Origin of the sequence: Streptomyces massasporeus (genome assembly GCF_014648995.1) — a bacterium.
GTDB lineage: Bacteria > Actinomycetota > Actinomycetes > Streptomycetales > Streptomycetaceae > Streptomyces > Streptomyces massasporeus.
The window spans coordinates 170,371-226,467 of the sequence record NZ_BMSE01000012.1; the positions used below are offsets into that span (position 1 = coordinate 170,371).

At 70.1% G+C, this 56,097-nt stretch carries 56 protein-coding genes (2 of these 56 cut by a window edge); 18 read left to right on the top strand and 38 right to left on the bottom strand.

What is annotated here, in order from left to right; all coding sequences use genetic code 11:
• Positions 1–1,469: the 3' portion of a SpoIIE family protein phosphatase gene (locus IE153_RS25400; protein WP_189592134.1), read on the top strand. It extends 676 nt beyond the left edge of the window; only the last 1,469 of its 2,145 coding nucleotides appear in the window; the start codon falls outside the window, past its left edge; the stop codon is at positions 1,467–1,469.
• Between the two features lie 68 nt (positions 1,470–1,537).
• Here IE153_RS25400 and IE153_RS25405 read toward each other — a convergent pair whose 3' ends face one another.
• The gene (locus IE153_RS25405; protein ID WP_189592135.1) at positions 1,538–3,826 is read right to left on the bottom strand and encodes a transglycosylase domain-containing protein; all 2,289 of its coding nucleotides are present in this window, start codon (positions 3,824–3,826) and stop codon (positions 1,538–1,540) included.
• Between the two features lie 261 nt (positions 3,827–4,087).
• Here IE153_RS25405 and IE153_RS25410 point away from each other — a divergent pair, with 261 nt between their 5' ends.
• The 5 genes from IE153_RS25410 to IE153_RS25430 all read left to right on the top strand — a co-directional run bounded on the left by IE153_RS25410 (position 4,088) and on the right by IE153_RS25430 (position 8,967).
• Entirely contained in the window at positions 4,088–5,023 is a 936-nt protein-coding gene (locus IE153_RS25410; RefSeq protein ID WP_189592136.1) for an SPFH domain-containing protein, read from the top strand.
• On the top strand, positions 5,020–5,289 hold the full coding sequence (locus tag IE153_RS25415) for a type II toxin-antitoxin system antitoxin (RefSeq protein ID WP_189592137.1): 270 nt from the start codon (positions 5,020–5,022) through the stop codon (positions 5,287–5,289). Before IE153_RS25410 ends, IE153_RS25415 begins: the two co-directional genes overlap by 4 nt.
• A 128-nt stretch (positions 5,290–5,417) precedes the next feature.
• Complete coding sequence (locus IE153_RS25420; protein WP_189592138.1) at positions 5,418–5,942, top strand: PadR family transcriptional regulator; 525 nt, start codon at positions 5,418–5,420, stop codon at positions 5,940–5,942.
• The gene (locus IE153_RS25425; RefSeq protein ID WP_189592139.1) at positions 5,939–6,628 is read left to right on the top strand and encodes an ABC transporter ATP-binding protein; all 690 of its coding nucleotides are present in this window, start codon (positions 5,939–5,941) and stop codon (positions 6,626–6,628) included. The genes IE153_RS25420 and IE153_RS25425 overlap by 4 nt, the downstream gene beginning before the upstream one ends.
• On the top strand, positions 6,625–8,967 hold the full coding sequence (locus IE153_RS25430; RefSeq protein ID WP_189592140.1) for an ABC transporter permease: 2,343 nt from the start codon (positions 6,625–6,627) through the stop codon (positions 8,965–8,967). The genes IE153_RS25425 and IE153_RS25430 overlap by 4 nt, the downstream gene beginning before the upstream one ends.
• 28 nt (positions 8,968–8,995) lie before the next feature.
• On the opposite strand, the gene IE153_RS25435 is transcribed toward IE153_RS25430, so the two are convergent.
• Complete coding sequence (locus tag IE153_RS25435) at positions 8,996–9,946, bottom strand: LysR substrate-binding domain-containing protein (protein ID WP_097219884.1); 951 nt, start codon at positions 9,944–9,946, stop codon at positions 8,996–8,998.
• Between the two features lie 133 nt (positions 9,947–10,079).
• Between IE153_RS25435 and IE153_RS25440 the strand changes: the two genes are divergently transcribed.
• Both IE153_RS25440 and IE153_RS25445 read left to right on the top strand, forming a co-directional pair.
• The gene (locus tag IE153_RS25440) at positions 10,080–10,634 is read left to right on the top strand and encodes a peroxiredoxin (protein WP_030842656.1); all 555 of its coding nucleotides are present in this window, start codon (positions 10,080–10,082) and stop codon (positions 10,632–10,634) included.
• 6 nt (positions 10,635–10,640) lie between these two features.
• Positions 10,641–11,174, top strand: coding sequence for an alkyl hydroperoxide reductase (locus IE153_RS25445; RefSeq protein ID WP_031103031.1), 534 nt, complete (start codon positions 10,641–10,643; stop codon positions 11,172–11,174).
• Between the two features lie 80 nt (positions 11,175–11,254).
• Here IE153_RS25445 and IE153_RS25450 read toward each other — a convergent pair whose 3' ends face one another.
• From IE153_RS25450 to IE153_RS25465, 4 genes are all read right to left on the bottom strand, one after another.
• The gene (locus IE153_RS25450) at positions 11,255–12,562 is read right to left on the bottom strand and encodes an AI-2E family transporter (RefSeq protein WP_189592141.1); all 1,308 of its coding nucleotides are present in this window, start codon (positions 12,560–12,562) and stop codon (positions 11,255–11,257) included.
• A 138-nt stretch (positions 12,563–12,700) separates the two neighbouring features.
• A complete protein-coding gene (locus IE153_RS25455; RefSeq protein WP_189592142.1) occupies positions 12,701–13,396 on the bottom strand; it encodes an aggregation-promoting factor C-terminal-like domain-containing protein in 696 nt (231 codons plus the stop codon).
• Positions 13,397–13,816: 420 nt separating this feature from the next.
• Complete coding sequence (gene phoH2, locus IE153_RS25460) at positions 13,817–15,142, bottom strand: RNA 5'-3' helicase PhoH2 (protein ID WP_184908897.1); 1,326 nt, start codon at positions 15,140–15,142, stop codon at positions 13,817–13,819.
• A gap of 342 nt (positions 15,143–15,484) precedes the next feature.
• Positions 15,485–16,258 (bottom strand): isoprenyl transferase, encoded by a 774-nt coding sequence (locus IE153_RS25465; protein WP_031103025.1) that lies wholly within the window; start codon positions 16,256–16,258, stop codon positions 15,485–15,487.
• An 833-nt stretch (positions 16,259–17,091) separates the two neighbouring features.
• Here IE153_RS25465 and IE153_RS25470 point away from each other — a divergent pair.
• The gene (locus IE153_RS25470; RefSeq protein ID WP_189592143.1) at positions 17,092–18,252 is read left to right on the top strand and encodes a winged helix DNA-binding domain-containing protein; all 1,161 of its coding nucleotides are present in this window, start codon (positions 17,092–17,094) and stop codon (positions 18,250–18,252) included.
• A gap of 16 nt (positions 18,253–18,268) precedes the next feature.
• On the opposite strand, the gene IE153_RS25475 is transcribed toward IE153_RS25470, so the two are convergent.
• The 5 genes from IE153_RS25475 to IE153_RS25495 all read right to left on the bottom strand — a co-directional run bounded on the left by IE153_RS25475 (position 18,269) and on the right by IE153_RS25495 (position 22,337).
• On the bottom strand, positions 18,269–19,102 hold the full coding sequence (locus IE153_RS25475) for a class I SAM-dependent methyltransferase (RefSeq protein ID WP_189592144.1): 834 nt from the start codon (positions 19,100–19,102) through the stop codon (positions 18,269–18,271).
• 47 nt (positions 19,103–19,149) lie between these two features.
• Positions 19,150–19,611 (bottom strand): GNAT family N-acetyltransferase, encoded by a 462-nt coding sequence (locus tag IE153_RS25480; protein ID WP_189592145.1) that lies wholly within the window; start codon positions 19,609–19,611, stop codon positions 19,150–19,152.
• A gap of 46 nt (positions 19,612–19,657) precedes the next feature.
• Entirely contained in the window at positions 19,658–20,536 is an 879-nt protein-coding gene (locus IE153_RS25485; RefSeq protein ID WP_189592146.1) for an LLM class flavin-dependent oxidoreductase, read from the bottom strand.
• A gap of 107 nt (positions 20,537–20,643) precedes the next feature.
• Positions 20,644–21,690: a hypothetical protein gene (locus IE153_RS25490; protein ID WP_189592147.1), complete on the bottom strand. Its 1,047-nt coding sequence runs from the start codon at positions 21,688–21,690 to the stop codon at positions 20,644–20,646.
• Positions 21,678–22,337 (bottom strand): hypothetical protein, encoded by a 660-nt coding sequence (locus IE153_RS25495; protein ID WP_189592148.1) that lies wholly within the window; start codon positions 22,335–22,337, stop codon positions 21,678–21,680. The genes IE153_RS25490 and IE153_RS25495 overlap by 13 nt, the downstream gene beginning before the upstream one ends.
• 311 nt (positions 22,338–22,648) lie before the next feature.
• Here IE153_RS25495 and IE153_RS25500 point away from each other — a divergent pair, with 311 nt between their 5' ends.
• Positions 22,649–23,050, top strand: a complete 402-nt coding sequence (locus tag IE153_RS25500) for a DUF192 domain-containing protein (protein ID WP_189592149.1) — start codon at positions 22,649–22,651, stop codon at positions 23,048–23,050.
• 196 nt (positions 23,051–23,246) lie between these two features.
• On the opposite strand, the gene IE153_RS25505 is transcribed toward IE153_RS25500, so the two are convergent.
• The 5 genes from IE153_RS25505 to IE153_RS25520 form a co-directional block, all read right to left on the bottom strand.
• Positions 23,247–23,684, bottom strand: coding sequence for a hypothetical protein (locus tag IE153_RS25505; protein ID WP_189592150.1), 438 nt, complete (start codon positions 23,682–23,684; stop codon positions 23,247–23,249).
• A gap of 25 nt (positions 23,685–23,709) precedes the next feature.
• On the bottom strand, positions 23,710–23,838 hold the full coding sequence (locus IE153_RS42405) for a hypothetical protein (protein ID WP_268251821.1): 129 nt from the start codon (positions 23,836–23,838) through the stop codon (positions 23,710–23,712).
• Positions 23,835–24,491 (bottom strand): hypothetical protein, encoded by a 657-nt coding sequence (locus IE153_RS25510; RefSeq protein ID WP_308432206.1) that lies wholly within the window; start codon positions 24,489–24,491, stop codon positions 23,835–23,837. Before IE153_RS25510 ends, IE153_RS42405 begins: the two co-directional genes overlap by 4 nt.
• Entirely contained in the window at positions 24,418–27,048 is a 2,631-nt protein-coding gene (locus IE153_RS25515) for a Tox-REase-5 domain-containing protein (RefSeq protein WP_308432205.1), read from the bottom strand. Before IE153_RS25515 ends, IE153_RS25510 begins: the two co-directional genes overlap by 74 nt.
• A gap of 355 nt (positions 27,049–27,403) precedes the next feature.
• Positions 27,404–27,904: an ATP-binding protein gene (locus IE153_RS25520; RefSeq protein ID WP_189592152.1), complete on the bottom strand. Its 501-nt coding sequence runs from the start codon at positions 27,902–27,904 to the stop codon at positions 27,404–27,406.
• Between the two features lie 287 nt (positions 27,905–28,191).
• On the opposite strand from IE153_RS25520, the gene IE153_RS25525 reads away from it, so the two are divergent.
• The gene (locus tag IE153_RS25525; RefSeq protein ID WP_189592153.1) at positions 28,192–29,043 is read left to right on the top strand and encodes a helix-turn-helix domain-containing protein; all 852 of its coding nucleotides are present in this window, start codon (positions 28,192–28,194) and stop codon (positions 29,041–29,043) included.
• Positions 29,044–29,053: 10 nt separating this feature from the next.
• Positions 29,054–29,248 (top strand): hypothetical protein, encoded by a 195-nt coding sequence (locus tag IE153_RS25530; RefSeq protein WP_030842601.1) that lies wholly within the window; start codon positions 29,054–29,056, stop codon positions 29,246–29,248.
• 762 nt (positions 29,249–30,010) lie between these two features.
• Here the strand turns inward: IE153_RS25530 and IE153_RS25535 are convergent.
• Positions 30,011–30,748 (bottom strand): hypothetical protein, encoded by a 738-nt coding sequence (locus IE153_RS25535; protein ID WP_189592154.1) that lies wholly within the window; start codon positions 30,746–30,748, stop codon positions 30,011–30,013.
• Positions 30,749–30,794: 46 nt separating this feature from the next.
• Positions 30,795–31,166, bottom strand: a complete 372-nt coding sequence (locus IE153_RS25540; protein WP_189592155.1) for a hypothetical protein — start codon at positions 31,164–31,166, stop codon at positions 30,795–30,797.
• 334 nt (positions 31,167–31,500) lie between these two features.
• Between IE153_RS25540 and IE153_RS25545 the strand changes: the two genes are divergently transcribed.
• Positions 31,501–31,752: a hypothetical protein gene (locus IE153_RS25545; protein ID WP_189592156.1), complete on the top strand. Its 252-nt coding sequence runs from the start codon at positions 31,501–31,503 to the stop codon at positions 31,750–31,752.
• A gap of 93 nt (positions 31,753–31,845) precedes the next feature.
• Here IE153_RS25545 and IE153_RS25550 read toward each other — a convergent pair whose 3' ends face one another.
• The 15 genes from IE153_RS25550 to IE153_RS25625 form a co-directional block, all read right to left on the bottom strand.
• Positions 31,846–34,398 carry a hypothetical protein gene (locus tag IE153_RS25550; RefSeq protein WP_189592157.1) on the bottom strand — a complete coding sequence of 851 codons (2,553 nt, stop codon included), beginning with the start codon at positions 34,396–34,398 and terminating at the stop codon, positions 31,846–31,848.
• 156 nt (positions 34,399–34,554) lie between these two features.
• Positions 34,555–35,205: an OmpA family protein gene (locus IE153_RS25555; RefSeq protein ID WP_229829159.1), complete on the bottom strand. Its 651-nt coding sequence runs from the start codon at positions 35,203–35,205 to the stop codon at positions 34,555–34,557.
• Between the two features lie 8 nt (positions 35,206–35,213).
• On the bottom strand, positions 35,214–35,795 hold the full coding sequence (locus IE153_RS25560; RefSeq protein ID WP_189592158.1) for a hypothetical protein: 582 nt from the start codon (positions 35,793–35,795) through the stop codon (positions 35,214–35,216).
• A 16-nt stretch (positions 35,796–35,811) separates the two neighbouring features.
• Positions 35,812–36,435: a pilus assembly protein TadG-related protein gene (locus tag IE153_RS25565; RefSeq protein ID WP_189592159.1), complete on the bottom strand. Its 624-nt coding sequence runs from the start codon at positions 36,433–36,435 to the stop codon at positions 35,812–35,814.
• Entirely contained in the window at positions 36,432–36,665 is a 234-nt protein-coding gene (locus tag IE153_RS25570) for a hypothetical protein (RefSeq protein WP_189592160.1), read from the bottom strand. The genes IE153_RS25565 and IE153_RS25570 overlap by 4 nt, the downstream gene beginning before the upstream one ends.
• A gap of 148 nt (positions 36,666–36,813) precedes the next feature.
• Positions 36,814–37,782: a response regulator transcription factor gene (locus tag IE153_RS25575; RefSeq protein WP_189592161.1), complete on the bottom strand. Its 969-nt coding sequence runs from the start codon at positions 37,780–37,782 to the stop codon at positions 36,814–36,816.
• Between the two features lie 26 nt (positions 37,783–37,808).
• Positions 37,809–39,506 (bottom strand): sensor histidine kinase, encoded by a 1,698-nt coding sequence (locus tag IE153_RS25580; protein WP_229829160.1) that lies wholly within the window; start codon positions 39,504–39,506, stop codon positions 37,809–37,811.
• A 15-nt stretch (positions 39,507–39,521) separates the two neighbouring features.
• The gene (locus IE153_RS25590) at positions 39,522–40,409 is read right to left on the bottom strand and encodes a DUF5936 domain-containing protein (protein WP_189592162.1); all 888 of its coding nucleotides are present in this window, start codon (positions 40,407–40,409) and stop codon (positions 39,522–39,524) included.
• 16 nt (positions 40,410–40,425) lie between these two features.
• Positions 40,426–41,370 carry a type II secretion system F family protein gene (locus IE153_RS25595; protein WP_189592163.1) on the bottom strand — a complete coding sequence of 315 codons (945 nt, stop codon included), beginning with the start codon at positions 41,368–41,370 and terminating at the stop codon, positions 40,426–40,428.
• Positions 41,371–41,379: 9 nt separating this feature from the next.
• On the bottom strand, positions 41,380–42,717 hold the full coding sequence (locus IE153_RS25600) for a TadA family conjugal transfer-associated ATPase (RefSeq protein WP_189592164.1): 1,338 nt from the start codon (positions 42,715–42,717) through the stop codon (positions 41,380–41,382).
• Positions 42,718–42,742: 25 nt separating this feature from the next.
• The gene (locus IE153_RS25605; RefSeq protein ID WP_189592194.1) at positions 42,743–43,102 is read right to left on the bottom strand and encodes a TadE family protein; all 360 of its coding nucleotides are present in this window, start codon (positions 43,100–43,102) and stop codon (positions 42,743–42,745) included.
• Positions 43,102–43,428: a pilus assembly protein gene (locus tag IE153_RS25610; protein ID WP_229829167.1), complete on the bottom strand. Its 327-nt coding sequence runs from the start codon at positions 43,426–43,428 to the stop codon at positions 43,102–43,104. The genes IE153_RS25605 and IE153_RS25610 overlap by 1 nt, the downstream gene beginning before the upstream one ends.
• 71 nt (positions 43,429–43,499) lie before the next feature.
• Positions 43,500–44,732, bottom strand: coding sequence for a CpaE/TadZ family protein (locus tag IE153_RS25615; RefSeq protein WP_189592166.1), 1,233 nt, complete (start codon positions 44,730–44,732; stop codon positions 43,500–43,502).
• Between the two features lie 9 nt (positions 44,733–44,741).
• Positions 44,742–45,449, bottom strand: a complete 708-nt coding sequence (gene cpaB, locus IE153_RS25620) for a Flp pilus assembly protein CpaB (protein ID WP_189592167.1) — start codon at positions 45,447–45,449, stop codon at positions 44,742–44,744.
• Between the two features lie 70 nt (positions 45,450–45,519).
• Entirely contained in the window at positions 45,520–46,353 is an 834-nt protein-coding gene (locus IE153_RS25625) for a hypothetical protein (protein ID WP_189592195.1), read from the bottom strand.
• Between the two features lie 385 nt (positions 46,354–46,738).
• On the opposite strand from IE153_RS25625, the gene IE153_RS25630 reads away from it, so the two are divergent.
• From IE153_RS25630 to IE153_RS25650, 5 genes are read left to right on the top strand one after another with little or no spacing between them, the layout of a single operon-like run.
• A complete protein-coding gene (locus tag IE153_RS25630; protein WP_189592168.1) occupies positions 46,739–48,298 on the top strand; it encodes a hypothetical protein in 1,560 nt (519 codons plus the stop codon).
• A gap of 20 nt (positions 48,299–48,318) precedes the next feature.
• Positions 48,319–48,879, top strand: a complete 561-nt coding sequence (locus IE153_RS25635) for a hypothetical protein (protein ID WP_189592169.1) — start codon at positions 48,319–48,321, stop codon at positions 48,877–48,879.
• 2 nt (positions 48,880–48,881) lie between these two features.
• On the top strand, positions 48,882–49,316 hold the full coding sequence (locus tag IE153_RS25640) for a DUF3592 domain-containing protein (protein WP_189592170.1): 435 nt from the start codon (positions 48,882–48,884) through the stop codon (positions 49,314–49,316).
• Positions 49,313–49,702 (top strand): hypothetical protein, encoded by a 390-nt coding sequence (locus tag IE153_RS25645; RefSeq protein WP_189592171.1) that lies wholly within the window; start codon positions 49,313–49,315, stop codon positions 49,700–49,702. Before IE153_RS25640 ends, IE153_RS25645 begins: the two co-directional genes overlap by 4 nt.
• Before the next feature lie 31 nt (positions 49,703–49,733).
• Positions 49,734–51,422: a chitinase gene (locus IE153_RS25650; protein WP_189592172.1), complete on the top strand. Its 1,689-nt coding sequence runs from the start codon at positions 49,734–49,736 to the stop codon at positions 51,420–51,422.
• 6 nt (positions 51,423–51,428) lie between these two features.
• On the opposite strand, the gene IE153_RS25655 is transcribed toward IE153_RS25650, so the two are convergent.
• The 5 genes from IE153_RS25655 to IE153_RS41785 form a co-directional block, all read right to left on the bottom strand.
• A complete protein-coding gene (locus tag IE153_RS25655) occupies positions 51,429–51,875 on the bottom strand; it encodes a hypothetical protein (RefSeq protein ID WP_189592173.1) in 447 nt (148 codons plus the stop codon).
• 17 nt (positions 51,876–51,892) lie between these two features.
• On the bottom strand, positions 51,893–53,209 hold the full coding sequence (locus IE153_RS25660) for an Nramp family divalent metal transporter (protein ID WP_189592174.1): 1,317 nt from the start codon (positions 53,207–53,209) through the stop codon (positions 51,893–51,895).
• Between the two features lie 102 nt (positions 53,210–53,311).
• Positions 53,312–53,794 (bottom strand): ATP-binding protein, encoded by a 483-nt coding sequence (locus IE153_RS25665; RefSeq protein WP_229829161.1) that lies wholly within the window; start codon positions 53,792–53,794, stop codon positions 53,312–53,314.
• Between the two features lie 80 nt (positions 53,795–53,874).
• Positions 53,875–54,774: an MEDS domain-containing protein gene (locus IE153_RS25670; protein ID WP_189592175.1), complete on the bottom strand. Its 900-nt coding sequence runs from the start codon at positions 54,772–54,774 to the stop codon at positions 53,875–53,877.
• Between the two features lie 64 nt (positions 54,775–54,838).
• A protein-coding gene (locus IE153_RS41785) for an ATP-binding protein (protein WP_229829162.1) crosses the window boundary here: on the bottom strand, positions 54,839–56,097 show its final stretch. Its footprint extends 1,510 nt past the window's final position; 1,259 of the gene's 2,769 nt are visible here — the last part of the coding sequence; its start codon lies beyond the right edge, outside the window; it ends in the stop codon at positions 54,839–54,841.

Below are 56,097 nucleotides of genomic sequence, written 5' to 3' on the forward strand. Positions count from 1 at the left end.
ACGGCTTCCAGCCGGCCGCTCAGCCCGAACCGAACGAGCTGGACACGGTCGGGGCGGAGCTGTGCGAAGTGCGGCCCGGCAGCGCGCTCGCCGAGGTGCTGCGCGGGGTGCGCCCGGTCTTCACCGACGCCCCCGCGGCCCGTGCGGCACTGCCGGAACTGCTGGGTGACGGCGGCGAGTTCGCCGTGCCGGACGGGCAGCGCGCGATCCTCGCCCCGCTGCGCGGCCGGCGCCGGGTCATCGGTGCCGCCCTGTTCCTGCGCCGCCCCGAACGCATCGCGTTCGAGGCCGACGACCTCCTGGTGGCCGCCCAGCTCGCCACGCACAGCGCCCTCGGCATCGACAAGGCCGTGCTCTACGGCCGCGAGGCCTACATCGCGGACGAGCTCCAGCGCACCATGCTGCCCGAGACCCTGCCCCGCCCCACGGGCGTGCGGCTGGCCTCCCGCTACCTGCCGGCCGCGGAGACGGCCCGGGTCGGCGGCGACTGGTACGACGCGATCCCGCTGCCCGGCAGCCGGGTCGCCCTGGTCGTCGGTGACGTCATGGGCCACTCCATGACGTCGGCCGCCATCATGGGCCAGCTGCGCACCACGGCCCAGACCCTCGCCGGCCTCGACCTGCCGCCGCAGGAGGTCCTGCACCACCTCGACGAACAGGCCCAGCGCCTCGGCGTGGACCGTATGGCGACCTGCCTCTACGCCGTGTACGACCCGGTATCGCACCGCATCACCATCGCCAACGCCGGTCATCCGCCGCCCGTCCTGCTCCACCTGGGCGGCCGCGCCGAGGTGCTGCGCGTCCCCGCCGGTGCCCCGATCGGGGTCGGCGGCGTGGACTTCGAGGCCGTGGAGCTGGACGCGCCCGCCGGTGCGACCCTGCTGCTCTACACCGACGGCCTGGTCGAGTCGCGGCTGCGCGATGTGTGGACCGGCATCGAGCAGCTGCGGGAGAAGCTCGCCGCGGTCGCGCAGCTCACCGGGCCGGACCATCCGCCGCCCCTGGAAGCGCTGTGCGACGAGGTGCTCGACATGCTCGGCCCGGGCGACCGGGACGACGACATCGCGCTGCTCGCCGCCCGCTTCGACGGGATCGCCCCCAGCGACGTGGCGTACTGGTTCCTGGAGCCGGAGGACGCCGCCCCTGGCCGTGCCCGCCGGCTGGCCCGGCGTGCGTTGCAGCGCTGGGGCCTGGAGGAGCTCAGCGACTCCGTCGAGCTGCTCGTCAGCGAGGTCGTCACCAACGCCGTGCGGTACGCCTCGCGGCCGGTGACGCTGCGTCTGCTGCGCACGGACGTGCTGCGCTGCGAGGTCGGCGACGACGTGCCGCAGCTGCCGCGGCTGCGCCAGGCACGCGCCACCGACGAGGGCGGGCGCGGGCTGTACCTGGTGAACCGGATGGCCCGGCGCTGGGGCGCGACCCGGCTCAGCACGGGCAAGGTGGTGTGGTTCGAGCTGAACCGCGGCTGACGAAGCCGTAGGGACGAAGCGAAGGGCGCCCGGTGTGCACCGGGCGCCCTTCGGCGTCTCCTGCTCGTCTACTCGTCGTCGCCCGGCCTGATCGGCTCGAACGGGTCGCCTCCGTCACCCGGCGGTGTCGTCTGCGGCGACGTCGGCGGGGTGAGGGTGGGCGGTGTCGTCGACGGGGACGGCGGCGGGGACGACGAGGGCTTCTCCGTCGTCGGCGGCGGGGACGACGACGGCTCCTCGGTCGTCGGCTCCTGCGTCGGCTCCTCGGTCGGCGACTGCGAGGGCGTCGGCGTCCAGGTCGGCTGGACGGCGGCGCCCTGCTGGGTGTCCAGGTCGAACTCGTCGACGTCGCCCATCACACCGAAGGTGTACGCCGCCCAGATCTGCGCCGGGAACCCGCCGCCGTTGACGCGGGGCTCGCCGCCCGCCTTGTACATCGGGACCTGGGCGTGGGTCTTGGCGTCCTCGCCGAACAGGCCGACCGAGGTGACCAGGCCGGGCGTGTAGCCGGTGAACCAGGCCGACTTGTTGTTGTCGGACGTACCCGTCTTGCCCGCGACCTGCTGGCCGTTGCGGCGGGGGTTGTTGGCCACGGACGTCTGGGCGGTGCCGTCGTCGACCACGCCGGTCAGCACCGAGGTGACCGAGTCGGCGGCCTCGCGGCTGATGACCTGGTCGCCGACCGGGTCGGGCATGGTGACGCTCTGGTTCAGGCGCTCCGCCGACTTCACGAGGGCCGGGGTGACCTTCTTGCCGTGGTTGTCGAGGGTCGCGTAGACACCGGCCATCTGCAGGGGGCTCGCGCCCATGCTGCCCAGGGTCTGCGCGGGCACGGCCTCCATGTTCTCGGTGTCCATGCCGAGCTTGCCGGCGACCTTGACCACCTCGGACATGCCGACGTCGACGCCCATCTGCGCGAAGACGGAGTTGACGGACTTGTTCATCGCCGTCTGGACGGAGATCGGGCCGTAGTTGCGGTCGTCCTCGTTCTCGGGGGCGAAGCCGACCTTGGTGCCGTCCTCCACGACCTGGCGCTTGCTGGTGCCGTCGTAGACCGTGTTCGCGGTGATCGGCTTGCCGCTCTGCGTCGTCGCCCGCGCCTCCAGGGCCGCGGCCAGGATGACCGGCTTGAAGGTGGAGGCGGGCTGGTAGTCGGCGCGGGTCGCGTTGTTCATGTAGTGCTTGAAGTAGTCCTCGCCGCCGTACATCGCGACCACCGCGCCGGTCTTGGGGTTCACGGACGCGGCACCGGCCTGGACGTCTGCGTCGACCTTGCGCTTGTCGGGGTCGAGCTTGCTGTTCAGCTGCCGCTGGACGGACTTCTCCAGCGCCGCCTGCTTCTTCTTGTCGATGTTGAGCGTCAGGGTCCAGCCGCCGGCGTTGACCAGCGCCTCGGCCTCCTTGGTGCTGTCGGCGGTGCCGTCGGCGACGAGCTGCTTCTCCAGCGCCGAGTTGGCCGCGTTGACCAGGTAGCCCTTCTGGCCCTCCATGCCGGGGGCGGGCTTGGGCTCCTCGGGCACCGGGAACTTCGTCCCGGCCCGCTCGGACGCGCTCAGCCAGCCCTCTTCGACCATGTTGTCCAGGACGTAGTTCCAGCGCGCCTTCACCAGCTTCTTACCGTTCTCCGAGGCGGCGGCCCAGTCGTACTGGCTGGGGGCCTGGAGCAGCGCGGCGAGGTAGGCGCCCTGCGCGACGGTGAGCTTCTCGGCGTCCTTGCCGTAGTAGGCCTGGGCGGCGGCCTGGATGCCGTAGGCGTTGCGGCCGTAGTAGCTGGTGTTGATGTAGCCGGCGAGGATGTAGTCCTTGGACTTCTCCCGGTCCAGCTTCAGCGAGATGACCAGTTCCTTGAGCTTGCGCGAGACGGTCTGTTCCTGCGTCAGGTAGTAGTTCTTGACGTACTGCTGGGTGATGGTCGAACCGCCCTGCGCGCCCCGGCCGGAGACCGTGTTGAACAGACCCCGGGCGGTGCCCTTGAAGTCGACGCCGGCGTCCTTGTAGAAGGTCTTGTTCTCGGCCGCGACGAACGTCATCCGCACCTCCTTCGGGACCCGGGACAGATCGACGTTCTCGCGGTTGACCTTGCCGTCACGGGCCATGATCGAACCGTCGCTGTACTTGTAGATGTTGCTCTGACGCTTGGCGTCGGCGTTCCCCTCGGGGATGTCGATCACCATGTACAGCACGATGAAGGCGCCCATGCCCAGCAGGCACAGGCCGAGGAAGGTGCCGAGGATCTTCTTCCAGGTGAAGAGCCTGCGTATGCCGCTCTTCCCGGCCGCGGCCGACGAACGGTGGCTCTTGGGTGCCGCCCGGCGCCCACCGCGCTGTCGGGCGCGTCTTTCTTCCGCTCGTCCCATGAGTCCGATCTGCTCCGCTTCGTTCATGTGTGCTCACAAGTCACACAGGTTCGCCGCTCAGGTCAGCTCAGAAAGCTAACACCGGGAGATAAGAGATAGGGCTGCCGATCCGGTCCTTTGCGGACGTGACAATCAGCACCCATCCCACCGGAACCGACGTACGAGACACCCGCAGGGTTGCCAGAACGCGGAAAAGTGATATCACTTAGCTAGACAGAAGCTATGCAGGAGTGGCTTCGACAGAAGAACGGGGGACCACCCATGTCCACACACGACACGCAGGTCACCGCCGACGTGCCCGAGATGCCGACGCCACGCGTGCGGGAGTTCACCGCGCACAGCATCGGCGGCGGGCTCGCCCTGCTGCTCGGACTGCTCGGGCTGCTGGCCGGCGCCGGGCTGATCGCGGCCGCCACCTCGGTGGACCCGGCCGGAGCGAAGGCCGGGCTGATCATCGGCGGCATCCTGGTCGCCCTCGCGGCGTTCCTCGCCATGTGCGGGCTGAACATGGTGGCGCCGGGCGAGGCCCGCGTCGTCCAGCTCTTCGGCCGCTACCGCGGCACGATCCGGCAGGACGGCCTGCGCTGGGTGAACCCCTTCACCTCCCGCACGAAGATCTCGACCCGCGTGCGCAACCACGAGACCGCCGTCCTCAAGGTCAACGACGCCTACGGCAACCCGATCGAGCTCGCCGCGGTCGTGGTGTGGCGCGTCGAGGACACCGCCCAGGCCACCTTCGAGGTCGACGACTACATCGAGTTCGTCTCCACCCAGACTGAGGCGGCCGTGCGGCACATCGCCATCGAGTACCCCTACGACGCCCACGAGGAGGACGGCCTCTCGCTGCGCGGCAACGCCGAGGAGATCACCGAGAAGCTCGCCGTCGAACTGCACGCGCGCGTGGAGGCGGCCGGGGTGCAGATCATCGAGTCCCGCTTCACGCACCTCGCCTACGCCCCCGAGATCGCCTCGGCGATGCTCCAGCGGCAGCAGGCCGGGGCGGTGGTCGCGGCGCGTCGGCAGATCGTGGACGGCGCGGTGGGCATGGTGGAGGCCGCGATCGCCCGGATCACCGAGCGGGACATCGTGGAGCTGGACTCCGAGCGGAAGGCGGCCATGGTCTCCAACCTGATGGTGGTGCTGTGCGGTGACCGGGCCGCGCAGCCGGTCCTCAACACCGGGTCCCTCTACCAGTGACGGTCCCCGGCGAAGGTCCGGGCCCGCAGCGCCGGCCGCAGCAGCAGCGCAAGCAGGTGCTGCTGCGGCTGGACCCGGCGGTGTACGAGGCGCTCGCGCGGTGGGCCGGGGACGAACTGCGGTCGGCCAACGCGCAGATCGAGTTCCTGCTGCGCAAGGCGCTGGCGGAGGCGGGTCGCCTGCCGCGGGACACGGGACCGCTGCCCCGGCGCGGGCGGCCCCCCGGTCCTCCCGGAGGGTCCGCCCCCGGTCCACCCCCGGCCTGACCGCACGGGCTCCACGGCTGTTGCGGAACCGTGACAACCCGTCCCGACCTGCACAGCCGTACCGCCCGCCATGAGCTGCACACCCGGCGTATACACATCGCGTATACACCCCATGTACAGTCCTGCTCATGTCCATCGGTCACACTCTCCTGGGGCTCCTGGAGTCCGGCCCGCGCCACGGTTACGACCTGAAGCGGGCCTTCGACGAGAAGTTCGGTCATGACCGGCCCCTGCACTACGGCCAGGTCTACTCGACGATGTCCCGGCTGCTGAAGAACGGGCTCGTCGAAGTCGACGGCATCGAGGCGGGCGGCGGTCCCGAGCGCAAGCGGTACGCCATCACCGAGGCCGGCATCACCGACGTCGCGCGCTGGCTCGCCACGCCCGAGAAGCCGGAGCCGTACCTCCAGTCGACCCTCTACACCAAGATCGTCCTCGCGCTGCTCACCCACCGCGACGCCGGTGACATCCTCGACACCCAGCGCTCGGAGCACCTGCGCAGCATGCGGATCCTCACCGAACGCAAACGCAAGGGCGACCTGGCCGACCAGCTCATCTGCGACCACGCCCTGTTCCACCTGGAGGCGGACCTGCGCTGGCTGGAGCTGACCGCGGCGCGCCTGGAGAAGCTCCGTGAGGCGGTGACCCGGTGACGATTCCCGCTGGTTCGCTCCTCACCGCCCAGGACCTGCGCAAGGCCTACGGGCCGACGACCGCGCTCGACGGCGCCGAGTTCTCCATCCACCCGGGCGAGGTCGTCGCCGTGATGGGCCCGTCCGGGTCGGGCAAGTCGACGCTGCTGCACTGCCTCGCCGGGATCGTCATGCCCGACTCGGGCTCGATCACGTACAACGGGCGCGAGGTGACCTCGATGAGCGACGCCGAGCGCAGTGCGCTACGGCGCTCGGAGTTCGGGTTCGTGTTCCAGTTCGGGCAGCTCGTACCGGAACTGACCTGTGTGGAGAACGTCGCGCTGCCGCTCCGGCTGAACGGCTCCTCCCGCAAGGAAGCCGAGCGGGCCGCGCTGGCGTGGATGGAACGGCTGGAGGTCGACGACCTCCGCAAGAAGCGGCCCGGCGAGGTGTCCGGCGGTCAGGGTCAGCGGGTCGCCGTCGCGCGGTCGCTGGTGACCAACCCGCGGGTCGTCTTCGCCGACGAGCCGACCGGGGCGCTCGACTCGTACAACGGCGAGCGGGTGATGGAGCTGCTGACGGACGCCGCCCGGTCCGCCAACGCGGCCGTGGTCCTCGTCACGCACGAGGCGCGGGTGGCCGCGTACTCCGACCGCGAGATCGTCGTACGGGACGGCAAGTCCCGCGACATGGAGCGCGTCGTATGAGCATCGGGCAGTGGAGCCGGGACCTCGCCATGGGAGCCCGGTTCGCCCTCGCCGGAGGGCGCGAGGGGTGGACACGGTCGCTGCTCACGGCCGTCGGGGTCGGGCTCGGGGTGGCGCTGCTGCTGCTCACCACCGCCATCCCCAACGCGCTGGCGGAACGGGACCGGCGCGAGCAGGCGCGCAGCGACCACACGTTCAGCCAGCAGGACATACCGAAGGCCGACGACACGCTGATGATCGTGGACGCGGACACCACGTTCCGGGACCTGGACGTGCGCGGCAGGCTGCTGGAGCCGGAGGGTCCGCGGGCTCCGCTGCCGCCGGGGGTCGCAAAGTTCCCGGCGGCGGGCGAGATGGTCGTCTCCCCCGCGCTGAAGGAGCTGCTCTCCTCCGACGACGGCAAGCTGCTGCGCGAGCGGCTGGACTACCGCATCGCCGGCACCATCGGCGAGCAGGGGCTGGTCGGCTCACAGGAACTCGCCTACTTCGCGGGCGGCAAGGGGCTGGCCGAGCTGCTGGAGGGCCCCGCGAGCGGCGCCCGGATCGACCGCTTCGGCAACGAGGACCTGGGGTCGTCCGACGCCTGGGACCCGGTGCTGCTCCTGCTGGTCCTGGTCGTCTTCGTGGTGCTGCTGATGCCGGTCGCCGTGTTCATCGCCGCGGCCGTGCGGTTCGGCGGCGAGCGGCGTGACCGCAGGCTGGCGGCACTGCGCCTGGTCGGCTCCGACAGCCGGATGACCCGGCGGATCGCCGCCGGCGAGGCGCTCGCAGGTTCGGTGCTGGGGCTCGTCCTCGGCACCGGGTTCTTCCTGCTCGGACGCGAACTGGCCGCCTCCGCCGAGGTGTTCCACGTCAGCGTGTTCCCGAGCTATCTGAACCCCTCTCCGGTGCTGGCCGTCCTGGTCGCGCTGGCGGTGCCGGCGGCGGCGGTCCTGGTGACGATCCTCGCCCTGCGCGGGGTGGTCATCGAGCCCCTCGGCGTGGTGCGCACGGCCAAGCCCTCACGGCGGCGGCTGTGGTGGCGGCTGCTGCTGCCGCTGGGCGGCATCGCGCTGCTCTACCCGATGATCGGGCAGGGCGACGACGGCGGGAACTTCAACCAGTACCTCGTCGTCGGCGGCGTGATGCTCCTGCTGGTCGGCGTCACGGCACTGCTCCCCTGGGTGGTGGAGACGGTCGTGGCCCGGCTCGGCTCGGGCGGGGTCGCCTGGCAACTGGCGGTTCGCCGCCTCCAGTTGAGCAGCGGCGCGGCGGCCCGGATGGTCAACGGCATCGCGGTCGCGGTGGCCGGTGCGATCGCCCTGCAGATGCTGTTCGCCGGGGTGGACGGCAACTACACCCGGGCGTCGCAGTACGACGTCTCCCGTGCCCAGATGAGCGTGGACGTGCCGGACGGCTCCGACCCCTCGGCCATCATCGGCAAGTACCGCGAGACCGAGGGCGTGCGCAAGGTCACCGCCCTGTCCGACGTCTATCTCTTCGACCGGGGCAGCGAGGACTCCTCCGTCCAGATCACCCTGGCCGACTGCGCGTCACTACGGGAGGTGGCCACCCTCCCCTCCTGCCACGACGGGGACATCTTCGCGGCCAAGGGCTCGGAGTACGACAGCGCGAGCGACCACCTGGCCGAACCCGGCACGACCCTGTGGACGCCCGAACCGGACGGCGACACCGCACGCTCGGGCGAGCGCCCGGTCTCCTGGACCGTGCCGCAGGACATCCGCCAGGCCCAGTCCCGCGAGGACCCCACCGGGTACGAGCGCGGCGGCATCCTGGTCACGCCCGGCGCGCTGCCCGGGAAGCTGGCGGCGTTCACGTCCGCGCGGCTCTTCCTGAGCCTGGACCTCTCGGTCCCGGACGCCTACGACCAGGTGCGCAACACGGCCGCGCGGCTCGACCCCGCGGTCCAGCCCATGACCTGGCACAGCATCGAGAGCAACGACCGCTACGCCACGATCCGCACGGGCCTGTCCGTCGGCTCCGCCTGCGTGCTGGCGCTGATCGGGGCGAGCCTGCTCGTCTCGCAGCTGGAACAGCTGCGCGAACGCCGCAAGCTGCTGTCGTCCCTGGTCGCCTTCGGCACCAGGCGCCGCACCCTCGGCCTGTCGGTGCTGTGGCAGACGGCGATCCCCATCGGTCTCGGCCTGCTGCTCGCCGCGACGGTGGGCATCGCCCTGGGCGCGGTCCTGCTGCGGATGACCAACACCTCGGTCCGGGTGGACTGGCCGAGCGTGCTGTCGATGACCGGCATCGGCGCCGGTGTCGTCCTCGTGGTGACGCTGCTGAGCCTGCCTCCGCTGCTGAGGCTGATGCGGCCCGACGGGCTGCGCACCGAGTAGCAGCGGTACGCGCCGCCCGTACGGGTCGTCAGGTGTCCTGCTCCAGGACCCGTACGGGCAGCGGGCGCAGCGCCTGCCGCAGGGCGGCCGCCAGTTCCTCGTACTCCGCGCCGCGCGCGGCCCCCACCCGCATCGCCAGTGCGATCCGGCGGGTGGGGGCCGGGTCGGCGAAGTACCCGGTGAGGAGCTGGTTGCTGCGGGAGGTCTCGACCTTCAGGGCGGTGCGCGGCAGTAGTGTGACGCCGAGCCCGCCCGCGACGAGCTGCACCAGCGTGGACAGGCCCGCGGCGGTCGTGGTGACCGGTACGTCGTCGCGGCCGGCCTCCCGGCAGATGTCGAGGGCCTGGTCGCGCAGGCAGTGGCCCTCGTCCAGCAGCAGCAGGTTCAGCTCGCGCAGCGCCTGGCGTGGAATGCCCTCCCGCCCGCCGAGCCCGTGGTCCAGCGGCGTGACAAGCACGAAGTCCTCGTCGAACAGCGGCAGTTCGCTGACACCCGGGACGCCCAGCGGCACGGCGAGCAGCAGGAGGTCGAGCCGGCCGCCGGCGAGGCCGTCGAGCAGGCTGGCGGTCTGCTCCTCGTGCACCTGGAGGTCGAGGTGCGGATACCGCTCGTGGACGAGGCGCAGGACCGTCGGCAGCAGATAGGGCGCGACCGTCGGGATCACGCCGAGCCGCAGCGCCCCGGTGAAGGGCGCCCGGACCGCCTCGGCCTCCTCCATGAGCGCCTCCACCTCCCCCAGAACCGCCTTGGCCCGAACGGCGATCCGCTCACCCTCGGGTGAGAGCAGCACCTTGCGCGTCGTACGCTCGAGGAGCGTCACTCCGAGTGTCTCCTCCAGGGCCGACACCGCGCCCGAGAGGGCGGGCTGGCTCATGCCGATCGCCGCTGCCGCGTCACGGAAATGAAGGTGTTCGGCCACCGCGGCGAACGCCCGGAGCTGGGCCAGGCTGGGCTGCCTGCGCTTATTACCGACAGTCACTGATAACTACCTCCGATCAACCCGACCGAGTGTAGCTATTTCCGTAATCAATCGAGCCTGTGCCAACATCAACACAGTCCAACCCATGGGAAACCCCCGCGATCCGGGAGTTTCTTCGCTGCAAGGAGTGTGTGTGCTCACCGTCGGTGACAAGTTCCCCGAGTTCGACCTGACCGCCTGCGTCTCGCTGGAGAAGGGCAAGGAGTTCCAGCAGATCGACCACAAGACCTACGAGGGTCAGTGGAAGGTCATCTTCGCGTGGCCCAAGGACTTCACCTTCGTGTGCCCGACCGAGATCGCCGCCTTCGGCAAGCTGAACGAGGAGTTCGCGGACCGCGACGCGCAGGTCCTCGGCTTCTCCGGTGACTCCGAGTTCGTCCACCACGCCTGGCGCAAGGACCACGACGACCTGCGCGACCTGCCGTTCCCGATGATGGCCGACTCCAAGCACGAGCTGATGCGCGACCTCGGCATCGAGGGCGAGGACGGCTTCGCCAAGCGCGCGGTGTTCATCGTGGACCAGAACAACGAGATCCAGTTCTCCATGGTGACCGCGGGCTCGGTCGGCCGTAACCCGAAGGAGGTCCTCCGGGTCCTGGACGCGCTCCAGACGGACGAGCTCTGCCCCTGCAACTGGTCGAAGGGCGACGAGACCCTCGACCCCGTCGCGCTGCTCTCCGGGGAGTGATCTGACATGTCGCTGGACGCCCTGAAGTCCGCCATACCGGACTACGCCAAGGACCTGAAGCTCAACCTGGGCTCGGTCATCGGCAACTCCGACCTGCCGGCCCAGCAGCTGTGGGGCACGGTGCTGTCGACGGCCATCGCCTCGCGCTCCCCGATCGTGCTGCGCGAGCTGGAGCCGGAGGCGAAGGCGAACCTGTCGCCGGAGGCGTACACGGCCGCCAAGGCCGCCGCCGCGGTGATGGCGATGAACAACGTCTTCTACCGCACCCGTCACCTGCTGTCGGACCACGAGTACGGCACCCTGCGCGCGGGTCTGCGGATGAACGTCATCGGCAACCCGGGCGTCGACAAGGTCGACTTCGAGCTGTGGTCCTTCGCCGTCTCGGCCATCAACGGCTGCGGCATGTGCCTGGACTCCCACGAGCAGGTCCTGCGCAAGGCCGGCCTCGACCGCGAGGTCGTCCAGGAGGCCTTCAAGATCGCCTCCGTGATCCAGGCGGTCGGCGTCACGCTGGACGCCGAGGCGGTCCTGGCCGAGTAATCCCCGGCCGCACGCCTCACATCGCAGGGCCCCGCCCACCTGACCGGTGGACGGGGCCCTGCTGTCGTTTCGATGCCCGGCTACTGGGGCGGCGCCTCCGGGCCGGGCTCCGCACTCACCGCCGTGGCCCCGCGCGGCCGCACCGAATGCCGTAGTGCCGACTTCTGCGAGTACGACCGCAGATACCCGGCGACCGTGTTCGTCACCGCCACCAGCGGTACGGCGACCACCGCACCCCCGATGCCGGCCACCATCCCGCCCGTCGCGACCGCCAGCACCACCGCCAGCGGATGCACCCGGACGGCGCGCCCCAGGATGAACGGCTGCAGGATGTGCCCCTCGATCTGCTGCACCGCCAGCACCACCACCAGCGTCATGACGGCCGTGAACACGCCCTGGGTGACCAGCGCTACGACCACCGCCAGCGCCCCGGACACCACCGCGCCCACCAGCGGGATGAACGCGAACAGGAAGATGAACACCGCCAGCGGCACGGCCATCGGCACATCGAGGAAGTAGATGCCCAGCCCGATGAAGATCGCGTCGATCAGCGCCACGATCACCGTGCCCCGCACGTACGCCGTCAGCGTCCGCCACGCCGCCGGACCCGCCCCGGCCACTCCCGGCCGCGCCGCCGCGGGGACCAGCTTCAGCGTCCACTCCCAGATCCGCTTGCCGTCGTAGAGCAGGAACAGGGTGGAGAAGACCGCCAGCAGGATCCCGGTGAGCGTTTCGACGACGACGGTCACGCCTTCCAGCCCCGCCGAGGTGATCTGGTCCGTGTTGGCCCCGACCGCTTCACGCAGGTTCTTGGCGATCTCGTTGATCTGCTTGTCGGTGACGTGGAAGGGGCTGTTCAGCAGCCAGTTCCGCAACTCGTCGATGCCGTCCTGGATCTGGCCCGAGAGGTCGTCGATGTTCTCCATGACCTGCCAGGTCACGAACCAGCCGATGAGGCCGATGACGACGAAGCCGAGGATGGCCGTCAGCGCGGTCGCCGGCCCGCGCGGCACGCCGTGGCGCCGCAGCCGCGCCACCGTCGGCTGCAGTATCGCGGTGATGAGCAGCGCGATGACGAACGAGAGCACCACGAGCTGGACGGCGCTGATGACGCGCATCAGCACCCACAGGGTGCCCGCGAGGACGAGGAGCCGCCAGCCCGCCTCGGCCGCGACCCGCACACCCCACGGCACGGCCAGCGCGGGATCGGGGCGGGCGGCGACGTCGGGTGCGTAGTCCGGGGGCGGCGGCACGTGTTCGTCGGCGAGCGTCGGGGAGTCGGCGTCGTCCCGCTCCCGTTCGGCCTCGGCGCGGCGTGCGTTGTACCGCTCGCTCATCTCGGTCAGCCCGGCACCCAGCCGGCCGAGCCACCCTGGCACTCGCGACATGATCCGTCCTCTTCCCCCGTCTTGGCGCACCACTCCCCCGGGGAGCCGTCCGTCCGACCGTACATGGCGCGAGCCCCGCACCGGACGACGGTGCGGGGCTCGCGCGAAGCAACGGATCGGCCGTGGGGGCCGGTCGGCTCAGTACCAGTGGTTGGCCTGCCAGAACGACCAGGCGTCACAGGGGCTGCCGTAGCGGTCGTTCATGTAGTTGAGGCCCCACTTGATCTGGGTGGCCGGGTTGGTCTGCCAGTCGGCGCCGACGGACGACATCTTGGAACCGGGCAGCGCCTGGAACATGCCGTAGGCCCCGGAGGAGGGGTTGACCGCCTTGTAGTTCCAGTCGGACTCGTGGTCCACGATGTTGCTGAAGCACTGGAACTGACCCGACGGCACCAGCTGCCGTGCCATCGCCTGGATCTGGGCGATGCTGTAGGAGCTCGCGACGGGGAAGTCGGAGATGTCCTTGGAGCGGCTGGCGGCGGCCGTCTTGGCCTCCGCGCGCTCCTTGGCCGCTGCCTCGGCAGCCTTCTTCGCGGCTTCCTTCTTGGCGATGGCCGTCTCGGCGGCGGCCTTGCGGGCGGCCTCCTCGGCGTCCTTCTTCGCGCTCGCGTCCGCCTGGATGGCCTGTGCGTCGGCCTGCTGCGTCAGCGACGCGGTCTGTACCTGGGCCTGCTGGCCCGCGGGGATGTCCGCGAGCAGCGTGGCGCCGGTTGCCGTCGCTTCCGCGTCGTTGTTCTGCGCGGTGCTGCCCGAGGCAACGCCGACGACGCTTCCGACAGCGGTGACCGCCGTGGCCGAAGCCACTGCGAATCCCCGGACCGAGATCCGGCTCACACGGTTTTCCTTCCAGCATCGCCCGCTTCGGTGACCCTCGCGGACGCAATCGTGCCCCTGGCACTGGCCTCCCCAACTGCGGGGTCACGGGAGGCGCGGGCCCGGTGGGCAACTCCCCCGGAGGGAGCGCCGTGTGTAGCTCGGGCGGCATACGACATCGCTATGTAGTTGATGCTGATGCTTTTGTGGTGCCGTACCGCTGGGGGTACAGGTGTGTCGTATGCGGGGCCTGACAGGAGTGAGACTCTGCCGTAACCGGACGGGGCAAGGCAATTCTGAGTTGCGTGTGAAAGCTCACATCCCGTTTGACGCGGGAGATTCACAGAAACGCCTACATGCGAAGGCGCCGCCCGGCTAGGCTCTTCGCCTTTTCCGGACGGCGCCAACTATCCGATAACCGCCACGACTTGGTGCAGTCGGTCAGATCTGCCCGTCTTCGAGCATTTCGGTCACAAGGGCGGCGATCTGGGACCTCTCGGATCGCGTCAGGGTCACGTGCGCGAAGAGCGGATGCCCCTTCAGCTTCTCTACGACGGCGACGACACCGTCGTACCGGCCGACCCTGAGGTTGTCCCGCTGGGCCACGTCATGGGTGAGAACCACCCGTGAATTGGCCCCGATCCGGGACAGAACGGTAAGAAGTACGTTCCTTTCCAGCGACTGGGCCTCGTCCACGATCACGAACGCGTCGTGCAGCGAGCGGCCGCGGATGTGGGTGAGCGGCAGGACCTCCAGCATCCCGCGCGCGGTGACCTCCTCGATGACCTCACGGCTGGTGACCGCCGACAGCGTGTCGAACACGGCCTGCGCCCAGGGGCTCATCTTCTCGGCCTCGGAGCCCGGCAGATAGCCCAGCTCCTGCCCGCCCACCGCGTACAGCGGACGGAAGACCATCACCTTCTGGTGCTGACGGCGCTCCAGCACCGCCTCCAGGCCCGCGCACAGCGCCAGCGCCGACTTGCCGGTGCCGGCCCGGCCTCCCATCGACACGATGCCGACGTCCGGGTCGAGCAGCAGGTCGAGCGCGATCCGCTGCTCGGCACTGCGGCCCTTGATGCCGAACACCTCACGATCCCCGCGCACGACACGGATGTTGCCGTCGGGGGTGACCCGGCCGAGTGCCTTGCCGCGCTCCGACTGGATCATCAGGCCCGTGTGCACCGGCAGGCCGGCGGCCTCGGGGACGTGGACGTGCCCTTCCTCGAAGAGGATGTCCACCTGCTCGCCGGGCAGGGTCAGTTCGGACATTCCGGTCCAGCCGGAGGAGTCCGTGATGGCGAGTTCCGCGCGGTACTCCTCGGCGAGGAGTCCGACGGAGGACGCCTTGATCCTGAGCGGGAGGTCCTTCGACACGACGGTGACGTCGAACCCCTCGGCCTGCAGGTTGCGGGCGACCGCGAGGATGCGGGAGTCGTTGTCCCCCAGGCGGTAGCCGCTGGGCAGCACGCTGGGGTCCGAGTGGTTGAGCTCGACACGGACGGTCCCGCCCAGATCCCCGATCGGGATGGGGGCGTCGAGGCGACCGTGCCGGACGCGGAACTCGTCGAGCAGGCGCAGGGCCTGCCGGGCGAAGTAGCCGAGTTCGGGATGGTGCCTCTTGGCCTCCAGTTCCGTGACCACGACGATGGGGAGCACGACCTCGTGCTCGTCGAAGCGGTTCAGGGCGTTCGGGTCGGCCAGCAGGACGCTGGTGTCGAGAACATAGGTGCGCCGGTCGGGCTTGTGGCGCTTTGTGCTGGTCACCACGGAAGGACGTACCCCCTCGGATGAGGTCGGGGAGCGACGGTATGGAGCTGGACCGGTCGTCGGCCGCCCTGCGCGGGCCGAGAACCGGCCCTCCGCCTCTTCGTCCGTGCTGTGACCGCACGATCGGGCTGGTGCAAAGGGCCTCCCGGGCGGACGGCCCCGTGCCGTCCGCTGAGATCCGACACCCGTGGTTCGGGCGTCGACCTGTCTGGGTTATGCCCTCGAACGAGCGTCGCCATGCCACGGCATATGACGGCGACCCGGTGAACTCCGTGTTACGCCCGTCTTCAAGGGGGTACCGGGAGGTGTTGCGACGTGGGACGTCCTGTGTCCCCGGGGGTGTCAGCCGCCGTAGCGCCGGTGGCGGGCCGCGTAGTCGCGCATGGCGCGCAGGAAGTCGACCTTGCGGAACGCCGGCCAGAACACGTCACAGAAGTAGTACTCGGAGTGTGCGGTCTGCCAGAGCATGAATCCGGACAGCCGCTGCTCGCCACTGGTGCGGATCACCAGGTCGGGGTCGGGCTGGTGGCTCGTGTAGAGGTGACGCCCGATCATGTCGGTGTCGACGGCCTCGGCGAGCGCCTCCATCGAGGTGCCCTTCTCCTGGGCGTCGAGCAGCATCGACCGCACGGCGTCGGCGATCTCCTGCCGTCCGCCGTAGCCGATGGCGACGTTGACCACTATCCCGTCGACGTGCGCCGTGGTCTCCTCGGCCTCCTTGAGGACCGTCTGCATCGCGGAGGGCAGCAGGTCGGGCGTGCCGACATGGTGCACGCGCCAGCGGCCGTCGGCGGCCAGGGTGCGGACGACGTCCTCGATGATGCCGAGCAGGGGGACGAGCTCTTCCTGCGGCCGGTCGAAGTTGTCCGTGGACAACAGCCAGAGGGTGACGACCTCGACGTCGGTCTCGGTGCACCAGCCGAGGAACTCCTCGATCTTCCCGGCCCCGGCCCGGTGACCGTCGACGGTGCTGGAACCGGCGGCCTTCGCCCAGCGCCGGTTGCCGTCCATGATGACGCCGATGTGCTTGGGCACCTGAGCGTGGTCCAGGTGACCTTCCACCCGGCGTGCGTACAGCCTGACCAGCAGGCCGCGCAGCTTGTCGCGCAGGTTCACGTGATTGTCAGCCCCTCCGTACGGATCGGACAGGCCGCGGCGTGCGGCCCGGTCTTGGCCGCGGGCGGTCCCTGCCCGTATGGCGGTCCCCGGGGGCGAAGCCTACCCCCGCCGCGGCCCTGGGCCGCCAACGAGGGCGGAACGATCGGTTCCGGCCGGTGGTTCGAGCCGCCCGGCGGACCAAGAAAAACGGGCCGGTCCGTGGGGGGGAGACGGACCGGCCCGAGGGGGGGTTTCCACCATAACCCTTCGTAAGTGATGCTGCGTGCATCGGCGTGCCACAACTACTCTCCGGAGCCGCCCGGCAACGCGGCGATGCCCACGGAAGCCTTCGTTCAGGGCTCGCTTCTGGCCGAAACACCGCGCATACGCTGGGGAAACGGGCGCCCCGGGGCGGGATCCGGAGGATTTGACGCACCTTGGGGCCCAGTCGGGTGACTTGTCACGGCATCCCCCCGATGGGTGAACCGGCCGCGCACGCCCCCTTGACCTTCACCCGACCTTCACCGCCCCCCGGGTCGGCTCCGATTCGCCGCTTTGCCGACTCGACATCGCCGGTGGACCGACTCGGTCGGGAGGCCATGGCACCGCGCAGCCCCCTCCACTGCGCGGTACCGCCCGCGCAGCTTTGCTCACGCGAATCACCCTGGTCCGAAGTTACGTGAGCGGCGGCGCGGAGGCGAGCTGTGAGCGATAACGATGTGAAAACCGTCGTCGGAAGATGCGCAAGTGCAGTGAGTGAAAAGAGTGACGCGCGAGCGGCATGGGCCGACCCGGGGCACAGGTCGGCACAGAGGACGGGATCTGTCCTCTTTGTTGTCTAGCGTCGCACCATGACGACGCCCGTGAAGATCACGTGGGACGCGGCGAGCGCGCGCCGGGCGGAGCGGCAGTTCCTGGCCGGGCCGGCCGGGTCCGGCACACCGGTCGCCGAGGTGGTCGGCGCGATGCTGGGCGCGCACGCGCAGGTGCTCTCCGCGGCCGAGGTGTCGGTGGGGATGCGGGCGGACGGCGTGACACGGGCGGACGTACGGGCCGCCCTCTGGGACGACCGGTCCCTGATCAAGACGTACGGCCCACGCGGCACCGTCCATCTCCTGGCGGCCCGGGAACTCCCCCTCTTCTCGGCGGCCTTGACCGCGGTGCCGACGGGGCCGAGTCCGTTTCCGCCCGGCGTACGGCTCACCGAGGAGCAGGCCGGCCAGGTCGTCACGGCGATCGGCGACGCGCTCGACGGCAGATTCCTGACCCTCGACGAGCTGTCCGAGGAGGTCGTCGCCCGCACGGGCCCCTGGGCCGGCGACCGTGTGATGCCCGCGTTCCAGGACCTGTGGCCGCGCTGGCGCCAGGTGATGCACCGGGCCGGCTGGGCGGGCACGCTGTGCTTCGGCCCGAACCGGGGGCGCAAGGCGACGTACACGCGTCCGGTGCCCGGCGACCTGGAGGCGGACCCGAGGGACGCGCTGGCTGCCTTCGTCCACCGCTATCTGCACGCGTACGGCCCGGCGACGCCGCAGCACTTCGCGCGCTGGCTGGCCGCGCCGCCCGGCTGGGCCACGGCGCTGTTCGGCGAACTGGCCTCGGCGGGCCGCATCGAGGAGGTCCTCTTCGAAGGGACACCGGCGTGGGTGGCGGCGGGCGACACCGACGTCCCGGAGGGCCCGGCGCGGGGTGTGCGGCTGCTCCCCTACTTCGACGCATACGTCATCGCCGGGCAGCCCCGGGAGCGGCTGTTCCCCGGGGCGGCGTACGAGCGCGCCCTCGGGGGCGGCCAGGCGGGCAACTACCCGGTGCTGCTCGTCGACGGTGTCGTGGCGGGGGTGTGGCACCAGCGGCGCCGGGGCCGTCGTACGACCGTCACGGTCGAGCCGCTCGTCCGGCTGACGGCACGGCAGGAACGGGAGCTGGGCGAGCAGGTGGAGCGGGTGGGTGAGGTGCTGGAGGCCGCGCCGGAACTGGTGGTGGGCGAGGTGACGGTGGGGCCGCACGCGTGACGACGGGTCCGCGGCGTCAGTCCGGCTTGCGGGCCTCGAAGAGGTGGCGGGTGCTGTGGGCGACGAAGGGACCCTCGGTGCGGATGCGCTGGTGCAGCTCCCGCAGCCGCTGCTCGTAGGCCTCGACGGTGAAGCCGGGGACCATCCAGACCACCTTGCGCAGGAAGTGCACGACCGCGCCGATGTCATGGAACTCCATGCGCAGCCGCTCCGCCCGCAGATCGACGACGTCGAGCCCGGCGGCCTCGGCGTCGGCACGCTCACGGTCGGGATGACGGGCGCCGCGCACGCCGTCCGGCTGGGGCCCGAGGAAGTACTCGACCAGTTCGAAGACGCTGCTCGGGCCGACGTGCTGGGCGAAGTACGTCCCGCCGGGCTGGAGGACGCGGGCGATCTCGTCCCAGTGCGGGCGGACGGGGTGACGGCTGACGACCAGGTCGAAGGCCCCGTCGGCGAAGGGCAGCGGGTCGTCCTCGGCGGCGGCGACGACGGCGACGCCGCGCGGACGGAGCAGGGCGGTGGCCTTGGCGACGTTGGGGGGCCAGCCTTCGGTGGCGATGGTGAGGAGGGGCGGCTTGGGGGCGGGGGCCATGGCGGCTTGACCCGTGGCGATGTCCGCGACCCTGGCGAGGGCGAAGTCCAGCACCTCTCCTCCCCCGGTCTGCACGTCGAGCACCGCACTCGCCCGGCAGAGCCGCTCGGACATCGACACGGCGTATCCCCAGGAGGGACGTGCTTCCGTCGCCCGGCCTTCGAACCAGGAGAAGTCCCAGCCGTCGGTGGGGACGGAGGCTCCTTCGGCGAGGAGGTCCTCGAAGGTGGCGGGGTGCGGGTTCCGGTGCTCTGCCATGGAGGGATGGTGACAGGGGGTGGACGGGGACGTCACGCGATTTCCGCTCACGCGAGGACGAGCATGACGTGCTCGTCGTCGCCGTGCCGGACGGTGCCGGTCCGCTGGAAGCCGTGCTTCTCGAGGAGGCGTACGGAGCCGGTGTTGTCGCCGACGGGGTCGGCGTGCAGGGGCCGGTTCTGCTCCCGCTCCAGGAAGAGGGCGAGGGCCCGGCTGCCGATGCCGCGGCCCCAGTACGGGCGTCCGAGCCAGTACCCGAGGAAGCGGCGGTCCGCGTCCCACCAGGCGACGACGCTGCCGGCGACTTCACCGTCGACGGTCACGGCCTGCACGAAGACGGTGTCGTCCCCGAGGACCTTGGTCTTCCAGTGCCGCAGGAACGCCTCGCGCGGCCGAGGGGTGAACCTCGACCGCCGAACGGCTTCCGGATCGTGCTCGTACGCCAGGAAGAACTCGAGGTCGGCCTCCACCACGTCTCGCAGGCGCACGTCCACGTCGTCATCGCTCATGCCCGGAGTGTGGCAGCGACCACTGACAACGAGGCTCCGCGAACGATCAGGGAACGAGCGGACGCACCTCTTCCGCCGCGAACCGTACGAATCCCTCCGGGTCGGGTTCGTCCGCCGTCGGTTGCAGGACGACGCTGTCGGCCCCGGCCTCGACCAGCCGCTCGACGGCCTTCGCGACGGCTCCGGCGTCTCCGGCGACCCCGAGGTCCGGTACGGAGTCGAGTCCCTCCGCGACGAGTTCCGCACGCAGCCGGGTGTCGGCGTCGGGCCCGGTGGCGGTGAGCAGGTAGACGACGACGGGGTGGTGCCCGGCCCCACGGCCGGCCGCCGCCCGCCCCTCCTCGACGAGCTGCCGTGCCGTGCGCACGCCCTCGGCGTTGGTGGCGGCGGTGAGGATGGTGCCGTCGGCGGCCTCGCCGGTGAGCCGCAGCGACCGCGGCCCGGTGGCCCCGGCCAGCACCCCGCTGGGCGGGCCGTCCGGCGGCCAGTCGAGAGCGACGTCGTCGAGCTTGACGTACCGCCCGTCGACCGTGACCCGCTCGCCGGCCAGCAGGGCCCGCAGCGCGAGGAGATGCTCTCGCAGCAGGGTGACGGGCGACTCCACGCGGGCGCCGACCTGCCCCATCCAGTCCTGCACACCATGCCCCACACCGAGGATCGCCCGCCCGGGGAACATCCGGTGCAGCGAGGCGGCCTCCATGGCGGTGATGGCCACGTTCCGCAGCGGCACGGGCAACAGCCCGACCCCGACCCGCACCCGCTCGGTCCACGCGAGGGCAGCGGCGGCGGTGGAGATGCCGCCTTCTCTGAAACAGTCTTCCCAGAGCCAGAGCTCATCGAGCCCGGCGTCATCGGCGAGCCGGGCTACGGGGCGGAGTCGCTCGGGGGCGAGTTGGGGGCGGAAGACTGCGCCTAGTGGGGTCATGTGGGATTTCCTACCCGTTCCGAGGAGGAACGGACAAGGAGTTTCAGGCCCCGCGGAGAGCCGGCCTGCGCACTGTCCTGCCCATGGACGCGGGGGTTCTGAGATGGTCAGCGGTTGACGGCTTGGATCTCCTGTACGACGACGTTCTGCTCCCCACCGAAGGAGCCGTCCGGCAGGCGCTGTTCACCGGCCACGCCGGTACCGGTCCAGTGGATCTTCCAGGTGACCGTCGCCTTGAGCTGGTACGACCCTTCACCCGACGACCGTAGGTACTTCACGCCGCAGGGCGGCGCCTCAGTGGTCTTGCCCTTGGCGTACGGCTCACCGATTCGGCCGTTCTGGATCTGACACACGCCTGAGGCAGGGTAGGTCTCGGCGTCTGCGGTGCCCGGTTCGATCTTCACCGAAACCGGTTCGGCGGTCGTGGTCGCCTGGATGCCCAGGAGTGGAACAGAGGCCGTCACGGACACAGGCTTGAATTCCGCCGCATCCAGCCACGCCCAAGTGGGGAGGTTCACCTTGGTGTTCGCCTGCGGGGCGAGATCCATCTTCGTGGAGGGGACGCGCACTTCGGCGTAGGCCAGCTGCGCGAGGACCTCGGTCGTGATCGCCTGCGGGATGTCGGCCGGCGGATCGTCGTTCTCGTCGACCCAGAAGATGGGCTTGTCGCAGTCAAGCGCCCCCGGGTCCCCCTCGCGGCCGGGTGTGACGTAGAAGTCCCACCAGTAGCCCTTGCCGGCCTTGTCCTTGTTGAAGTCCTTGTAGGGGTGACCGTTGACGTAGCGATCGCGTTGCTCGGCATCCCACTCGTAGCCGGTCGAGCCGGCTTCCCATGTGGGCTCCAAGTATTTCTGCAGCTGCTCCGGCGTGTACTTCGGAGCGTAGTAGCAAGCCGGCGGGGTCCAGGTCGTCGACGACGTCACCGGGCCCGCCGACTGGCCTGAGCCGTTCTTGGAACGGTCGAAGACGACAACTCCTGCGGTGGACGACAGGGTGCCGCCGTCCGAGTCACCGTGGACGTCCTCCTTCGGCGGAGGCATCTGGGTTCCACCACCGATGACGTTGTCAGCCTGTGCGGGAACTCCGCACAGCATCATCGAACCGATCGCGACAGGCACGATCAGAGCCCGGGAAGCCGACCTCATGGCTGGCACCTGTCGCTCCCCCTCTGAGAAAGGATCTTCTCGATGACCCACACACCCTTGTCGTTCTTCTGCAGCAGGGTGTTGTAGAGCACGTAGCTGTTCTTCGTCGCCGGGGTTTTGTTGACCTTCTTGGTCTTCAGGTACATGTCGTAGGCCTTGCTCTGGTCCTCGCAGTACACCAGCGACCCACTGCCGTTACCCCTGACGCCGACGACCGGGTCGTAGAAGCGGTACGCGCCCGTGACACGCGCTTTGGCCTTGACATAGGCCTGGATGAACGTCTGTGTTCCCGCCGCGGCCTCGCCCTCGTAGTAGTAGAGGTAGGGCTTGTCGAGCGCGTTCTGGTTGACGATCGCCAGGTCCACCGCCTTGATGGACTGCTCGCTGTCGGCCAGAATCGCGTCCTTCTCCTTGTCCCCTGTCTTGGGCCAGTCGAAGGTGTAGGAGAGGTCTGAGGGCAGTTCGACCTTCGGCCGACCGCCCGCGGTCGGCTTGCTCGGGCTCGGCGAGGGCGACGTCTTGCCCCCCGTGTCGGCTCCCGCGATCTTGTCGTTGTCCTTGGCCGCGGAGCTGTCGTCGCTCCCGCACGCGGACAGCGTCAGGGCCGCAGCGGCGGTGAGCGTGAGCGCTGCGAGGAGGGTGGGGCGGCGGTTCACGGTCGGCTCCCGGTCAGAGGCGAGGCTTCTCTTGAGCGAACCAAAGCTATACAGCGGGGTGCGGCGGCACCAGGGTGAAGCTTGTCAACTGGCGGGGTGTATGGGGAGGAATCGGCGCTTCGTCGTCCGGTTCGAGCCGTAACGGTTGCGTAACGCGCCATTGCCGAACGCCAACAGCGGTGCCGTGTACGGCGTTTCAGTCAGGAATCAGCAAAGGACGTGGGTCCGTGGGCCCATGTGAGGGGTGCTGTCTGCGGATACCTTCGAGGGCGAAGAGCGGTTGGCTTGCGGCACGGTCGGAGGGGGCCCGGATGGGGCGGCGTTGGCGGGACGGGCGTGGGGAGCTGGTCGTGCACGGGGGTGATGGGGAGGCGTCCGTCCGGGTGCCGTTGGAGATCGCCGCCTCCTATCGGGCCCGGACCAGGGGGCTGTTGGGGCGGGACTCCCTCGATGGGGCGATCCTGCTCTCCCCCGCCAACAGCGTGCACACCTTTCGGATGCGCATGGCGATCGACGTCGCCTATCTCGATCGGCACCTTCGCGTCGTCGCCGTGCACACCATGCGGCCCGGGCGGCTGGGGATGCCTCGGCTGCGGGCCCGGCATGTGGTGGAGGCGGAGGCCGGGGCGATGAGTGGGTGGGGGGTGCGGGAAGGGGCTCGCGTGGAGGTTGTCGTGGCGCGGAGTCAGGCGCACGACCCCGGCGCCAGTTGAACCCGCTCGTGACACGGGTGACGGTCGGCTGAGTCGGTGGCCGGCCGCCGCGCGCCGTGGGTCGGCGGCCGGTGTTGTGGAAGTGCGGCAGGCCGGGACACGAGTGCGTCTGTGCGTGGCAGGCCCACCCGCACCGGCTTCCCGAACAGGGGGTCAGCCGACAGCAGCCCGTGCGCGTGCCCTGGGCCGCTCGCTCCTAGGTGGGGAACCCCTCCCCCGAACCGGTCACCCCCGCGAACAGCACGACCGGCTCCTCCTTGTCCTCGTGGCCGACGCTCGCGGCGAGCAGACGGTCGCCGACGCGCCAGTACAGGAGGTCGCCGAAGTATCCGCTCTCGCACAGGTGCCGGAAGAAGGGCGGGAGCTCATCGTCGTCCGGAGCCATGAAGGCCTGGACGTAACCCTCCATCGACATGGTGGCGTGCGGGCCCCATCGGGCGTCCAAGGCGGCTGCCAGGGCGGTCAGCTCCCCCTCGAACTCCTCGCTGGTCCGCATGAGCTCGTCCCAGTCGTCGTTAGGCGGAGCGAAGTCACGGCTCTCGCGCAAGATCACGAGGTGGTAGGCGGCGTCGCTTCCGGTCAGGGGGCGGGCAAGGAGGTCACTGATCTGGGCCAGATGCTGCTGCACGCTCATCGAGGGGCACTCCCTGCTTCGTCGTTCACCGCCGGCCCTCCGGCTTGGCGATGGGGCAGCCGCTGTCCTGGCCGACGGCCGGTGGCGTCAGCGGCGCCTCGTCGCCCGACACGGTCCGGGGGGGCTCGAACCGCTCGCCGGCCCTCAGCGTCACAGCTTCGCACCCGTTGCGGGTACGGGCATGGGTTCCAGGGCGCCGCTCTCAGCGAGGGCTCTGTGGGAGGCGAGGACCGTTTCGGTGGCCGGGATCTCGCCGGGGCTCGCCGCGAGGTCCAGGACGAGGCCGCCGTGCTCGGTGGGCAGCCGTCGGGCCGTGAAGTCGCCGGGGACTCGCGCGGCGCGGTTCTCGGAGAGGTAGACCGACCAGCCGCAGCGGGGGGCGGGGGCCGGCAGACCATAGGTCGCCTTGACGGTCTTGAAGAGTTCACGATCGTAGGCAAGACCGGTGTCCGGGTCCCAGGCCCCCGCCAGCGCGGCGAGGGTCTCGGCGAGACGGTCCGCGAGTGGCGAGGCCGACGCCCCGGGCCCGGGGAAGAGCTTCACGATCACGAAGAACGGGCTGTGCTCGTTCGTGCCGCCCGCCGAGATCCACACCTGGACGTAGCCGCCGTCCTGCCGGCGTCCGACCACGTGGGCTGTCCAGCCGATGATGTCGACGTCGTCATGCGTGTTCGCTGCCTGGAGCGCTGTCGCGAACTCACCCGCACTCCGGGGCACCGGTGGGCCTGGGCCGTCATCGTCCACGTCCCAGCGCCACTCCGCCAGCTCGCCGTCGGACAGCTCCGTCAGCCGGGCGAGGAGGGCCAGCCAGCGTTCCGCCTGCTCCTGCGGCGTCTCGGATCTGGCCCACCAGTGCACAGCCACCGTCACCGCACTCATGATCCGCACTCCCGTCTTTCACTTCTCCCACGGCGTGTACTTGACGACCACTCCGATACCGGCTTCGTCGAAGGCTTCCTCCGCCGCCTCGGCCACCGCCTTGTTGGAGAAGTTCCACTCGACCGGCTTCCCGTTCGCCGCGCTCACGCCGCGCCTGCTCGACGAACTTGTTCGCCTGAGCGGGTTCGAGTGTGCCGTCCGGCCGCACCTTGTTGCTGTAGCCGAACTTCGCCTCGACGTAAGTCTGCCGTGACGAGTCCCACCCGTCGAAGTCGACGTCCCTGCCGGTCTTGGGGTCCTTGACAGCGTATTCCTTGCCGCGCTTCACCTTGGAGACCTGCTCCTGGTAGCGCATCCACACCTCTGACTTCGGCCAGTACGCCACCGCCTTCTTGGCCTTCCAGTGGCCGTCGCCCCCGTCCTTGGAGCCCTTCCGCGGGTTCTTCAGGTCGTTGTACCAGGACGGCTTCTTCCACTTGGCGACCTTCTTGCGGCTTTCCTCCTTCTTCGCCTCCTTCTCGGCCTTCTCAGCCTCCTCGGCCTGCTTGCGGGCTTCCTCGGCCTGCTTCTTCGCCTCTTCGTCGCAGCCGCCCTCGGCCAGCACGACGTACGGGGAACGGGACCCCCCGGCGGCGAGGACGGTGGTGCCGCTGCCGGCCGACCCGGTCAAGCCCGGTGTGTCGCCGTGCGGGACAGGGCGGCCGGGAGCGGAGGCGATGGTGCAGCCGGACTGCCTCGCCCTGTCCTCGGCCGCGTCCGCCGCCTCGTCGGCCTCCTTCGCCGCCTTCTCGGCGGCGTCGACGTCACCGGATCTGGCCGCCTTCCTGGCGTCCGCCGCCGCTTCGGCGGCGTTCTCGGTGAGCTTGCCGAGCTTGCCCAGCTTGCCGAGTTTCTGAACGATCTTGGCTTCGCCATAGCCGGGGATGAAGAGCGAGCCGACGTTCCAGACGACGTTCGTGGCCGCACGGGTCTTCTCGCCGTTGTTCCACTGGTCGCGGACCTCGTCGCCCACGAACATGTCGTCCAGGACCGTGACGCCCGTGTTCCACGACGCGCCACCCCAGTCGGTGAGCGCGTCGAAGTAGTCGCCGTTCTCCCACTTGTCGGACGCGTCCTTGGCATCCTCGGACCACTGATCGCCCAGCGAGCTGCCGTAGTCCTTCAGGCCTTCCCACGCCTTGCCCGGGTCGGTGACCGTGTCCCAGATGCCCGTGACGTCGCCCCAGATACCGTCGACGAAGAGGCCTTGCCCCACCTGCTTGAACTGGTCCCCCACACAGCCGAAGAAGGCCCCGAAGCCGGAGGTGCAGCCCTCGTCGCCGCCTTCGTCAGCGCCGTCCGCGGCGGCCTGCTCGTCCTCCTCCCAACCCGGCTCGTCCTCTGCCGCGTCGTCCTTCTCCTCGTCGGTCTCCTCGGTGTAGGAAGCGCCGGTGTCCTCGCCGGTGGCACCGCTGGTACCACCACCGGATCCGCCGTCGCCGCCCTGCGAGCCAGAGCCGTTCCCTCCGCTGTTCCCGCCCGTCCGGCTCTCCGAGCCGGATCCGCCGGTGTCCTGACCTCCGGAGTCGGCTCCGCCGGGCCCGGATCCTCCGGTGCCGCCGTTTCCTGTGCCGCCGCTCCCGGTACGGCCTTCACCGGCCCGGCCGTCCTCGTCACCCTGGCCGCCGTTGCCCTGACCGCCGGCGCCCTGATCACCCTGGTCCTGGCCCTCCTCGTCCGGGCCGGCCGGCCCGGAACCGTCGGGCCCCTCACCGTCGGGCCCCTCGCCCTCGGTCCCCTCACCCTCGGTCCCGTCCGCGCCGTCCCCGGCCTGGACCTCCTCGCCGCCGTTTCCCACCGCCGCCGGGCACGCCGTACCGGTGACCTTGCACACCGCCGACTGAAGTCCGGTGAAGATCTGCGTCCCCAGCCCGCTGACCACCAGCGCGGCGATGATCGCCGCGACCACGGCCACCAGCCCCGCGTACTCCACCGCCGTCTGGCCCTCGTCCCGGCGCCAGCGGATCATCCGCGCCATCGAGAACGGGCGACGCTCCACTCGCTCCGGATCCGGCAGCCGGAACCACTCCCGGCTCTCCCGACGGGTCAGGAACACGACGATCAGGATCGGCAGGAAGAGTTGCGTGAAGCCCCGCCCCGAGCCGTCTTCGACGTTGCCCAGCGCAGCGACGATCAGCCATGCCTGCAGGGCGAGAAGGCCCCGCCACACCCACACGCCGCCTGACCAGGACCTGCGCGCGAGCACCCACCCGACCGTGCCCGGCGCCGCCGCGAACGCCACCTGCCCCAGCAGCCGAATGTCCACGGCGTCCAGCGACGCCGCCGTCAACAGCAGACCGATCCCGCCCAGCACCGTGAACGCGAACAGCGTGTGGACGAGCACCAACGCGACCGACAGCGGCCCGGGTAGCTCCCGGCGCCGCCCACTCCCCGTCGACGACCATCCATCGCCGCCGAACACCGGAACGCCCCCGAACGCAGACATGCCACTCCTCAACTCGCTGAGCAGGAGGACGAGTCAGGGGAAGGAGGACCGTACCCGGGCACGCCCCCAGGAGAGGGTGCGAAGGCGGCTACGGCTGCGGAGGCTTGTGCGTCGAGTCGTGACGGTATCCGCTCTGGGGCCCGCTCACGTACGTCATACAGCCCCAGCTCCGCGGTTCCGTGGACCGGTGAACGAGCAGCCGCTGGCGCGTCCGGCTGCTCCGGATGACCTCGATCCCCATCGTCGATCCAGGTCCAGAGGCTAACGTTCGGTCACATCAAGCCACCTGGGCCCACGGACCCAACCCCGGGCCCAATTCCTTTGGGGCACAGACCCGTTGGGGCGGCGTGGCGAGTCAGCCGTACAGGTACGACCTCGCGGTCTCCCTCGGCAGTACCGCCCACATTCGGGTGCCACCGCCCGGTTCGCGGGCCTCGCCGAATCCCCAGTCCCCGCGGCAGGACTTCACCACGCAGGACAGGACCCGCAGGGCGGCTCGGCGACGGGACTCGCAGGCCGCGGCGAGGCGGGGGTTGAGGTGGCGGGGATGGCCGTCGTAGAGGATCACGCGCAGGTCGCCGTCCCGGTAGCGGAGCGACACGTAGACCTCGGCGGCGGGGGTGAAACGGCAGGCGCAGGCCGCCAGTTCGCTCACCACCTGGACCGCCGCGTCCGTCACGTCGTCGAGGGCGTGGGCTCGCAGGACTGTTCTGGTTGCGGCACGTGCGATGAACGGGCTCTGCGGGGCGGCGGGGAGGGTGAAGCTGTAGGCGAGTGTTTCGGGGGTGGGGCGGTTGGGCGGCAGGTCCGTGTCCGTGGCGGACGGAGGCGGGCAGATCGTGAAGGGTGCGGGCATGGCGGCAACTCCTTTGGCGTGCAACTGGATGGTGAGGAACTCCGGCTCCGACTCCGAGCGGTGGCCTGTCTCCCTGACGCGAGCCCAGCCCTCCCAGGGCAGGAGATTGCGGGCAGGCTCACGCGATGCGCTTCCGACGGGCGGGGCGGTGTGATCGACCTGTCACTGACCGTAGATATAGCGGAGTCACTGTGTCCAACGATTCAGAGATAATTACCCCTACCCGTGAGGCGTCGGAGGCACTACCCACCGGCAAACTGAGACTCACACGGTGAAGAAGGGGCGATATGGGGACGAGAAGCACGCCGACGGAGCGGCAGAAGCGCCTGGGGGCGGAGCTGCGCAGGATGCGGCTCGCGGCGGGTGTCACCACGGAGTACGCCGCCGGTCTGCTCGGCATTGACCGGACACGGCTGTCCAACATGGAGTCGGGAATCCGGCCGTTCTCGGCCGAACGCATCCGCACCCTTGCCTGTAACTATGCCTGTACGGACGGGTCTTACGTCTCAGCGCTGGTCACCATGGCCGAGGGCAAGGAGCGGGGATGGTGGGAACAGTACCGGGGCACGCTGCCCGCCGGACTGCTGGACATCGCCGAGTTGGAGTGGCATGCCACGCGCGTGCGGACGGCTCAGGTCATGCACGTACCGGGGCTGCTGCAGACCGAGGAGTACGCCCGCGCCGTCTTCGTCGCCGTACTCCCCCGGCTGAGTCGGCTCGAAGTCGAGCTGCGAGTGGCCCATCGTATGGAGCGGCAGCAGGTGTTCGACCGGGCCGTGCCGCTTCCGTACGTCGCCTACGTCCACGAAGCCGCGCTGCGCATGCCCTACGGCGACCCTGAGGCGACTCGGCGACAGCTGGAGCACCTGGCCGCGCAGTCCGAGCGCGACAGCGTCGATGTGCGGGTCGTTCCGACGAGCGTGAGCGGCTTTCCAGGGGCCGGGCACGCACTGCTGTATGCCGACGGGGCCGTACCCCAGCTGGACACCGTGCAACTGGACTCCGCGCACGGGCCGGAATTCACCGGCGCGGAGGCCCAGCTCACGAAGTACCGTGCCCATCTGGACTGGATGGACGACGCGGCGCTGCGTTCGGCAGCCTCCCGCGACCTCATCCGCAACATCGCCCGTGAACTCTGAGGGAGCCACCATGACCGCCGGCATCACCTGGGAAGAGCCCTTCTGCGGCGAGGGCAACAACTGCTTCCGCATAGGCACCGACGCGCAAGGTAACGCCTATATCGCCGTCGCCGGGCAGGAGGAGCACCATCTGACCGACAGCCGCGATGCCCTCCGGACGCTCATCCGGGACATCAAGGCGGGCAAGGCCGACCACCTGCTGTAAGGCGCCCGCGACCCGTGCGGTGCGAGGCCGGTCCCGCGGCCGGGATGTGGCGGGACCGGTCTGCTGTCAGCCCTCCGAGCGGGGGACCGTCCTCGCGGGGCTTCGCATGATCCGGTCTAGTCAGAGGCTCGTTCCCTCGCCGCCGCAACCGTTGAAGCCTACCGGCGTTCCCGTCGGGCCGCGAAGTGCCGACGCACTCCATCGCGGTCTTTTGCGGTCAGCAACGGGTGCAGGGGCGTCATGGCGACCACTCCTGCGCGGCGTTCCTCGTCGTGACCGGCAGGCTCGGGTCGAAGGCCAGTCGCGCCAGTACTTCCCGGCTGCCCGGCACGTCATCCGTGCGATGGAGGAACCAGCTTCGCGAGCCATTCGCGGGCTTCCAGGCAACGGCACACGCCGGTCCCTGTCCGGAAACTTCGAGGCACCGCAGCATCTCCTGCCTCCCCCGCCTCTCGTTCCTCCGGCCTGGCCGGGACCAGCCCATCAGGCTCTTCGAAGTCGAGCGATGGATGCGCCACGAGATTGGCAGACCCGTTCCATTGCCGGCACGGAAAAGACCTGGTCACATACTCCGGACCCGGAACGAATCGGCCTATCACCGTCCCGGGCCGCCCTGCGATCAGTGCGCGTGCACCGCTCCATTTCGAAGACCCACGGTTTTCGCCGGTCTCGGGCAACACCTGCGGCCACCGGAAGCCGGAGCCCCACATGTAGGGAAGCTCTTGTACAGGTGGGAGCGGGAGAGGCTACTCGCCCTTTCCTTCAGCTTCCGCGCCTACTACCGCTCCGCCTCTCCGTCCCCAGATCGAAGAGCCTCCCCTGTGCCGCCTCCGCGTTGTCCCAACTCGCCGGACCGCCCGGCTTCACCGACAGGCGATCCAGAGCCGCTCTGGCCTCAGGACTCCCCATCGCGCCCAGCAGCTCGATGGCAGAGTCCGCGCCGATGTCCTCGATCACGCAGCGCTCGGCCGTATCCACCGCCCAGTCGGCGAAACGGCCGGGGTCGGAGTCCAGGACCAGCCAGCGGAACACCGAGTCGGCGATGTCGTCCCGCAGCCGCGGGATCATGGCGAGTATCGCCGCTTCGACGTGATCAACGACATGCCGCTGAAGCGGGTACAGCCTCTCCCGTCCCCGCCACTCGCGCACCAGCTCGTCCACACCGGCCCACGTCACCTGGCTCGTGCAGGGCATCCTCTCCCCCACCGCCTGGTGGAACTCCTCCCACACGTGCCACAACAGGCCCGGAGACGGCGGCTGAGGCACATCCGGCGCCAACTCCGGGTCCTCCAGCAGCTCGGTCACCACCTGCCGAGCCTCCGCCACCCGCTCATCGGTGCGCGGCAGGTCCCCGATCCGACCCCAGTCGCCCTCGTCCCAAGGCTGTGGCAAGGACCGAAGGGCGCGGGGCAGAACGTAGTCACCCTCCGGATCACGCCATCGCGCGACCTGCGGATCCCACATCTCCTCGGCACTCAGCTCCGCGTCCGACTCGCTCATCTCCGCCGCCCTGCCCCGTCTCGTGGCTGTCGTCCACTCGTTCGTCTCATTCGATGCCCAGGTACGCCTTTGCGCTGTCCGGGTCCTTCATCTTCGACCAGTCCATCGTGCCGTTCGCCGTCCGCTCGTCGATGGCACGCTGCATCCTGCCGAGCTGGTCGGCGGACAGACCCTGGCCCGCCACCTTCACGTCCACACCGTTCTTGGCTATCTCACCGGCCGCCGTCCTGGTGTCCTTCGCCGGCTTGGCGTTCCGGGCGGGCTTGAACTCGCTGTGGACCGACGTCCAGCGATCTGTCGGATCGACCTCAACGGTGACCTTCCGGCCGGGCGCCTTGTCCGCGCACTCAGCGGCCGCATTGGATAGAGTCGCTTTTATGAGTACCGACTTGTATGGGTGGCTGGAATGCAGGCCCAAGCCCGGGCGCTTTGGCGCTGAACACGTGCTGTGGGAGCCCTTTTCCGAACTCCGGCACCTTCATTGGGCCCGTGATTACATGTCGTGGTCAGCTCTCTTCGACGTCCGGAGTGTTGAACCTGTCAAGGCTCTCTTCCCTGACCGCGGAACCCCTGCGGATATCTCGGACACGGCACGAAGGGATGCGGACGATTTCGAGGGCCACAGTCATTCGTGGTTCTCCTGGCGTGAACTGTCGGCTGTCGACTGGAACGCCCCCTGCACCGACGGCCCGTCCCGGTACTGGGTCCGCCGCTGGTCCCGTACTCATAAAGGATCCCTCGAGCCCGAGGGATTGGCTGCACTCCCGGATGAGCTGTACGACTCGGCCGCTGCCGAGTTCGGAGAAGGCAACATCGCTCCCTCCCGGTGGCCCGCCACCGGAGAGCTCCAGCTCGGCAACGAGGTGTACCGGCCTGTCTCCCCTGCCTACCGCGACCTGGTACCGGCCGACGGACCATGGCAACCTGTGTGGAATGTGATGGGCACGCTGGCCGAACTCCATGGTGAGGACAACGTCCGCCTCGTCGCCTGGTTCGGCGGCTGAACGGAGACCCGGGGGTCATAGTCGCGCGTCACGGGGTGACGGTTCCGAGCCGTCACCCTCCTTCTCCTTTCTCGTCTTCATCCCGGCCCCCTGTCATTCCAGGCCCAGGTACTCCAACGCCCCCTTGGGATTGTCGTTCATCCGCTTCCAGTCGATTTCCTCACCTCGGCTGTACTTCGCCTCCAGCGCCCGCTGCATGTCACCCAGCTGCTTGGCCGTGAAGCCCGCATCACCGATACGGGCGTCAACTCCCTTCTCGTTCATGAGCTGGGCAGGAGAGACCTTCTGCCCCTTGATGGGCCGGAAAACCTCGGTCCACTTATCAGGCTTGTCGATCTCAACTCGAGTCGTCCTGCCCGGGTTCGCCTTCTGCCAATCCGAGAGCGTGTTGATCTTCCCGACGAATTCCGGCTGACGTGTCGGGTTCACCGTGTTCTTCACCTCGACCAGGTGCACCTTGCCGTCCCGGCCCTTGTACAGGACATCGGCGTCCGGCACGTTCGACACATCCACGGTTTCTCCGCGCGTGACCTCGACCTGACGCCGGTTGTGTTCCGAGCCAACGGCGGTGTGCACGGTGCTGTCGGGCGCCGCGTCCTCCGAGGCGCGCCGCACACCGCGCACCTCGGCAAGCATCTCCTCGAGCCTGCTGGCGGTACGCGCGTTGGTCACCTCGGAGCCGAGCTTGCTCGCGCCCGCCCGGTCGACGTTTTCGCGTCCTGCGAGATCAGTGAGCTCGTCGAGCGCGGCCGCCGCCTGGTCCTTGCCGATCTCCTTCTTGCCAGGGTTCTTCTTGGCGTTCCCGACGAAGTCGTCGATGTTGCGCTCGTCGATACTGAGCCTGCCCTGCCTGATGGCGGCCTTCGCCGCCTCCGCCTGGGCCTCCAGCGCCAGTTGCTGTGCCTCGTCCGCTTTCTCCCGGGCATCCTGGGCCCCCTCCTTGGCCTCCTCGTCGCAGCCGTCCTGGGCGAGGACGACGTACGGGGAGCCGGACGGACCGGCGGCGAGGAGCGTGGTGCCGGTGCCGGAGGAGCCGGTGAGGAGGCCGGTGGCGGTCCCGGGTGGGGTGCCGCCGTACGGGATTCGGTGGGCCGGCGCCGCGATGGTGCAACCCGATTCGCGGGCCTGCTTCTCGGCCGCGTCCGCCGCCTCGTCGGCATCCCTCGCCGCCTTCCGAGCGCCCTCGGCATCGCCCGCCTCGGCGGCCTTACGGGCCTTCTCCGCCGCGTCCGCCGCCTTGTCGAGGGATTCACCGACCTCGGCCAGCTTCTTGAACTTGGTGAACTTCGTGATGGTCTTCGGGCTGAAGATGCCGACGACGTTCACTACGGTGTTGCCGATGGAGGCGCCGTAGTTGCCCTTCTCCCAGTTCTCCTTGTCGACGAACGTGTCGATCGCCAGGTCGGACACGAAGTCCTCGGGCGAGTTGATCCAGCCCCATACGGAGGAGACGTAGTTCCCCTCGTCCCACTTCTCGCTCAGCTCGTCGGTCTTATCGCCCCACCAGTTCGTGGTGTAGCCCTTCAGGCCGTTCCAGGTGTCCTTGACCGAGCCGACCGGGTCGCTGACGACGTCCATGGTGTCGGCCAGGAAACTCTTGGTCGGGGCCACGAAGAAGCCCCGGACATGGTCCATGAACGTCCTGTCGTGGCGTTCCTGGTCATGTACGTCGTCCCAGAGAGATCTCTCGTCGAACGGCCCCGGAGCGAGTGGGACCGTGTCGTTCGTCCCCGCGCCCTCATAGGTGATGATCCGAGTCGACCACGCCGGGGCACGGTCGCTGTTGTTGCCGCCCGTACCACCGCCGGCGCCCGCGCCTTCCTGGCCACCAGCACCACCCTCGGTCGCCGGGTCGCCTTCGGCGTCCGCCTCGCCGTTCGCGCCAGTACCACCGTCTGCCGCCGCGTCACCGTCCGCGTTCGCGCCGCCATCCGGGTCGGCGCCGCTGCGGCCGTCGGCGCCGGCGCCGGCGTCCGAGCCACCCGGCTGCCCGGCGTCGTCGTCCCCGGCCGCACCCGTCTGCGTACCATCGCCCTGCGGAGCGGGGCAGGCCGTGCCCGTCACGGAGCAGACCGCCGTCTGGATGCCGTCGGCGATGCGCCCGCCGAGGCCGCCCACCGACAGTGCGACGATGATCGCCGCGACCACCGCGATGAGCCCCGCGTACTCCACCGCGGTCTGGCCCTCGTCCCGCCGCCAGCGGATCATCCTCGCCAGGCTGAACGCCCGGCGCTCCTCCCTGTCCTGGGGAGGGGTCTCGAACCACTCGCGCGACCGGGCCCGGCGCACCAGCACGATGACCGCCACCGGCATCGCCGCCTGTGTGATGCCCTTCAGATCACCGTGCAACAGCGTGCCGAGCGACAGCCACACGATCCACGCCTGTACGGCGATCAGTGCGCGGCTCGTCCACACCCCGCCCCGCCACAGGCGCCGGGCCAGGTAGACCCCGGCCACGCTGGGCAGCGAGTCGTACACCAGGATCCCGAAGATCTCCCCGGAGTGGTACGTCACCACCGACAGCACGGTGACCACGTACAGCACCGTCAGCGCGAACTGCACCCACAGCAGTACCTGCGCCCAGCCCAGCTCCCTTGGCAACGGCGAACGCCGGTCCCAGGAGGGGGTCTTCTGCGCACCCCACATCCCGCTCGGGGGTATCGGGCTACCGGCAGGGGACATGCGTGACCTCGGCTCAGCTCGATGAACGGCCGTTCAAGACGGTGACCGAGCCGAGGCTATGGAACGTCGATCACTCACGCATGGGCCCGGGGCCCCAACCCTGGGCCCACTTTCGGGGGCTCAATTCTCTGTGCGCGGGAAGGAGACCTCGACCCGGCGGTTCTTCTTGCGGCCGGTTTCCGTGGAGTTGTCGGCGATGGGGTACTGCTCGCCGTAGCCGCGGACCTCGTAGGTGACGTCGGAGTCGGTCAGTTCTTGGTCGAGGACGTTCTGTACGGCGTCGGCTCGCTTCCGGGACAGGACGTCGCCATGGGCTGAGGAGCCGAGGTTGTCCGTGAAGCCGAAGACGCGGATCTTCGTCGCGTTCTGCGTCTTGATCTCCTCGGCGATCGCGGAGATCCGGGCCTTCGCCTCGCCGCTGAGTTTCGCGCTGTCCTTGCCGAAGAGGACCTCGGCCTGGAGGGCGAACTTGACGTCGGCGTTGGTGTCTTCACGGCGTTCGTCGCCGCTTTGGTCCTCGACGACCTGTTTGATGTCGAGGACCTTGGGTTCGGCGAGGGTGGCGCCTTCGGGGAGCTTCAGGTCGGGGTCGTTGGGGTCGACCTCTACGGGAGCGGAGGCGGAGGCCTCGGTGCCGGGGGGCACGCCGGGGGTTTCGTCGGCGTGGGCCGATACGGCGCCGTAGATGTTCGTGGCGACCATGAGGCCGGCGGCGGTGAGGACGAGGGCGAGGCGTGGAGTCGCCGGGCGGGTGCGCATGCGGGTCTTCATGGCCGGCCTCACCCGGAGATCTTGATGGTGCCGCTGGAGAATGTCGGCAGTTGCAGCGCGACGTCAACCGTATCGGTGGGCGGAGCAGGGAACTGCATGAATACGGGAAGTTCCTGCCCGGCCTCGAGGGTGGTGAGACCCGTCGTTGTCAGCGGGCGTCCGTCGGTGTCGCGCAAGACGTAGTAGCGCTTCTTCCCCTTGGAGTCCACGAGGGTGGCACCACCGAGCGACTGACCGTGTTTGATGACCTCGGTCTCGTCACCACTCGTCTGAGCGGGGATGGCCACCGACTCCGCTCCGTCGTTCTTCAAGCTCCCACTCACAGTGACGAAGCCTCCGGCGTCCCGCTGGGCGGAAGTGACTCGCAGAAGAAGTCCGTCCGTTCCCTTGAGTTCGGCCAGCGGTGCCTCCGCCTGCCCTTCCTGAGCACTCGGTTTGGATCCACTGTCCTTGGGCGCGGACGCGGACGGGCTCGACTTGTCGTCGCCGTCGCCACCACCGCCACAGCCGGCCACGCCGAGGGCCAACCCGGCCGCGACGGTCAGCGCGACCATTCCCCTGCGGGCCTTCGCAGTGAACCGAATGCTCATCTCTCTGCTTCCTTCATCACTCGTCGTTCGCTACTGGGTCGGCCAGGTGGACGTCGAAGAGGTCTTCGGGTTTCGGCAGGACGTCAAGGTCGTCCGGGTCCGGCTCCCATTTCTCCCCGTCTTTGCACAAGAGCTTCGGCAGGACGTCGGGGCCGGCGTTTCCGGCTGGGGGATCGATGTCGCAGCGGGCCTCGATCACGGCAGTGGCGGAAGCGTGCGCCTTGCGGTTCGCCTCGCCGGGGACAATCGAGTCCCCCATGGGCTTGTTGGTCTGCACCTCGACCGAAAGGCGCAGGGTCCCTTCCGGGTCCAGACACGAAGACACTGTGGCGTCGTTCTGCTCGGCAAGCTGGTACGCGCGCCAACAAGACGGAGTGAGGCCGTCAGTGGTGCCCTCGAAGATCGCCTGCCACTTGCCCGGGTCGAGTACGTCCTTCACCCACGCGCCGGCGAGTTGGTCCCGCCTGTCCTGTGCTGCCGCGAGAGCAGCCGCGTCTGCGGCAGTCTGGGCGCCGTTCCTGTTCGCCGCGGCCTGACCGACCGCGAAATACGCGAACGCGAGAAAGAGCAGGCCCCCCACCACCGTGATGTAGATGGGGAAAGCCTGCCCTGCGTCGCCGTACCGGCTGGGTCGCGTCAAGGAGCGACCTTGGCGATCTGTGCCTGGATCTTGGTGAGGATCGTCTGGCCGATGTTCGTCCCCGTAATCGCCAGCACAATAGCCACCACCACCGCGATGATGCCCAGGTACTCGACCGCCGTCTGCCCCTTGTCGCCGGCGCGGCGACGCATCGCCTCGGTCGTCGTGTTCTTCCAGCCGTTCACGCGGACCTTGGTCGCGACGGCGGTCTTCAGCATCAGGTCGCTCATGGTGTTCCCCTCCGATTTCGGCTGTGTCGCTTTCGACACGAGGAACGTACGGCGGAACGCCCTGTCCGTCAGAGGGCCCCTGGGCCCAATTCCGGGCCCAATCGACCGGGCCCAGTCGTCGGTTGTCCCCCCATCGCGTCACCGGAGGTCACCCCCGTCCCCGGTGTGCGTCCGGCGCCGTGCCGATCCACTTCGCGGCGGCCTCGGAGCGGCTGGTGCTGTGGAGTTTGGCGAAGATGCGGTTGATGTGGTTCTTGACGGTCTTCTCGCTGATGAAGCAGGTGGCGGCGATCTGCTGGTTGTTCATGCCGGACGCGATGAGGTCCATGATCTCCGCCTCCCTCGTGCTCAGTTGGAACCGCGACCTGTCGGGAGCGGCCGGACGGCCACTCGTCCACTCAGACGAAGACTGTCCCACATGCGGTTGCATGTGCGAAAGCATTTCCGGGGAAGTGGGCGGGGGTGGCGCGTGGGTGGCTCCGAAAGGTGCTGGTGGAGCTGGTTGTTGAGGTTGCATATACGATTGCCCGGAAGTGGAAATTCCGTATGCAGTCGCACTCGATGACTGACCCAGGCCCTCCGGCAAAGGTGGCGCAGGGGCCCGGTCCTGGCGGAGTTGGGCCAGGAGGGCGCCCGCCGCTGTCGGGGTGAAGTGGGCCCGGCCCTCCTTGATGTCCCGTACGGCGTCGACCAACTGGTCCGCCGTGAACTCGCCGTGGACCAGATAGCCGCCCGCCCCCCGGCGCAGGGCCTCGTGGACGATCTCCGACTCCCTGCTGTAGGTCAGCATCATCACCGGTGCGATCCGCACCAGGTACGGGAGGGCCGAGATGCCGTCCACGCCGGGCATGCGGACGTCCAGGAGGACGACGTCCGGGCGGTGCCGGTGGGCGGCTTCGTAGGCCTGGCGGCCGTCGGCGGCCTCCGCCACCACCTCGATGTCCGGGCGGCCGGAGAGCAGCGCGGTGAGGCCGGCGCGGACCACGGGGTTGTCGTCCGCCACCACGACCCGGAGACGGCGGGCCGGGGGTGCCGGGTGCGGGAGCGGGAGGTCTGCGAACGGGTGGTGCGGTGGCGGCTGCGGGGCGCCGGTGGAGTGGGGCGTCTGGTCCGGCATCAGGTGCCTCCTCTCGGGTCGTGGGGTCATGCGGTGGGGGTGGTCAGGGCGGCCAGGGGGAGTTCCAGGCGGACCTCCGTGCCCTGGGGGTGACCGCCGCGGCCTATGCGGATGCGGGCGCCGACGGAGGCGGCGCGTTCGACCATGCCGACCAGGCCGAAGTGGCCCGCGCGGCGCAGCTGTTCGAGGGTGGTGCCGGGTGGGAGGCCGCGGCCGTCGTCGTAGACGCTGATGCGGAGCAGGTCGCCGTGGACGCCCGCGCTGACGTCGACGCGAGTGGGGCGGGCGTGGCGGTGGGCGTTCTCCATGGCTTCCGAGGCGATGGTGAGGAGTTGGCGGGCCACCGCAGGGGGGACGGGCGGCACGGCGTGGGCGCCGGTGGGGCGGTAGACCGCCGGGAGGCCGGTGCGGGTGCTGAAGTCGCGGGTGCGGGCGGCCAGTTCGACCAGGACGTCCGTGGCCTGGTCCGGGTCCGATTCGCGGCGCAGGTCGGCCAGGAGTTCGCGGGATTCGGCGGCCGCCCGGCGGGCGGAGCGGGCGACGAGCGCCGCCTGTTGTCTCACCAGGGCCGGGTCCATGCGGTCGGCGTCGGTCGAGGTCGTGAGGCCGTCGGCGGCCAGGGCCACGCCGTGCAGGGTCTTGGCGACGGAGTCGTGCATCTCGCGGGCCAGGCGGGCGCGCTCGGCACTGACCGCTTCCGTCACGGCGAGACGGGCCTGGACGGTGGTGAGGGCCTGGGTGGCCGCGCCGAAGCGGAGCATGAGGTTGCGGAGGCTGGAGCCGACGGCTCCGGCGATGACGCAGAGGCCGGGCAGGAGGGCCGACTCGGTGATGCCGGGGGCCGGGTTCTCCTGCGCCGCGTGGATGAGGAGCAGCAGGAGGGCCTGGAGGGAGGCGAAGACCGCCGCGCCTCGCCAGCCGTAGACCAGGCCTGCCAGGAGGGGGGTGCAGACGCTGACGTAGGCGAGGGTGCTGTCGGGGCCGGCGGCGATGAGGAGCAGGGCGCCGAAGAGGGTGTCCACGGCGAGGAGGGAGGGGTGACGCAGGAGGAGGGGGCCGAAGCGTTCCCAGTCCCTGAAGAGGACGTAGGAGGTCATGAACGTGACGACCACGGCCGCGCCGACGAGGCGGGTGGGGAGGCCGTCGTTCGCGTTGACGAGGGCGGTGGGGGTGGCCAGGGCGATCATCGCCAGGCGGAAGCCGAAGACCTGGCGGCACATGGCTTGCAGGGCGTTGACCTGGATGTCGATCGCGGGGTTCGCGACACCGGCCGGGCCTGCGGCGGCGGGGGTCGGGGCTTCGAACGGACCGCTCGTGCGGCCGTCGTCGGGGGCCGGGGGCTCCTGTGGGGGCGCGGCGCCTTCGGGCGCGGGTCGCTCCTGTGCGGGCACCGGGTCGTCGGAAGCAGAGCGACCGTGAGCGTGCTGCCGTGGACCGGCCGACGCCATCGGCATCGGCCCCCGCGCAGGGACGTCCAGCGTAGACCCCTGGCCCTCTCCCGCCTGGCGGTGCCCGCCCCCCTTCATCTGCAACGTCGGCCCCCCGGCCGCCTCCCACCCCGGCGGCAGCGCCGGCGTCACGGACGTCACCGGTACGTCCGGCGCACCCGTGCGGACGTGCGGGGGCAGCACCGTCCCCGCCGGGGGCGTCGTGATCTCCGGGTTCTGCTCGGCCCGGCGGCGGCGTCGGCCCAGCAGACCCGTCCGCTCCCCTGTCATCGACATGGCGTCGCCCCTCCCCTACTTCCCCGTCACCGAGCCGAAGTCCGTGCCCGAGCCGAGGATCAGGCCCGCGCCGAGCAGGAGCATCGTGGCCGGGACCATGAAGGTCGTGATCATCATCGTGGCCTTGGGGACGGCCCGGGCCGCCTTGCGGCGGGCGTTCTGCGCGTCCGTGCGGCGCATGTCCTTCGCGAGGGACACCAGCGTGTCGACGATCGGCGCGCCCAGTTCCTCGCCCTGCTGCAGCGCCGTCACGAACATCGCCACCTGCTCGGAGTCGTTGCGGCGGCGCAGTTCCGCGAAAGCCTGGCGGCGGCTCATGCCGAGGTCCATCTGGCGCAGGGTGATGCGCAGTTCGTCCGCCCAGGGGCCCTCGTACCGGGACGAGACCCGGTCCAGCGCCTGGCGGAAGCCCAGGCCCGCGCTCACCACGACCGCGAGGACGTCGAGGAAGTCCGGCAGGGTCCGTTCGATGACGTCCTTGCGCATGCGGATCGCCGACCAGATGCCGACCTCCGTCCAGAACGCGCCGAAGGCCAGCAGGAGCAGGGCGACCAGCAGCTGGCCCCGCATGAGGAAGACGAGGAAACCCACGGTTCCCAGGCAGCCGTAGACCGCCCGGCGCGCGGCGTACCTGTCGATCGTCAGGCCGCCGGGGTTGCCCGCGAGGTCGATCTTGCGGCGGTACTTCGCCACCTGTTTCGGTCCCATCAGGCGCAGTACGGCGGGCGCGTAGCGCATGCCCATGCGGTCGATGAGCGAGTCGACCGCGCCGGTGCGCGTGGAGCCGACCTCCAGCGCCAGAGCGAGGTCGCCGGGCAGTTTGGCCTCCGCGCGGTACATGCGGAGGCCGGCGAAGACGCCCCAGACGCTGAGGCCCATCAGCAGGGCGAGAAGCAGTCCCATGGTTGCCTCCTGGCTCTCAGACGTCGATGCGGGACAGGCGGCGGATGAGGACGAAGCCGACGGCGTAGAGAGCGAAGGCGATGATGACCGCCGCCTGGCCGAAGGGAGAGCCGGTCATGCGGTCCAGGGCGCCGTCCTTCACCCCGTTCATCAGGAACAGGGAGCCGACGCCCAGGACCGGGACGGCGTACGACGTCATGGTGACCTGGGAGAGCTGGGTGCGGACCTCGCGCCGGGTCTCCTTGCGTTCCTCCAGCGTCTCCGTCAGGTTGCGGAGCGCGCTGACGACCTGGCCGCCGGCCCGGTTCGACAGGACCAGGGTGGTGACGAGGACGACCAGTTCGCGGGAGGGGAGGCGGTCGGCCATCTCGCCCAGCGCGTCGTCCATCGAGGCGCCGACGGCCAGCTGGGCGGAGACCTTGCCGAGCTCCTCGCCCGCCGGGGCCTCCATCTCCTCCGCCGCCATCCCGATCGCCGTGCGCAGGGCCAGCCCCGCCTGGGTCGCGTTGGCCAGGATCCGGGCCATCTCGGGGAGCTGGTTGATGAACTTCTCGATGCGTTTCTGGCGTTGCCAGTTGAGGAACTGGACCGCCACGCCGATGCCGAGCAGGCCGGCCAGCGGGCCGAAGAACGGGGCCAGGGCCGCCTGGCCGATCAGCCACAGGCTCGCGACCGTGGCGAGCATGTAGACGAAGAACTCACCCGGGGTGATGTCCAGGCCGGTGGCCGCGAGCCGCAGCTCCAGCTTCTTGCCGAGCTTGGTGCGTCGCAGACGGCGGTCGATCCCGCGGAAGTTGCGGCGCCGGCCGCCCACCGGGACCTGGCCGGTGGCGGCCAGGCGGTCGACCAGGGCCTGCCGCTGTGCCTTGCCCATGGCGTAGGAGTGCAGGCCGACGACCACCAGGACGCAGGTCAGCAGCGTGACGCCGGTGGTGAGCGTGATGAGCGATTGCAGTTCCATCGGTCGGTCCTACCTGGCTTCTCGGGTGGCTAGCTGGTCCGCGGACCGGGCGATGCCGAACGCCTGCGGGAGGGGCTGGTTCGCCATGTAGAGGCGGTCGGCGGCACGGCGTGGGAGGGGGTAGTACTCGAAGGCGCCGTGGATACGGCCGTCGGAGCTCATCGGCTGTGCGTTGAAGCGGGCGACCGTGACCAGCCGGTACGGGTCGCTGCCGTGGCTGTCCATCAGCGCGATCTCGGTGATGCGGCGGGCGCCGTCCGCGAACCGGGTCAGCTGCACGATGACGTCGACCGCGCTGTTGATCTGGTCGTGCAGCGCCACGAAGGGGATCTCCACGTCCGACATGGAGGCCAGGGTCTGCAGCCGCATCAGCGCGTCCTCGGCGCTGTTGGCGTGGACGGTGGCCAGCGAGCCGTCGTGGCCCGTCGACATCGCCTGGAGCATGTCGAGGGACTCGCCGCCGCGGACCTCACCGACGACGATCCGGTCGGGGCGCATGCGCAGGGAGTTGCGGACGAGGTCGCGGATGCTGATCTGGCCCTTGCCTTCGACGTTCGCCGGGCGTGACTCCAGGCGGATGACGTGGGCCTGCTGGAGCTGGAGTTCGGCGGAGTCCTCGATGGTGATGACGCGTTCGCCGTCGGGGATGAGCCCGGAGAGCGCGTTGAGCAGGGTCGTCTTTCCCGTGCCCGTCGCGCCCGAGACGATGACGTTGAACTTCGCCTGCACCAGGCCCGCCAGCAGGTACAGCATGTGCTCGTCGAGCGAGCCGAGTCCGATCAGCTCCTGGAGCGTGAAGGAGCGCGGGAAGCGGCGGATGGTGAGGGTGGCGCCGGTCAGGGACAGCGGCGGGATGATGACGTTGACGCGCTCGCCGGAGGGGAGGCGGGCGTCCACCATCGGGTTCGACTCGTCGACGCGGCGGTTGACCGTCGAGACGATCCGCTCGATCGTCTGCATGAGCTGGTCGTTGGACGCGAAGCGCAACGGCAGCTGCTCGACCCGTCCGCCGCGCTCCACGAAGATCGCGTCCGGGCCGTTGACCATGATCTCGGTGATGGACGCGTCCTCCAGCAGCGGCTCCAGGATGCCGAGGCCCAGCGCCTCGTCGACCACCCTGCGGATCAACTGCGCGCGCTCCACCGTCGACAGGACCGGGCCCTCGCGGCTGATGATGTGCCCGAGCACCCGCTCCAGCCTTGCCCGGCGCTCGGCGGCGGCCAGCGAGCTCATCTCCGCGAGGTCGATCTCCTCCAGGAGCTTGGCCCGGTAGGAGGCGACCATGTGGCCGTCCTCGCCCCGGTTGCCGTTCTCCTCGGGGGTGTTGATCCGTGCTCGCAGGCTCATGAGTGCGGTGCTCCTAGCTCGTTGCTCAGTGGTCGAGCGGCATCGTCGCGGTCTTGCGGGCCTTACCGAAGTCGTCCTTGCCCGGGAAGACCGACGGGATGGTGATCTCGGCGGTGACCGTGACCTCGTCGCCGCCGAACGACGGCTGGCAACTGGTCCGTTCGGCCAGCCAACTGCTCACCGCCGCCCGGCAGTCCGCCTCGTACGGTCCCTCCAGCGACGCACTGCGCGCCCCCGTCCTGGCCGCCGTGCCGGCCTGCTGGGCCGTGTAGGCGATCAGGCCGAGCTGCACGGCCCCCAGGGCGACGATCAGGAGGATCGGCAGGAAGCCGATGTACTCGATGGCGACCTGGCCTCGGTCGCGGCCCTTGCGGATACCGTTCATCACGGTTTCGCCTCCTCGACCGCCCCGGCGTGGCCGTGGACCGTGAACCCGAAGGACAGCGTGCCGGGGAAGAGGACCGGGACCTGAAGGCGCGCGTCGGCCGTCACGTAACCGGAGCCCTGGCAGGTCACCTCTGCCCCGGATCGCCACGCATCCGACAGATGCTTCAGCCCGGCCGCCTCGCACACCCCCGGCCGCGCCCCCGGCTCCGCCGCCGTCGCCTGCCGCACCGCCTCGTCCGCGGCGTTGCCCGCGAGGATGTAGGTGTAGCCGACGAGGACGACCTGCCACAGCGCGATCAGCGTCACGATGATCGTCGGTGTCATCCCGAGGAACTCGATGGTCACCTGACCCTTGTCCCGCTCCCACCGCTCCCACCGCTCCCTTAAGAGCACCCTCACCCCTCCCTCCTCCGCCGAAAGCTCACCGCCCCCCGACCCCCCTTCTGCGCACCGTCCGCGGCCTTGACCAGTCCCAGCTCCCCCGCCAGCCCCCACAGGGCCTGTTTCACCGAGCTCTTGTTCTCCAGCTCGTGGATCCGGCCCGCGTCCACGACGCTCTGCAGTTCCTTGAAGTTGGCGGGGACGACGGTGGCGGCGACCGCCGTGCCGGTGATCTTCTGGATGAGGGGCGGCTGGATCTCCGTACCGCGCGAATGCCGGTTGACGACGACCGTCGTCTCCTCGGCCTTGCGGATCTGGAGCCGGTCCCACATCCGCACGGCCCGTTTGGCGCCCCGTACGGCGACCACGTCGGGGGTGGTGACCAGCAGGGCCCGGTCGGCCATCTCCACAGCCGCCGCCCCGGCGCCGCCGAGCTGGGCGCCGCAGTCGATGACGACGACCTCGTAGCGGGAGCGCAGGGCGCTGACGATCTGGCGCGCGGCGCGGTCGGTGACGTCCTCGCCGCGTTCCCCTTCGGCGGGGGCGAGCAGCAGGGCGAGGCCGGTGTCGTGGCGGAAGACCGCGTCGGCCAGGACGCGCGGGGAGATGTCGGTGATGGCGGCCAGGTCGACGACGGAGCGGCGGAACTGGACGTCCAGGTAGGAGGCGATGTCGCCGGTCTGGAGGTCCATGTCGACCAGGGCGGTGCTGCGGCCGGAGGCCTGGGCGGCCAGGGCCAGCTGGATGGCGGTCAGGGTGGTCCCGGCGCCGCCCTTGGCGCCGCTGACCGTGACGACGGTGCCGCCGACGCCGGTGAACACGTCGCCGCCGGCGCCCAGGTGGCGTCGCACTCCGACGGACCACTGGGCGACCGCCTGGACGCGGCTGGCGAGTTCCTCGTAGCTGAGGGGCAGGGCGACCAGGCCGCGGGCGCCGTAGTCCATGGCGGCCTGGAAGAGGCCGGGGCTCGCGTCGGAGGTGACGAGGATGACGCCGACGGCCGGGAAGCGCAGGGCCACTTCGCGGATCAGCTCCAGGGCGGGGACCGGGCCGATCCGCTCGTGCACGACCACGACCTCGGGCAGCTCGTCGACGGATTCGGCGGCGAGGCGCGCGAGGGTGTCGATGAGCTGGGTGGAGTCGACGACCGGGGCGACGGGCTCGGCGTCCGGGAGCTGGCTGAGCAGTGTCGTGATCGACCGGACCGCGTCCGTGTCACCGACTGCCGGGAGGATCCTCGTGGGCATGGCAGCCTCTCACTTGTCCTTCGCGAGTTCGTACGTCCGGTCCCGCTCGGGGACGGTGGTGTCGCTGCCGGGCGCGACGAGGGCGAGCCGGACCCGCTTGGCGAACGACTCGGCGTAGGTGATGCGCTGCGCGTCGAGGGCGGACAGTGCGAACGTGATCGGGACGGCGTCGGTGGGCTGCCGGGTGCGGTTGGACTCGTCGGGTTCGAGGGGGGTGAGGTCGCCGACGTCGAGGACCTTGGCGTTGGTGACGATGATCTTCGACTGGTCGGGGTCGCCCTCGCGCGCGCCCTCGAAGGTGGCGTAGACGTTGACCGAGGCACCGGGCGTGATCTTGCCGGCCACGCCGGTCGCGGCGTCGATCATGATGGCGACCTCCTGCTGGCCCGGCTGGAGGGCCGGCTGGCGGACGATCATGTCCGACTGGAGCAGGGAGCCCGCTTCCAGCGTGGTCACGGCGATCTTGCCCTGTATCTCCCGCAGATCGGTGACCGCGTTGTCGGACAGCCACCGTTCGGGCATCTTGATCTTCTCGAACTGGCCCGTGCTGAGGGTCGTGTAGGGCGGCACGTCGGATTTCAGCCGGTAGGCGGTGACCTCGGGGCCGACCTTCGACTTCACGTCGCTGATGACGGAGAGCACGCCGACGAAGGCGCCGAGGGCGCAGACGATCGACAGGAGCAGGAGGATCACGCCGCGGCGCTGACGGGAGTTCATGAACCGTACAACCTCGTTGGGGATATCGGTCGAGCGGGATCGGAACAGTGCTGACGAGCGGTGTCAGGCCTCACCCGACGGCCGTTCGGTTCTCGAGCTGCTTGCGGGGCGGGCTGTCGTGGACGGGTGGCATGGCCGAACAGAACACGCAGCGGTCGCCGATGACGTCGATGCCGCACCAGTGGCACTGGCTGCGCCGGACGGAGGTGACCAGCTGGTAGAGGACGGACAGGTCGGGCAGGTAGCTGCAGAACTCGACGAGCTTGCCGGTGCCCCACCAGCCGGGCGACTCGGCCGGGAGCGGGGTCTCGCGCAGCCCCTGCACCTTCCAGGAGGGGGCGAGGGTGCCGGTGACCCAGTCGGACTGGAGCTGGCCCTTGGCGACCAGCATCCAGGTGCCGAACTCGGGTCCGGGGAGGGCGGCTTCGGGGGTGATCCTGACGAGCTGCGGCTCGGGGTGGGCGAGGACGCCGAACTGGCTGCCGGGCACCCAGGACTTGGCGTGCGACTTCAGGCCGACGGGGACGCGGTCGAGGCGGGCGACGGAGCCCAGCAGCGCGCCGGCGTGGATGTAGTGGACGAGCAGCCGGCCGGCGGAGGCGAGCACGCCGGGGCTGATGTCGCAGGAGGCGAGCTGCCGTAACTGCCGGGCCAGGACGGCCAGTCCGAGGGGCGGCAGATCCGGCCGGAACAGGGCGATGCGGTCGCTCTCCATGAGGGAGCGCAGGGTGTGCAGCCGTCGCTGCACCGCGGTGGGCGCGGCCTGTGAGCAGACCACGATCACATGCCCGTGGTGCTCGACCAGGGCCTGCATCTCGGCCAGCGCCTGCTCCAGGGGGCGTCGGTCGACGTCCCGCAGCACCACGGCGGGCAGGGTGCGTTCGTCCTGTGGCGGCAGCGCCATGTCGGCACTGGTCACGGCAATGGCAGTTGGCACGCGCAGCTCCCCGTTTCCCCATGCCCGTCGGAACACCGGATGTCACTCCGGCGCACCGTGTCGACTTCACTGCGTGACTACCTCAGCACTGTATCCACGGCTCTGTGACCGGAGAACAGCGTTTGTGTAGCTGAGGAGCAACTGTCGTTGCACAAGATGCGTCAAAACGGGGCAGGTTGAGCATCTTGCCGGTCGGCTCGGCGGGCCCGGGCGACCCCGGACGGTGGGCCCAGCGGGCCCAGTGGTGACGGTGGGCCTTCGTTTGGGCCCTGAGGCCCACGCCTGACGCGGTGGCGCGAACCTACGCTCGCCGTCCGAAAACACACAGGGACCGGACGGGGAGGGGCGCCGTATGACGGACGGGGGCGGCATACGGACGTACGGGCGCAGACCGGTCTTCGACGACCGCGGGGCGACCGGCACCGAGTACCTCGGCATGGTCGTCGTCAGCGCGGCGATCGTCCTGGCCGTCTCGGCCACCGGCGTCGGCCGGCTGGTCTACGACAAGATCGCCGCACAGGTGTGCCGGGTGGCCGGCGGCGGCGACTGCGGGACGGGCGGGCCGGGGCCGGACAAGCCGCTCACCGACGCGGACTTCGAGCCGGCGCTGTGCCAGGTCTCCTCCGTCACCGACAAGGCGGGCTCCAAGGCGAAGATCTTCTTCTGGGAGATCGGCAAGGAGTACGGCTTCCAGGAGCAGCACCTGAAGGCGAAGACGGACGTCAACGGGGACGGCAAGGTCGACGACAACGACCAGTTGGTCTACCTGACGTTCACGGACGCCGCCTCGGTCGCCGCGAAGAAGGACTTCAAGCCCGGCATGAAGGTGGGCCGTTTCGGCGCCGACAAGGTGGAGCTGGGGCTCGGCATCAAGGTCACCAACGGCGACACCTGGGTGTTCCAGAGCCCCGAGGAGGCCCAGCGCTTCCGGGACGACGTGGAGAAGCTCCAGATGTACGAGATGCGGCGCACGATGCCCGGCGGCGCGGAGGCGAGCCTCGGCGACAGCATCGCCTATCTCTTCGGCAAGGGTCCCCTGAAGGACGAGGAGGACACCCAGAACCGGATCAAGGAGAACCTCGGCGACAACCGGAAGATCACCTACGGCAAGGTGGGTCTGGAGGCCTCGGCGTCGGCGGGCCTGAAGATCTCGGCGGGCGACGAGAAGAAGCTGAGCGCCGCGCTCGGCGGCACCTTCAAGTACTCCCCCGAGGTCACCTGGACCGACAACTCCTACAAGGACACCAAGTCGTACACGTACTCCTCGTCCATCGAGTACGGCTCCAAGGTGGGCTACGAGGCGGGTCCGCTCAGCGGCGAGTACGCGGCGAACACGACGCAGACGGGCACCATCACGGTCACCTACGACAAGAAGACCGGCAAGCTCGTCCGCGTCGACATGACCCGCACCGTGGAGAAGGGCGGCCAGAAGGACGGCGCCAAGGCGGGCGGCGACAACGGCAAGAAGGACGGTGACAAGCGGGGCGGCAGCGCCGGGGTGAAGGGAACCGACTCGCAGACCGGCATCGAGATCGTCAGCAACACCCTCACCTTCGACCCCGGCCCGGCCGGTGACCAGGACCGGGCGGTCGCCGAGCGCTGGCTGGACAGCAACAACGAGCAGGTCGCCACGCCGTTCCGGTACATGTTCGCCGACCACGCCCCGACGGCCCGGCCGGGCGCCGACGATCCCTTCGGGCAGCTGATGTTCGACGAGGGCAAGTCGAGCCGGATGACGTACACGGGTGAGGTGAACGCGGCGGAGTACGGCTTCGAGTTGAATCTGGGGCTGAGTCTGGGCATGACGATCAGCACGGAGAAGAAGGCGGAGACCCTGACCGACGCCCAGTTCCTGGGTGCGCCCCACGGGGACGGCCGCTCCTATCTTCCCTACAGCTACTGTGCGAACTGACGAGACGGGAGCCCCTGCCGATGAAGACCCGCCGTGCCTGCCTGGCCGCCGCCCTGCTGACGACCGCGTTGGCCCTGACCGGCTGCGGGGACACCGACTCCGGCGCGGGCTCGGTGCCCGAGGGCTGGGGGACGCTGAAGACGAAGGGCGTCGACGTGTCGTACCCGAAGGGCTACGCGGAGCAGAGCGCCGCCGAGCGCGGCAAGCACAACGCGGCGGCGGCGGTGCGTACGGAGGGCGGGAAGAAGGTCTCCGTCATCACCGTGCAGCTCGCCTTCACCGAGGCGAACTCCGCCGAGCAGGCCGCGATCGCCGCGGAGGCGGGCATCCAGATGGGTGCGGACGTCAAGGGCCAGAAGGACGTGGACCTGGCCGGCGCGGACGAGGCGAAGCGGATCGACTTCTCCTTCAAGGCGACCGGCGAGGACGGCGGACCGGCCAGGGGCACCCCGGTCGACGGTGTGATCCTGGCCGGACTGGACCCGGACGACACCCCCTTCGCGATCCGCGTCGACGCCCAGCAGGGGGCCCTGCCGGACGGCGACCTGGACCGGATCATCGACTCGGTCGAGGTGCACTAGCCGTGGAGGTGCCGGGCGCCGGATACGTCGTACTCACCTTGCTCGTCGCGCTGTTCGGCACGCTGTCGTGGACGTACGCGCGGCGGCTGGTGACGGTGTCGCGGGTGCTGCGGCGCGGCGCCCAAGCGGAGGGCGAGTGCGTCCGGGTGGAGACGGAGCCCTACCAGCGCTCCGACGCCCGGCGGCACTTCTTCGTCTTCCGTACGGCCGACGGCGCGCGGGTCGAGTTCGAGGACCTGGCTGCCTCGTCGACGGCGGAGGGCAGCCCGGTCACCGTCACCTACGACCCCCGTGACCCGGAAGGCACGGCGACGGTGGCGGGCCGGGGCAGCTGGTCCCCGGTGCTCCAGTCGCTGGCCCTGGCCGCGGGCTGCGGCATGGCCGCGGCCGGTTTCGCGATCCTGCTCGGTTTCGAGATCACCGGGGGCAACCGATGACGCTCGTGCGCTGCTGGGCCGTCGGCATCGTGGTGCTCGTCCTCACCGAGTACGTCCAGATGACGCTGATCCACGACCCGTTGGTCGGTCCGGAGGGCGTCGGTTCGTTCGGGGCCGCGCTGGCGCTGGTGCATCTGCCGAACCTGGTGTGTGTCGTGCTGGCCACCTGGGCGTCGGCGCGGGTGCATCCGGAGCCGTGGCGGGACATGCCGGTGCGGCACCTGATCGCGGCGTGCGCGGTCCCGGCGGCGGCGCAGGTGCTGCTGCTGGCGCTGCGGCCGAGCGTGCTGGACCTGGCGGGCGCGGCGTTCTGGATGTCGGCCGTGGTGCTGCTGGGGGGATGCGCGGTGGGACTGCTGCTCGACCGGTTGGTCTGGACCTCTTGACAGCCGCTTTGGTCTGGACCATTTTCTTGTCATGTCCCCACACAGACGATCCCTGCGTTTCTGGTCGGGTGCCTTCACGGCTGCCCTGGCCCTCACTGTCACGACCGTCGGCCAGGCCAGCGCCGCCGACGTCAACAACGCCAGGAACGCCGGCTTCGAGTCGGGCCTGAGCGACTGGACCTGCTCGGCGGGCAGCGGTACGACGGTCTCCTCCCCGGTGCGCACCGGCGCGGCCGCGCTCCAGGCGACCCCGTCGGGGCAGGACAACGCCCGGTGCGCCCAGTCGGTGCGGGTGAAGCCCAACTCGACGTACACGCTGGGCGCCTGGGTCCGGGGCGGGTACGCCTACCTCGGCGTCACCGGCACGGGCACGACCGACGTCTCCACCTGGACGCCCGACTCCTCGTCCTGGAAGCAGCTGTCGACCTCCTTCACCACGGGCTCCTCGACGACCTCGGTGACGGTGTACACGCACGGCTGGTACGGGCAGTCGGCGTACTACGCGGACGACGTGTCGGTGTTCGGCCCCGACGGCGGCGGGGGCACGGACCCGGGCCCGACGATCCCGTCCGCGCCGGGCGGCCTGAACGTCTCCGGCACGACGTCCTCGTCGGTGTCGCTGGCCTGGAACGCCGTCTCCGGAGCGACGGGGTACACCGTCTACCGCGACGGCACGAAGGTGACCGCGGTCTCCGGCACCTCGGCGACCGTGACCGGGCTCGCGGCCTCGACGTCGTACTCCTTCCAGGTCACGGCGACGAACGGGGCCGGTGAGTCGCCGAAGTCGGCGGCGGTGACGGGCACCACGAACAAGCCGAACGGCCCCGGCCCGGCGCTGCCCAAGCACGCGGTGACCGGCTACTGGCAGAACTTCAACAACGGCGCGACGGTCCAGAAGCTGGCCGATGTCCAAGCGCAGTACGACATCATCGCCGTCGCCTTCGCGGACGCGACCTCGACGCCGGGCGCCGTGACCTTCAACCTCGACTCGGCCGGTCTCGGGGGCTACACCGTCGACCAGTTCAAGGCCGACATCCGGGCCAAGCAGGCGGCCGGGAAGAAGGTCATCGTCTCGGTCGGCGGCGAGCGCGGCACGGTGGCGGTGAACGACGCGGCCTCGGCGGCGAACTTCGCGAACAGCGTGTACTCCGTGATGCAGACGTACGGCTTCGACGGCGTCGACATCGACCTGGAGAACGGCCTCAACGCGACCTACATGACGCAGGCGCTGCGGTCGCTCTCGGCGAAGGCGGGCTCGTCGCTGATCATCACGATGGCGCCGCAGACCATCGACATGCAGTCGACGTCGAACTCCTACTTCCAGACGGCCCTGAACATCAAGGACATCCTCACGGTCGTCAACATGCAGTACTACAACAGCGGTTCCATGCTGGGCTGCGACGGCAAGGTCTACAGCCAGGGCTCGGTGGACTTCCTGACGGCCCTCGCCTGCATCCAGCTGGAGGGCGGTCTGGCCCCGTCCCAGGTCGGGCTCGGCCTGCCCGCCTCCACCCGGGGAGCGGGCAGCGGCTACGTCTCACCGACCGTGGTGAACAACGCCCTGGACTGCCTGGCCAAGGGCACGGGGTGCGGGTCCTTCAAGCCGCCCCGGACCTACCCCGGCCTGCGCGGCGCGATGACCTGGTCGACCAACTGGGACGCGACGGCCGGCAACGCCTGGTCCAACGCGGTGGGGCCGCATGTGCACGGGCTGCCGTAGCGGCCCCTATCCCATCGGGCGGTAGTGGCCGAGGACCCAGGCCAGCTGCGGGAACCACTCCTGGAGCCGCGTCCTGGGCCTGGCCTCCACCACGCACTCGTAGAACCTGCCGTCCATGTGGACCACGGCGACCATCAGCGCCTTGCCGTCCGGGCTCGCCCGGTAGTGGACGCCGCGGATCTCCGGCCAGCGGAACTCGACCGTGAGGCCGGAGGTCTCGAAGGCCACGCCGGACGCGTCGACGACGACCGCGTTGCGCTTGTCGACGGCCAGGAAGTCCGGGCCCGCCGCCGGCTGCTGCGGCGGCGGAGCCTGGGCGTACGGCTGTGCCGGCGCGTACGGAGACGGTGCGGGGGCCTGCGGGGGCGGCACCGGAGCGTACTGCGGTGGCGCCGGCGCGTACTGCGGCGGAGGCGGGCCGAAGCCCGGGCAGGGTGGCGGCTGCTGGGTCATCCGGCCATTCTCCCGCCTCAGAAGAACTCGCCCCACGGCTGGTCCCAGATCTGCTTCACGCACAGGATCAGGAACAGCAGGCCGGCGACGGCGAGCATGGCGTTGCTCAGGTGGCCGTTGCGCCACTCGCGGGGCGTGCGGGAGGAGTTGAGGAGCCAGATCAGGGTGGCGGCGAGGAAGGGCAGGAAGGCCGCGCCGAGGACACCGTAGATGATGATCAGGCGGAAGGGCTGGCCCTCGAAGAGCAGGATCATCGGCGGGAAGGTCAGCCAGAGCAGGTAGGCGCGGAACGGCCAGGAGCGTTCGCGGGTCCCGGAGGCGACCTCCTCGCCCTTGGCCTGGCCCGTGCCCGACAGGCGGGCCACGAAGTCGGCGAACATCAGGCTCACGCCGTGCCAGACGCCGATCAGCGAGGTGAAGGACGTGGCGAAGAAGCCGATCAGGAAGAACTTCGCCGTGGCCGAGCCGTACTCCTTCTCCAGGATGTCGCCCAGCTGGATCAGGCCCTTGTCGCCGCTCGCGATGGCGACGTTCGCCGAGTGGAGCAGTTCCGCGCCGACGAACAGCATGGCGATGACGAAGATGCCGGTCGTGGCGTAGGCGACGCGGTTGTCCAGCCGCATGACCTTCATCCAGCTCGTGTCGGTCCAGCCCTTGGCGTTGACCCAGTAGCCGTACGCGGCGAGGGTGATCGTGCCGCCGACACCGCCGATCAGGCCCAGCGTGTTGAGGATCGAGTCCTTCTCGTCCGGCAGCACCGGCAGGAGTCCGGCGAAGGCGTCGGCGATGTTCGGCGTGACCCGGATCGCCAGGTACACCGTCACCACGAACATGACGCCCACCAGGATCGTCATGACCTTCTCGAACACCGCGTACTTGTTGAACCAGACGAAGACCAGACCGACCAGACCGCAGGCGATGCCCCACCACTTGAGGTCCATCACGTCCGGGAACAGGGCCTGCAACGGCAGCGCGCTCGACGACATGGCGGCGGCGCCGTAGACGAAGCCCCAGACGACGACGTAGACCGCGAAGAACCAGGTGGTCCAGCGGCCGAGGCTCGCCCAGCCGTCGAACAGGGTGCGGCCCGTGGACAGGTGCCAGCGGCCCGCCGCCTCGGCCAGGGAGATCTTCACCAGGCAGCCGATGATCGCGGCCCACAGGAGGGTGTAGCCGAAGTTGCTGCCCGCGATCAGCGTGGCGACGAGGTCACCGGCGCCGACACCGGTCGCCGCGACGACGATGCCCGGTCCGATGTGTTTCCAACTCGCCTTCCGGGTCTGTGGGGGTTGGATGGCCTCGTTCTCCGTGGTGTTTCCCGTGGTGTCCGCCATGAAGGTCAAGAAAGCCCAAAGGCGCCCGCAGGACAAGAGGGCCTGACCGGATCTTCACGCGATGCCCGTAGGACACCCCGCCCGGTCAGGCCCGGCGGAGCGTCACGGCTGTCGCCGACCGCAGCCGTTCGATCCGCAGGTGCCGAGCTCGAACCACACGGTCTTGCCCGGCCCGTCCCGGTGGCAGCCCCAGCGCTGGGCGAGAGCGTGCACCAGGAACATTCCGCGGCCGCTCTCCCCGGTGCCCGCGTCCAGCACCCGCGGGACACGGCGTTCGGCGTCGGCGACCTCGCAGCGCAGGATGCCGTGCGCGGCGAAGAGGGTGAGACGGAAGCGGCTCCCGGCGTGCACCAGGGCGTTGGTGGCCAGTTCGCCGACGAGCAGTTCGGCCGTGTCCGCGACCTCACTGTCCTCGCCGAGCCCCCATCCCTCCAACTGCCTGCGGACCTCCGCGCGTGCCTCGCGGACGGCGGAGGGCCGGGGTGCGTACTCGACACTCAGATGGCCTGCTCCCAGGGGTGGTTGCGGGAACGGGCCGTAGCGGGCGTCGGGGTCCGGGAGGTGCCGCCCGGAGAGTTGCAGCATGGGTCCAGGGTGATCCCCGGGGATGGTCCGGCACAGGGGGAGGACTACCCGATCCCCTACCTGCTTGTGCAGGTAGGGGGCTATGCGTACTGCAGACGGACCGTCGCTCCCCCGGCGTCGTCGCGGAGGTCCACGTACGCGCAGACCTGACGCGCGTACCACAGCCCCGGGCCCGGATCCGGGCCGTCGGCCGGTGGGACGAACCCGGCGAGCGGATCGTCGAGCCGGCGTACCGAGCGCAGTTCGGCGACGCAGGCGGGTGCCTCGCCCCACAGCAGGAGTTCCCCGCCGAGGGGCGCGAGGACCGCGGCGGTCTCCGTCACGGCGGCGGCGAACAACTCGGCGTCCGCGGCGGGCAGTCCCCGCCCCACCGCCCAGCTCTGCACGGTCGCGGCGTGCGGCTCCGCGAGGGACAGCGCGCCGGTCGGGGGCAACGGCAGGGGTACGGCGTCGAGTTCGGCGGCGAGCCGCAGCGGGTCCTCGTAGACCTCCGTGTCGGGGTGGGTGCGACGGGCCGCGGCGACGACGGCGGGCCCTGCGGTGCGGGTGTCGTACGCGCACAGGGCGGTCGTGGCCATCGGTGCGAAGAGGAGGTTGGCGAGGGCCTCGTAGCGGATCCACTCGGTGGTCTCGCGGGCCGAGCGGCCGGCGCGTCCGCCCCACACCGGCTCCATGACGAGATGGAGCCGGCCGCCGGGGCCGGCGTGCGCGGTGAGGTACGCGGCGGCCTGGGCGATGGCGTTGGCGGCGGAGCCGGTGTACCAGTCGGTGTGCGGGATGCAGGTGACGTCCTTCGCGTCGGAGCCGAGGGCGTCGCGCAGGAGGTCCAGGTTGCGCGGGGCGGCGACGGCCACCGGCGGCGGCTCGCCGGAGGCGCCGAGGCCTTCGCCGAGGAAGGGCAGGGCGGCGCTCACGAAGCCGTCGTCGGAGTCGAAGACGGCCATGCGGTGGTCGAACGGGCTGGGTTCTCCGGTGGTCACGTGATCCCCTCGGGTGGGTGTGGACGTGGGCGTGAGTGCGGGTGGGGGCGGGAGTACGGGCGGGTCAGCGTTGTGCCGTCATCCAGGCGGCGATCTGGCTGCGGTTGCTGAAGCCGAGCTTGCTGAGGATGCGTTCCACATGGCCTTCCGCGGTGCGGCGGGCGATCACCAGGCGGTCCGCGATCTGCTGGTTGGCGAGCCCTTCGGCGACGAGCCGGGCGACCTCGGTCTCGCGGCGGGTCAGACGGACCGTGGTGTCGTCGTGCGGCGACGGGGATGCGACCTCTGCGGGGTGGGGGCGGCCCGGCTCCTGGAGAGCGTGGCCGACGAGTTCCGCGAGACCGAGCGCGTGGCCCCGCCGGTGGGCCCGCTCGAACGCGTCGCGACCGAGGGCCGGGGCCACCCTCTCCTCGCTTCCCCGGCGTACGGCGTTGAGGGTGTGGGAGCCCCAGCGGCCGGTGTCGATGTCGGCCCAGACGCGGTCGGCGCCGCCCAGCAGCACGGCGGCGTGCTCGAGGGCGCCGCGTTCGGCGGCGATCGACGCGAGCAGGTCGAGGGTGAGAGCGATGCCGATGACGTCGTGGACGGCGAGTTTCAGCCGCAGGGCCTCGCGGCCGTGGCGTTCGGCCCGGGGCCAGTCCCGGCGTACGGAGTGCGCGAGGGCGAGTATGCGCAGCACATAGGACCTGACCCATTGCTCGCCGTGCCGCTCGCACAGCCGGAGAGCCTGCTCGCAGACCTCGACGGCCCGCTCGGCCTCGCCCAGGAAGCCCAGCGCGCAGGCGAGTTCGACCTGGTCGAGGCCGACGAGGCTGAGGTGCTGGCCGGGTACGGGGCCGCGGGCGACGGTGGTCTCGAAGTGCCGCAGCGCTCCGGGCAGGTCGTCGCCGAACAGCCGGATGACGCCGATGACGTACTCGGCGTGGGCGGCCTCGGCGGCGTCGCCGAGGGCACGGGCGAGGGCGAGGGCCTCGGTGGCGTGGCGGCGGCCCCGGGGGAAGTCCCGGGTGGCGGCGGCCAGCAGCCCGGCGACCCACAGGCCGCGGGCCCGTTCCCGGGTCGGCTCGGGGGCGGCGGCCAGGGCCCGGTCGAGCCAGTACAGGCCCTCCCGGGAGGCGCCGCAGGCGTGCCAGTAGAACCAGAGCGTGCCGGCGAGACGCAGTCCCGCGAGGGTCTCGCCGGGCGCCGAGAAACTGAAGTCGAGGGCGGCGCGCAGATTGTCCCGGTCGGCGCGCAGCCGGGCGACGGTCTCCGGCTGCCCGGGCCCGAACCAGCCGCGCTCGCACTCCTCGGCCCGCCGCAGCATCCAGTCGCGCTGCCGCC

What these genes read in the sequence shown, in the direction of transcription:
- IE153_RS25555 (WP_229829159.1), bottom strand. Translation starts at nt 35,205, where the DNA reads ATGAAGACCCGCATGCGCACCCGCCCGGCGACTCCACGCCTCGCCCTC.
- IE153_RS25600 (WP_189592164.1), bottom strand. Translation starts at nt 42,717, where the DNA reads ATGAGCCTGCGAGCACGGATCAACACCCCCGAGGAGAACGGCAACCGG.
- IE153_RS25630 (WP_189592168.1), top strand. Translation starts at nt 46,739, where the DNA reads ATGACGGACGGGGGCGGCATACGGACGTACGGGCGCAGACCGGTCTTC.
- IE153_RS25635 (WP_189592169.1), top strand. Translation starts at nt 48,319, where the DNA reads ATGAAGACCCGCCGTGCCTGCCTGGCCGCCGCCCTGCTGACGACCGCG.
- IE153_RS25650 (WP_189592172.1), top strand. Translation starts at nt 49,734, where the DNA reads ATGTCCCCACACAGACGATCCCTGCGTTTCTGGTCGGGTGCCTTCACG.
- IE153_RS25615 (WP_189592166.1), bottom strand. Translation starts at nt 44,732, where the DNA reads ATGCCCACGAGGATCCTCCCGGCAGTCGGTGACACGGACGCGGTCCGG.
- IE153_RS25480 (WP_189592145.1), bottom strand. Translation starts at nt 19,611, where the DNA reads ATGAGCGATGACGACGTGGACGTGCGCCTGCGAGACGTGGTGGAGGCC.
- IE153_RS25610 (WP_229829167.1), bottom strand. Translation starts at nt 43,428, where the DNA reads ATGACACCGACGATCATCGTGACGCTGATCGCGCTGTGGCAGGTCGTC.
- IE153_RS25405 (WP_189592135.1), bottom strand. Translation starts at nt 3,826, where the DNA reads ATGGGACGAGCGGAAGAAAGACGCGCCCGACAGCGCGGTGGGCGCCGG.
- IE153_RS25570 (WP_189592160.1), bottom strand. Translation starts at nt 36,665, where the DNA reads ATGAGCGACCTGATGCTGAAGACCGCCGTCGCGACCAAGGTCCGCGTG.
- IE153_RS25470 (WP_189592143.1), top strand. Translation starts at nt 17,092, where the DNA reads ATGACGACGCCCGTGAAGATCACGTGGGACGCGGCGAGCGCGCGCCGG.
- IE153_RS25595 (WP_189592163.1), bottom strand. Translation starts at nt 41,370, where the DNA reads ATGGAACTGCAATCGCTCATCACGCTCACCACCGGCGTCACGCTGCTG.
- IE153_RS25515 (WP_308432205.1), bottom strand. Translation starts at nt 27,048, where the DNA reads ATGTCTGCGTTCGGGGGCGTTCCGGTGTTCGGCGGCGATGGATGGTCG.
- IE153_RS25430 (WP_189592140.1), top strand. Translation starts at nt 6,625, where the DNA reads ATGAGCATCGGGCAGTGGAGCCGGGACCTCGCCATGGGAGCCCGGTTC.
- cpaB (WP_189592167.1), bottom strand. Translation starts at nt 45,449, where the DNA reads ATGAACTCCCGTCAGCGCCGCGGCGTGATCCTCCTGCTCCTGTCGATC.
- IE153_RS25535 (WP_189592154.1), bottom strand. Translation starts at nt 30,748, where the DNA reads ATGAGCGAGTCGGACGCGGAGCTGAGTGCCGAGGAGATGTGGGATCCG.
- IE153_RS25530 (WP_030842601.1), top strand. Translation starts at nt 29,054, where the DNA reads ATGACCGCCGGCATCACCTGGGAAGAGCCCTTCTGCGGCGAGGGCAAC.
- IE153_RS25665 (WP_229829161.1), bottom strand. Translation starts at nt 53,794, where the DNA reads ATGCTGCAACTCTCCGGGCGGCACCTCCCGGACCCCGACGCCCGCTAC.
- IE153_RS25505 (WP_189592150.1), bottom strand. Translation starts at nt 23,684, where the DNA reads ATGAGCGTGCAGCAGCATCTGGCCCAGATCAGTGACCTCCTTGCCCGC.
- IE153_RS25445 (WP_031103031.1), top strand. Translation starts at nt 10,641, where the DNA reads ATGTCGCTGGACGCCCTGAAGTCCGCCATACCGGACTACGCCAAGGAC.
- IE153_RS25590 (WP_189592162.1), bottom strand. Translation starts at nt 40,409, where the DNA reads ATGGGACTGCTTCTCGCCCTGCTGATGGGCCTCAGCGTCTGGGGCGTC.
- IE153_RS25525 (WP_189592153.1), top strand. Translation starts at nt 28,192, where the DNA reads ATGGGGACGAGAAGCACGCCGACGGAGCGGCAGAAGCGCCTGGGGGCG.
- IE153_RS25550 (WP_189592157.1), bottom strand. Translation starts at nt 34,398, where the DNA reads ATGTGGGGTGCGCAGAAGACCCCCTCCTGGGACCGGCGTTCGCCGTTG.
- IE153_RS25410 (WP_189592136.1), top strand. Translation starts at nt 4,088, where the DNA reads ATGTCCACACACGACACGCAGGTCACCGCCGACGTGCCCGAGATGCCG.
- IE153_RS25450 (WP_189592141.1), bottom strand. Translation starts at nt 12,562, where the DNA reads ATGTCGCGAGTGCCAGGGTGGCTCGGCCGGCTGGGTGCCGGGCTGACC.
- IE153_RS25660 (WP_189592174.1), bottom strand. Translation starts at nt 53,209, where the DNA reads ATGGCGGACACCACGGGAAACACCACGGAGAACGAGGCCATCCAACCC.
- IE153_RS25560 (WP_189592158.1), bottom strand. Translation starts at nt 35,795, where the DNA reads ATGAGCATTCGGTTCACTGCGAAGGCCCGCAGGGGAATGGTCGCGCTG.
- IE153_RS25575 (WP_189592161.1), bottom strand. Translation starts at nt 37,782, where the DNA reads ATGCCGGACCAGACGCCCCACTCCACCGGCGCCCCGCAGCCGCCACCG.
- IE153_RS25580 (WP_229829160.1), bottom strand. Translation starts at nt 39,506, where the DNA reads ATGTCGATGACAGGGGAGCGGACGGGTCTGCTGGGCCGACGCCGCCGC.
- IE153_RS25475 (WP_189592144.1), bottom strand. Translation starts at nt 19,102, where the DNA reads ATGGCAGAGCACCGGAACCCGCACCCCGCCACCTTCGAGGACCTCCTC.
- IE153_RS25420 (WP_189592138.1), top strand. Translation starts at nt 5,418, where the DNA reads ATGTCCATCGGTCACACTCTCCTGGGGCTCCTGGAGTCCGGCCCGCGC.
- IE153_RS25655 (WP_189592173.1), bottom strand. Translation starts at nt 51,875, where the DNA reads ATGACCCAGCAGCCGCCACCCTGCCCGGGCTTCGGCCCGCCTCCGCCG.
- IE153_RS25520 (WP_189592152.1), bottom strand. Translation starts at nt 27,904, where the DNA reads ATGCCCGCACCCTTCACGATCTGCCCGCCTCCGTCCGCCACGGACACG.
- IE153_RS25500 (WP_189592149.1), top strand. Translation starts at nt 22,649, where the DNA reads ATGGGGCGGCGTTGGCGGGACGGGCGTGGGGAGCTGGTCGTGCACGGG.
- IE153_RS25605 (WP_189592194.1), bottom strand. Translation starts at nt 43,102, where the DNA reads ATGAACGGTATCCGCAAGGGCCGCGACCGAGGCCAGGTCGCCATCGAG.
- IE153_RS25485 (WP_189592146.1), bottom strand. Translation starts at nt 20,536, where the DNA reads ATGACCCCACTAGGCGCAGTCTTCCGCCCCCAACTCGCCCCCGAGCGA.
- IE153_RS25625 (WP_189592195.1), bottom strand. Translation starts at nt 46,353, where the DNA reads ATGGCGCTGCCGCCACAGGACGAACGCACCCTGCCCGCCGTGGTGCTG.
- IE153_RS25645 (WP_189592171.1), top strand. Translation starts at nt 49,313, where the DNA reads ATGACGCTCGTGCGCTGCTGGGCCGTCGGCATCGTGGTGCTCGTCCTC.